The organism is Loigolactobacillus bifermentans DSM 20003 (genome assembly GCF_001434575.1).
Taxonomy (GTDB): Bacteria; Bacillota; Bacilli; order Lactobacillales; family Lactobacillaceae; genus Loigolactobacillus; species Loigolactobacillus bifermentans.
The window spans coordinates 1-56,050 of record NZ_AZDA01000133.1 but is presented as its reverse complement, the minus strand read 5'-3'; the positions used below and the strand labels follow the sequence as shown (position 1 = coordinate 56,050).

68 protein-coding genes and 1 pseudogene are annotated in these 56,050 nt (G+C 44.1%); 3 read left to right on the top strand and 66 right to left on the bottom strand.

Going from position 1 to position 56,050, the window contains the following annotated elements; translation table 11 throughout:
- Window positions 1-9: 9 nt before the first annotated feature.
- From FC07_RS13830 to FC07_RS13790, 9 genes are all read right to left on the bottom strand, one after another.
- Window positions 10-849 carry a hypothetical protein gene (locus tag FC07_RS13830; RefSeq protein WP_420814197.1) on the bottom strand — a complete coding sequence of 280 codons (840 nt, stop codon included), beginning with the start codon at window positions 847-849 and terminating at the stop codon, window positions 10-12.
- A 24-nt stretch (window positions 850-873) separates the two neighbouring features.
- Window positions 874-1,311, bottom strand: a complete 438-nt coding sequence (locus tag FC07_RS13825) for a MaoC family dehydratase (RefSeq protein ID WP_057905677.1) — start codon at window positions 1,309-1,311, stop codon at window positions 874-876.
- A 340-nt stretch (window positions 1,312-1,651) separates the two neighbouring features.
- Window positions 1,652-2,413: a carboxyl transferase domain-containing protein gene (locus FC07_RS13820; RefSeq protein WP_057905676.1), complete on the bottom strand. Its 762-nt coding sequence runs from the start codon at window positions 2,411-2,413 to the stop codon at window positions 1,652-1,654.
- Window positions 2,410-3,201: an acetyl-CoA carboxylase carboxyltransferase subunit beta gene (locus FC07_RS13815; protein WP_057905675.1), complete on the bottom strand. Its 792-nt coding sequence runs from the start codon at window positions 3,199-3,201 to the stop codon at window positions 2,410-2,412. The genes FC07_RS13820 and FC07_RS13815 overlap by 4 nt, the downstream gene beginning before the upstream one ends.
- Window positions 3,202-3,220: 19 nt before the next feature.
- Window positions 3,221-4,522: an acetyl-CoA carboxylase biotin carboxylase subunit gene (locus tag FC07_RS13810; protein WP_057905674.1), complete on the bottom strand. Its 1,302-nt coding sequence runs from the start codon at window positions 4,520-4,522 to the stop codon at window positions 3,221-3,223.
- Window positions 4,522-4,929 carry an acetyl-CoA carboxylase biotin carboxyl carrier protein gene (locus FC07_RS13805; protein WP_057905673.1) on the bottom strand — a complete coding sequence of 136 codons (408 nt, stop codon included), beginning with the start codon at window positions 4,927-4,929 and terminating at the stop codon, window positions 4,522-4,524. The genes FC07_RS13810 and FC07_RS13805 overlap by 1 nt, the downstream gene beginning before the upstream one ends.
- A gap of 15 nt (window positions 4,930-4,944) precedes the next feature.
- Entirely contained in the window at window positions 4,945-5,925 is a 981-nt protein-coding gene (locus FC07_RS13800; protein WP_057905672.1) for a beta-ketoacyl-ACP synthase III, read from the bottom strand.
- Window positions 5,926-6,343: 418 nt separating this feature from the next.
- Window positions 6,344-7,297 (bottom strand): sugar-binding transcriptional regulator, encoded by a 954-nt coding sequence (locus FC07_RS13795; RefSeq protein WP_057905671.1) that lies wholly within the window; start codon window positions 7,295-7,297, stop codon window positions 6,344-6,346.
- Window positions 7,298-8,043: 746 nt separating this feature from the next.
- A complete protein-coding gene (locus FC07_RS13790; protein ID WP_057905670.1) occupies window positions 8,044-8,832 on the bottom strand; it encodes a glycyl-radical enzyme activating protein in 789 nt (262 codons plus the stop codon).
- 325 nt (window positions 8,833-9,157) lie between these two features.
- On the opposite strand from FC07_RS13790, the gene FC07_RS13785 reads away from it, so the two are divergent.
- The gene (locus tag FC07_RS13785; protein WP_191981101.1) at window positions 9,158-11,611 is read left to right on the top strand and encodes a glycyl radical protein; all 2,454 of its coding nucleotides are present in this window, start codon (window positions 9,158-9,160) and stop codon (window positions 11,609-11,611) included.
- Window positions 11,612-11,903: 292 nt separating this feature from the next.
- Here FC07_RS13785 and FC07_RS13780 read toward each other — a convergent pair whose 3' ends face one another.
- The 7 genes from FC07_RS13780 to FC07_RS13750 form a co-directional block, all read right to left on the bottom strand.
- Window positions 11,904-13,328, bottom strand: coding sequence for an amino acid permease (locus tag FC07_RS13780; protein WP_057905669.1), 1,425 nt, complete (start codon window positions 13,326-13,328; stop codon window positions 11,904-11,906).
- A gap of 223 nt (window positions 13,329-13,551) precedes the next feature.
- Complete coding sequence (locus FC07_RS13775) at window positions 13,552-13,761, bottom strand: hypothetical protein (protein WP_057905668.1); 210 nt, start codon at window positions 13,759-13,761, stop codon at window positions 13,552-13,554.
- Between the two features lie 313 nt (window positions 13,762-14,074).
- On the bottom strand, window positions 14,075-15,823 hold the full coding sequence (cydC, locus tag FC07_RS13770; protein WP_057905667.1) for a thiol reductant ABC exporter subunit CydC: 1,749 nt from the start codon (window positions 15,821-15,823) through the stop codon (window positions 14,075-14,077).
- Complete coding sequence (cydD, locus tag FC07_RS13765; RefSeq protein WP_057905666.1) at window positions 15,823-17,565, bottom strand: thiol reductant ABC exporter subunit CydD; 1,743 nt, start codon at window positions 17,563-17,565, stop codon at window positions 15,823-15,825. Before cydD ends, cydC begins: the two co-directional genes overlap by 1 nt.
- Window positions 17,566-18,576: a cytochrome d ubiquinol oxidase subunit II gene (cydB, locus tag FC07_RS13760; protein ID WP_057905665.1), complete on the bottom strand. Its 1,011-nt coding sequence runs from the start codon at window positions 18,574-18,576 to the stop codon at window positions 17,566-17,568.
- Entirely contained in the window at window positions 18,569-19,999 is a 1,431-nt protein-coding gene (locus FC07_RS13755; protein ID WP_057905664.1) for a cytochrome ubiquinol oxidase subunit I, read from the bottom strand. Before FC07_RS13755 ends, cydB begins: the two co-directional genes overlap by 8 nt.
- A 148-nt stretch (window positions 20,000-20,147) precedes the next feature.
- On the bottom strand, window positions 20,148-21,524 hold the full coding sequence (locus tag FC07_RS13750; RefSeq protein WP_057905663.1) for a 3'-5' exonuclease family protein: 1,377 nt from the start codon (window positions 21,522-21,524) through the stop codon (window positions 20,148-20,150).
- Window positions 21,525-22,106: 582 nt separating this feature from the next.
- Between FC07_RS13750 and FC07_RS13745 the strand changes: the two genes are divergently transcribed.
- Window positions 22,107-22,580, top strand: coding sequence for a hypothetical protein (locus FC07_RS13745; RefSeq protein ID WP_057905662.1), 474 nt, complete (start codon window positions 22,107-22,109; stop codon window positions 22,578-22,580).
- Between the two features lie 204 nt (window positions 22,581-22,784).
- On the opposite strand, the gene rpsI is transcribed toward FC07_RS13745, so the two are convergent.
- Entirely contained in the window at window positions 22,785-23,180 is a 396-nt protein-coding gene (rpsI, locus tag FC07_RS13740) for a 30S ribosomal protein S9 (protein ID WP_057905661.1), read from the bottom strand.
- Between the two features lie 14 nt (window positions 23,181-23,194).
- Window positions 23,195-23,638 carry a 50S ribosomal protein L13 gene (rplM, locus tag FC07_RS13735; RefSeq protein ID WP_057905660.1) on the bottom strand — a complete coding sequence of 148 codons (444 nt, stop codon included), beginning with the start codon at window positions 23,636-23,638 and terminating at the stop codon, window positions 23,195-23,197.
- A gap of 242 nt (window positions 23,639-23,880) precedes the next feature.
- Here rplM and FC07_RS13730 point away from each other — a divergent pair, with 242 nt between their 5' ends.
- Window positions 23,881-24,606, top strand: a complete 726-nt coding sequence (locus FC07_RS13730) for a DUF3862 domain-containing protein (RefSeq protein ID WP_057905659.1) — start codon at window positions 23,881-23,883, stop codon at window positions 24,604-24,606.
- 74 nt (window positions 24,607-24,680) lie between these two features.
- On the opposite strand, the gene FC07_RS13725 is transcribed toward FC07_RS13730, so the two are convergent.
- From FC07_RS13725 to FC07_RS16025, 48 genes and pseudogenes are all read right to left on the bottom strand, one after another.
- Complete coding sequence (locus FC07_RS13725) at window positions 24,681-25,454, bottom strand: tyrosine-protein phosphatase (protein WP_057905658.1); 774 nt, start codon at window positions 25,452-25,454, stop codon at window positions 24,681-24,683.
- Window positions 25,451-26,197 carry a CpsD/CapB family tyrosine-protein kinase gene (locus FC07_RS13720; RefSeq protein WP_057905657.1) on the bottom strand — a complete coding sequence of 249 codons (747 nt, stop codon included), beginning with the start codon at window positions 26,195-26,197 and terminating at the stop codon, window positions 25,451-25,453. The genes FC07_RS13725 and FC07_RS13720 overlap by 4 nt, the downstream gene beginning before the upstream one ends.
- A 1-nt stretch (window position 26,198) precedes the next feature.
- Window positions 26,199-26,966: a YveK family protein gene (locus FC07_RS13715; protein ID WP_057905656.1), complete on the bottom strand. Its 768-nt coding sequence runs from the start codon at window positions 26,964-26,966 to the stop codon at window positions 26,199-26,201.
- A 95-nt stretch (window positions 26,967-27,061) separates the two neighbouring features.
- Complete coding sequence (truA, locus tag FC07_RS13710) at window positions 27,062-27,838, bottom strand: tRNA pseudouridine(38-40) synthase TruA (protein WP_057905655.1); 777 nt, start codon at window positions 27,836-27,838, stop codon at window positions 27,062-27,064.
- Between the two features lie 24 nt (window positions 27,839-27,862).
- Window positions 27,863-28,654, bottom strand: coding sequence for an energy-coupling factor transporter transmembrane component T family protein (locus FC07_RS13705; RefSeq protein ID WP_057905654.1), 792 nt, complete (start codon window positions 28,652-28,654; stop codon window positions 27,863-27,865).
- A complete protein-coding gene (locus FC07_RS13700; protein WP_057905679.1) occupies window positions 28,647-29,525 on the bottom strand; it encodes an energy-coupling factor ABC transporter ATP-binding protein in 879 nt (292 codons plus the stop codon). The genes FC07_RS13705 and FC07_RS13700 overlap by 8 nt, the downstream gene beginning before the upstream one ends.
- Window positions 29,501-30,349: an energy-coupling factor ABC transporter ATP-binding protein gene (locus FC07_RS13695; protein ID WP_083483338.1), complete on the bottom strand. Its 849-nt coding sequence runs from the start codon at window positions 30,347-30,349 to the stop codon at window positions 29,501-29,503. The genes FC07_RS13700 and FC07_RS13695 overlap by 25 nt, the downstream gene beginning before the upstream one ends.
- A 340-nt stretch (window positions 30,350-30,689) precedes the next feature.
- Window positions 30,690-31,073 carry a 50S ribosomal protein L17 gene (gene rplQ, locus FC07_RS13690; RefSeq protein WP_057905653.1) on the bottom strand — a complete coding sequence of 128 codons (384 nt, stop codon included), beginning with the start codon at window positions 31,071-31,073 and terminating at the stop codon, window positions 30,690-30,692.
- 51 nt (window positions 31,074-31,124) lie between these two features.
- Complete coding sequence (locus FC07_RS13685) at window positions 31,125-32,063, bottom strand: DNA-directed RNA polymerase subunit alpha (protein ID WP_057905652.1); 939 nt, start codon at window positions 32,061-32,063, stop codon at window positions 31,125-31,127.
- An 87-nt stretch (window positions 32,064-32,150) separates the two neighbouring features.
- Window positions 32,151-32,540 carry a 30S ribosomal protein S11 gene (gene rpsK / locus FC07_RS13680; protein WP_057905651.1) on the bottom strand — a complete coding sequence of 130 codons (390 nt, stop codon included), beginning with the start codon at window positions 32,538-32,540 and terminating at the stop codon, window positions 32,151-32,153.
- Window positions 32,541-32,564: 24 nt separating this feature from the next.
- Complete coding sequence (rpsM, locus tag FC07_RS13675; RefSeq protein ID WP_057905650.1) at window positions 32,565-32,930, bottom strand: 30S ribosomal protein S13; 366 nt, start codon at window positions 32,928-32,930, stop codon at window positions 32,565-32,567.
- A gap of 32 nt (window positions 32,931-32,962) precedes the next feature.
- Window positions 32,963-33,079 carry a 50S ribosomal protein L36 gene (gene rpmJ / locus FC07_RS15710; protein ID WP_083483337.1) on the bottom strand — a complete coding sequence of 39 codons (117 nt, stop codon included), beginning with the start codon at window positions 33,077-33,079 and terminating at the stop codon, window positions 32,963-32,965.
- A 110-nt stretch (window positions 33,080-33,189) separates the two neighbouring features.
- Window positions 33,190-33,408 carry a translation initiation factor IF-1 gene (gene infA / locus FC07_RS13670; protein WP_057905649.1) on the bottom strand — a complete coding sequence of 73 codons (219 nt, stop codon included), beginning with the start codon at window positions 33,406-33,408 and terminating at the stop codon, window positions 33,190-33,192.
- Between the two features lie 252 nt (window positions 33,409-33,660).
- Window positions 33,661-34,317, bottom strand: a complete 657-nt coding sequence (locus tag FC07_RS13665) for an adenylate kinase (RefSeq protein WP_057905648.1) — start codon at window positions 34,315-34,317, stop codon at window positions 33,661-33,663.
- Window positions 34,318-34,472: 155 nt separating this feature from the next.
- Window positions 34,473-35,771: a preprotein translocase subunit SecY gene (gene secY, locus FC07_RS13660; protein ID WP_057905647.1), complete on the bottom strand. Its 1,299-nt coding sequence runs from the start codon at window positions 35,769-35,771 to the stop codon at window positions 34,473-34,475.
- Window positions 35,771-36,205, bottom strand: a complete 435-nt coding sequence (rplO, locus tag FC07_RS13655) for a 50S ribosomal protein L15 (protein WP_057905646.1) — start codon at window positions 36,203-36,205, stop codon at window positions 35,771-35,773. The genes secY and rplO overlap by 1 nt, the downstream gene beginning before the upstream one ends.
- A 22-nt stretch (window positions 36,206-36,227) precedes the next feature.
- Window positions 36,228-36,410 (bottom strand): 50S ribosomal protein L30, encoded by a 183-nt coding sequence (gene rpmD, locus FC07_RS13650; RefSeq protein WP_057905645.1) that lies wholly within the window; start codon window positions 36,408-36,410, stop codon window positions 36,228-36,230.
- 13 nt (window positions 36,411-36,423) lie between these two features.
- Complete coding sequence (gene rpsE / locus FC07_RS13645) at window positions 36,424-36,930, bottom strand: 30S ribosomal protein S5 (RefSeq protein ID WP_057905644.1); 507 nt, start codon at window positions 36,928-36,930, stop codon at window positions 36,424-36,426.
- A gap of 21 nt (window positions 36,931-36,951) precedes the next feature.
- Window positions 36,952-37,320: a 50S ribosomal protein L18 gene (gene rplR, locus FC07_RS13640; protein ID WP_057905643.1), complete on the bottom strand. Its 369-nt coding sequence runs from the start codon at window positions 37,318-37,320 to the stop codon at window positions 36,952-36,954.
- Between the two features lie 33 nt (window positions 37,321-37,353).
- Window positions 37,354-37,890: a 50S ribosomal protein L6 gene (rplF, locus tag FC07_RS13635; protein ID WP_057905642.1), complete on the bottom strand. Its 537-nt coding sequence runs from the start codon at window positions 37,888-37,890 to the stop codon at window positions 37,354-37,356.
- A 29-nt stretch (window positions 37,891-37,919) separates the two neighbouring features.
- The gene (gene rpsH / locus FC07_RS13630; protein ID WP_057905641.1) at window positions 37,920-38,318 is read right to left on the bottom strand and encodes a 30S ribosomal protein S8; all 399 of its coding nucleotides are present in this window, start codon (window positions 38,316-38,318) and stop codon (window positions 37,920-37,922) included.
- A 28-nt stretch (window positions 38,319-38,346) separates the two neighbouring features.
- Complete coding sequence (locus tag FC07_RS13625; RefSeq protein ID WP_010011761.1) at window positions 38,347-38,532, bottom strand: type Z 30S ribosomal protein S14; 186 nt, start codon at window positions 38,530-38,532, stop codon at window positions 38,347-38,349.
- 16 nt (window positions 38,533-38,548) lie between these two features.
- Entirely contained in the window at window positions 38,549-39,091 is a 543-nt protein-coding gene (gene rplE, locus FC07_RS13620; RefSeq protein WP_057905640.1) for a 50S ribosomal protein L5, read from the bottom strand.
- Between the two features lie 23 nt (window positions 39,092-39,114).
- A complete protein-coding gene (gene rplX, locus FC07_RS13615; RefSeq protein WP_057905639.1) occupies window positions 39,115-39,423 on the bottom strand; it encodes a 50S ribosomal protein L24 in 309 nt (102 codons plus the stop codon).
- A 32-nt stretch (window positions 39,424-39,455) separates the two neighbouring features.
- Complete coding sequence (rplN, locus tag FC07_RS13610; RefSeq protein ID WP_057905638.1) at window positions 39,456-39,824, bottom strand: 50S ribosomal protein L14; 369 nt, start codon at window positions 39,822-39,824, stop codon at window positions 39,456-39,458.
- Between the two features lie 32 nt (window positions 39,825-39,856).
- Window positions 39,857-40,132 (bottom strand): 30S ribosomal protein S17, encoded by a 276-nt coding sequence (rpsQ, locus tag FC07_RS13605; RefSeq protein WP_057905637.1) that lies wholly within the window; start codon window positions 40,130-40,132, stop codon window positions 39,857-39,859.
- A 39-nt stretch (window positions 40,133-40,171) separates the two neighbouring features.
- Complete coding sequence (gene rpmC / locus FC07_RS13600) at window positions 40,172-40,369, bottom strand: 50S ribosomal protein L29 (protein ID WP_057905636.1); 198 nt, start codon at window positions 40,367-40,369, stop codon at window positions 40,172-40,174.
- A complete protein-coding gene (gene rplP / locus FC07_RS13595; RefSeq protein ID WP_057905635.1) occupies window positions 40,359-40,793 on the bottom strand; it encodes a 50S ribosomal protein L16 in 435 nt (144 codons plus the stop codon). Before rplP ends, rpmC begins: the two co-directional genes overlap by 11 nt.
- A gap of 2 nt (window positions 40,794-40,795) precedes the next feature.
- Window positions 40,796-41,554, bottom strand: coding sequence for a 30S ribosomal protein S3 (rpsC, locus tag FC07_RS13590; protein ID WP_057905634.1), 759 nt, complete (start codon window positions 41,552-41,554; stop codon window positions 40,796-40,798).
- A gap of 13 nt (window positions 41,555-41,567) precedes the next feature.
- Window positions 41,568-41,915 carry a 50S ribosomal protein L22 gene (gene rplV / locus FC07_RS13585; RefSeq protein ID WP_057905633.1) on the bottom strand — a complete coding sequence of 116 codons (348 nt, stop codon included), beginning with the start codon at window positions 41,913-41,915 and terminating at the stop codon, window positions 41,568-41,570.
- A gap of 18 nt (window positions 41,916-41,933) precedes the next feature.
- The gene (gene rpsS, locus FC07_RS13580) at window positions 41,934-42,209 is read right to left on the bottom strand and encodes a 30S ribosomal protein S19 (RefSeq protein WP_057905632.1); all 276 of its coding nucleotides are present in this window, start codon (window positions 42,207-42,209) and stop codon (window positions 41,934-41,936) included.
- Window positions 42,210-42,257: 48 nt separating this feature from the next.
- A complete protein-coding gene (gene rplB / locus FC07_RS13575; protein ID WP_057905631.1) occupies window positions 42,258-43,097 on the bottom strand; it encodes a 50S ribosomal protein L2 in 840 nt (279 codons plus the stop codon).
- A 36-nt stretch (window positions 43,098-43,133) separates the two neighbouring features.
- The gene (gene rplW, locus FC07_RS13570) at window positions 43,134-43,418 is read right to left on the bottom strand and encodes a 50S ribosomal protein L23 (RefSeq protein WP_057905630.1); all 285 of its coding nucleotides are present in this window, start codon (window positions 43,416-43,418) and stop codon (window positions 43,134-43,136) included.
- A complete protein-coding gene (gene rplD, locus FC07_RS13565; RefSeq protein WP_057905629.1) occupies window positions 43,418-44,041 on the bottom strand; it encodes a 50S ribosomal protein L4 in 624 nt (207 codons plus the stop codon). Before rplD ends, rplW begins: the two co-directional genes overlap by 1 nt.
- A gap of 23 nt (window positions 44,042-44,064) precedes the next feature.
- Entirely contained in the window at window positions 44,065-44,703 is a 639-nt protein-coding gene (gene rplC / locus FC07_RS13560) for a 50S ribosomal protein L3 (RefSeq protein WP_057905628.1), read from the bottom strand.
- A 30-nt stretch (window positions 44,704-44,733) separates the two neighbouring features.
- Window positions 44,734-45,042, bottom strand: coding sequence for a 30S ribosomal protein S10 (gene rpsJ / locus FC07_RS13555; RefSeq protein WP_057905627.1), 309 nt, complete (start codon window positions 45,040-45,042; stop codon window positions 44,734-44,736).
- 274 nt (window positions 45,043-45,316) lie between these two features.
- A complete protein-coding gene (proS, locus tag FC07_RS13550) occupies window positions 45,317-46,747 on the bottom strand; it encodes a proline--tRNA ligase (protein ID WP_057905626.1) in 1,431 nt (476 codons plus the stop codon).
- Between the two features lie 318 nt (window positions 46,748-47,065).
- On the bottom strand, window positions 47,066-47,389 hold the full coding sequence (locus FC07_RS13545) for a rhodanese-like domain-containing protein (RefSeq protein WP_057905625.1): 324 nt from the start codon (window positions 47,387-47,389) through the stop codon (window positions 47,066-47,068).
- Window positions 47,389-47,784 (bottom strand): hypothetical protein, encoded by a 396-nt coding sequence (locus FC07_RS13540; RefSeq protein WP_057905624.1) that lies wholly within the window; start codon window positions 47,782-47,784, stop codon window positions 47,389-47,391. Before FC07_RS13540 ends, FC07_RS13545 begins: the two co-directional genes overlap by 1 nt.
- Window positions 47,777-49,165 carry an L-seryl-tRNA(Sec) selenium transferase gene (gene selA / locus FC07_RS13535; protein ID WP_057905623.1) on the bottom strand — a complete coding sequence of 463 codons (1,389 nt, stop codon included), beginning with the start codon at window positions 49,163-49,165 and terminating at the stop codon, window positions 47,777-47,779. The genes FC07_RS13540 and selA overlap by 8 nt, the downstream gene beginning before the upstream one ends.
- A gap of 6 nt (window positions 49,166-49,171) precedes the next feature.
- Window positions 49,172-50,320 (bottom strand): aminotransferase class V-fold PLP-dependent enzyme, encoded by a 1,149-nt coding sequence (locus FC07_RS13530; RefSeq protein ID WP_057905622.1) that lies wholly within the window; start codon window positions 50,318-50,320, stop codon window positions 49,172-49,174.
- Window position 50,321: 1 nt separating this feature from the next.
- A complete protein-coding gene (gene selB / locus FC07_RS13525) occupies window positions 50,322-52,202 on the bottom strand; it encodes a selenocysteine-specific translation elongation factor (protein ID WP_057905621.1) in 1,881 nt (626 codons plus the stop codon).
- Window positions 52,203-52,208: 6 nt separating this feature from the next.
- Window positions 52,209-52,484, bottom strand: a complete 276-nt coding sequence (locus tag FC07_RS13520; RefSeq protein ID WP_057905620.1) for a putative Se/S carrier protein — start codon at window positions 52,482-52,484, stop codon at window positions 52,209-52,211.
- A 22-nt stretch (window positions 52,485-52,506) separates the two neighbouring features.
- Window positions 52,507-53,184, bottom strand: coding sequence for a sulfurtransferase-like selenium metabolism protein YedF (yedF, locus tag FC07_RS13515; protein WP_057905619.1), 678 nt, complete (start codon window positions 53,182-53,184; stop codon window positions 52,507-52,509).
- A 15-nt stretch (window positions 53,185-53,199) separates the two neighbouring features.
- Window positions 53,200-54,249: a selenide, water dikinase SelD gene (gene selD, locus FC07_RS13510; protein WP_057905618.1), complete on the bottom strand. Its 1,050-nt coding sequence runs from the start codon at window positions 54,247-54,249 to the stop codon at window positions 53,200-53,202.
- A gap of 3 nt (window positions 54,250-54,252) precedes the next feature.
- Window positions 54,253-55,101, bottom strand: a complete 849-nt coding sequence (locus FC07_RS13505; protein ID WP_057905617.1) for a nucleoside hydrolase — start codon at window positions 55,099-55,101, stop codon at window positions 54,253-54,255.
- Window positions 55,076-55,717 (bottom strand): TIGR04282 family arsenosugar biosynthesis glycosyltransferase, encoded by a 642-nt coding sequence (locus tag FC07_RS13500; RefSeq protein WP_057905616.1) that lies wholly within the window; start codon window positions 55,715-55,717, stop codon window positions 55,076-55,078. Before FC07_RS13500 ends, FC07_RS13505 begins: the two co-directional genes overlap by 26 nt.
- Window positions 55,717-56,050: pseudogene (locus tag FC07_RS16025) on the bottom strand (hypothetical protein); the annotation flags it as partial. The gene FC07_RS13500 and the pseudogene FC07_RS16025, both read right to left, overlap by 1 nt.

Below are 56,050 nucleotides of genomic sequence, written 5' to 3'. Positions count from 1 at the left end.
TTTATTTTATCAATTAGCTAAAAGTATTTGGCTAACTTGATTATAAAACGCGCGATTAATTTTATTTTGAATCGCATGGGCATGTTTTTCAGCATCTGTTTTAGCCTGACCCAACGTTCCGGAATGATAAAACGCATCTGTTACGTCTGTTCCAATGTAAGAATAAAGGGTCGTTTTAAAACCGTTAGCTAACACATCAGCTGCTTTCAGGGCATCGATCCAAAATTCCCAATCTTCACCGCCCATTACTTTAATGGTATCGGCGATTTCCTGATCGTTTGCTGGTTCAATAGTAACGTCATCTAAAGTTTCCGTTTCTAAATTAATATTCTTACCGGAAACCGATTGCCCAATAGGTTTGATCACACTTGTGTAAACTTTTTCTGGCTCATTTGGATCAATCCGCTTTGGTGAAGCCAAGCTATAAACCAATAAATCGATTTTGCCACCAAATTCTGTTTTAATGTAATCGATCACTTGTTCCTTCATCGCATTACTAAAAGCATCACCGATAAAGTTTTTAGCAATTAAGCCCTTTTTCTCGGCCTCTTGTCGGAAATAAATATTGTTATACCAACCAGCAGAGCCTAACTTTTCTTCATCCTTGGGACCACGTTCAAAAGAGACACCAATTGTATCTGCCCGCGCGCCAAAGGCTGTTGTGATCCGGGTTGCTAGGCCATAAGAGGAAGAAGCACCTAAAATTAAAACCTTTTTAGGCCCTTCATAGCGGCCTTTCGCTTCTACGTATTTAATTTGATTTAAAATTTCCTGATGACACCCCGCTGGATTTACTGAGCGAGCTACATTCCCCTTAAATACCGGTTTTACTTCAATCATTTTTGTCATAATCTGATCCTCCAAAATTTTAATTTAACGTTGTGCTGGAATAATCGTTGCAGTGCCTTCAGTAACAACTTGGCCCTTTTGATTGACCACTTTCGTATCCAAAGTCGCAATTTTAAACTTTTTCTTTTGATCGATCTGCACAACCTCTGCGGTAGCAGATAAAACATCATCAAAATGTACCGGTGCCTTAAACGTTAAGGTTTGGCCTAAATAGATAGCGCCTGGTCCGGGTATTTTCATACCCAGCACGGCCGAAATCAGGCCTGCCGAGATCATACCGTGTGCGATTCGGCCACCAAATTGGGTTGCTTTTGCAAATTCATCATCGGTATGCATCGGATTACGATCGCCGGTTACTTCAACAAACTTATCAACATCTGCTGCTGTAATTTTTTTAGATAAGGTGTCCTTCATCCCGACTTCAAGCTGATCTTCATAAATAATGTCATACTGTTTTGTCATAATATTGCCTCCCAGATTGGAATCATCATTTTGTTAAATTGTGTAATTAATCACGTGATCACAATTTGATTCTAAGCTGAGACTTAATAGATTTGAAATATCATCTTTTTATAGCCACTATTTAAATATGATATAGTTCCCGAAATACCGCATTTTTTCAATAGTTTCAGTGAAATATTCATCAAAATAAAATATTAAATTAATTCGTACTTTTCATTCAATAAGTTCATTCGCTGATTCGGCTAGCAAGATTGTGCATTTGTAAACAGATTGTTTAGGGCGTCGTATCCCAAAATAAAAAGGCCTGATTTTCAAATTGAAAATCAGGCCTTTTTTGAGGCTAAACTAATGTTTGTAATTGTTGAAATTTAGTCAACCGCTGTTGTTGTAGTTGTAGTGGTGTCTGATCAGCCAGCTGCATTAACGCAGTCTGCAACTGTGTTTTTAACGCCGCAACCATGGTATTCGCATCTGTATCTGGCAAAACAGCATCCACCAAGCCTTGCTGTTGTAATGCTTGGGCCGTAATCGGTAGCAGTTGGTCCACTTCCCCAACTGGCCGCTTTAAAATAGCCTGCATGGCTTCTGGTGAGGCCACGGAAAAGAGACTGTGTTGATACATGAACACGCGATTACTATTGGCTAAAGCTAAAGCGCCGCCACTTTCACCTTCGCCTAAAAAAACCGCAATGTTAGGCACCGTTAATTGGCCCATTAACTGAATGGCCGCCGCAATTGCTTGACTTTGGCCTTGTTTTTCAGCTGCCAAGCTGGCATCGGCTCCTGGCATGTTGATCAACGTGATCACCGGCCAGTGACGCTTCATGGCTAATTTTAACCCGCGACTAAATTTGCGATAGCCGGTTGGTGCCACGGCGCCACCGCGATAAGTCTGTCGTTCCGTTAAGGTCTGCCCACGATTGACACCGGCAACCAAACAAGTTTGGCCCTCAAATTGACCAAACCCCACCGTTAAAGCAGGATCATCGGCGACTAAGCGATCCCCTTTTAGACGAAAAAAATCAGGCCATAATTGTTGGATCACCGCGTCGCTACTTAACCAGTGTGCCCCACGAATTTTTTTTAACGCGTCCTGCATCATGCGCTTTTTCCCCCTAAACGTAAGAGTTGTGCCAACTGCGCTTTTAACTGTGCTCGCGGCACCACTGCGTCCAGCATACCTCGGGTCAACAATTGTTCTGCAGATTGAAAATCAGCCGGTAATTGCACCTGATCGGTTTGCTCGATCACCCGTCGGCCGGCGAAGCCAATGGTGGCAGCTGGCTCCGCTAACAAAATATCGGCCTGCAATGCAAAGCTAGCAGTAACGCCGCCCATGGTGGGGTCGGTGAGCACGTTAATGGAAAACCCACCTTGCGCGTCAAACGCCGACTTGGCCGCCAATGTTAAGCTCATTTGGGTTAAGGCCGCTAAGCCTTCTTGCATCCGTGCCCCACCAGAAGCAGTCACCAATACCACTGGCAATTGGCGCTGGCTGCCAACTTCAAACAGCTGACAAATCTTTTGGCCCACCACTTGATTTAAACTGCCCATCATAAAGTGACTGTCCATGATCCCAATCACACAAACTTGTTGATCAATCGCAGCTTGTCCGACAACAATCGCTTCGGCCAACCCCGTTTTAGTCTGAGCTGTGGCCAACTTGGCCGCATAATCTGGAAAACCAGTGGTCGCTGCTGTCATTGCAAGGTCTGGCAAAGGCTGAAATGTCCCCTGATCCACTAACTGTGTCAGTCGTTGTTGCGCCGTTAACCGTTGGTAATAGCCACAGCTTGGACAGATCTGCCAAGGGGCCCATTCCAAGCGGTGATGATGCTCACCGCACTGTGGACAAGCCTGCCAAGTCCCTGCCGCTGGCATATGTCCCATGCGATCACTTCCTTTCAAATTAATCCGGCCTGTGAAAATCTTTTAAAAAATGAATATCCACTTGATTGGCTTGGTAACGTGGATCCGCCAATAACTGTTGTAACAACTTCAAATTTGTTTGAACACCCCTGACGGTGACTTGCTGCAGTGCCTGCTGCAACTTGGTAATCGCCGCCTCACGTGTTGGTTGCCAAACCAGCAGTTTAGCCAATAACGCATCGTAATAAGGTAACACCGCCATCCCCGCTTGATACCCGGTTTCAATCCGAACCGTGGTTGGCAACTGAAATTGCTGCAAATCACCGGCACCATTGGCATTTAAGCGCACTTCAATGGCATGGCCTTGAAATGCCAGCTGCCGAGTGGGGATGGTGGCACCAGCGGCAACCGCAATTTGTTGGACCACAAGATCTTTCCCAGTGGTTAACTCCGTGACACCGTGCTCCACTTGCAAACGCGTATTCATTTCTAAAAAGTAAAATTGCCCTTGCGCATATAAGAATTCCAAAGTGCCTACGCCACAATAAGCCAGGCCTTGTAACACTCGTTCTGTGGCCTGATAAAGTTGCTGACGCGCTACGTCCGTCAAACAACTGGCCGGGCTTTCTTCAATAATTTTCTGATGATTGACTTGCAAACTACATTCGCGATCACCAAAAATCTGAATATGGCCTGCGTGATCGACTAAGATCTGGACCTCAATGTGCCGGGCGTGAGGCAAATACTTTTCTAAATACACGGCATCACTTAAGAAAGCCTGCCGCGCTTCCTCACGAATCAAATGGTAGTCTTGCTGTAATTCAGCAGCTGATTGGATCAACCGCATCCCTTTACCGCCCCCCCCGAGGCTAGCCTTTAGCATCAATGGAAAACCAATGGCAGCGGCTACCGCAGGCAATTGCGCCGGGGTAACATTGGCAGCGCCGGGGATCACTGCCACCCCTTTTTGCTGAACGTAAGCCTTAGCCGCAGCTTTATCCGCCATTAACCGAATCATGGCTGGCGACGGCCCGATCAACGTTAACTGACACTCTGCACACATTTCTGCAAATAGGGCATCTTCGGCTAAAAAACCGTACCCAGGATGAATGGCATCTGCGCCAGTAATAATCGCAGCCATTAAAATCGCTTCACGCTTTAAATAGGTGCTGCTGGCCGTATCCGGTCCAATACAAATCGCCTCGTCAGCGGCCTGCACAAAAGGCGCCTGAGCTTCCACTTGGGCGTAGACGGCAACCGTTTTAATTTGCAACTGCTGACAAGCACGGATAATGCGCAGTGCCACTTCACTGCGATTGGCAATTAGGACTTTCTTGAACATTAGTCAACCTCTTGTAGGACAAATAAAGGGGCATTATACGCCACACCGGCCCGATCCTGCACCAAAATTTGCTGGACTTTCCCAGCAACTGGGCTTTTGATCTCATTGAAAAGCTTCATGCTTTCCACTTGGCCTAAAATCGTGCCTTTTTCAACGGTTTGTCCCACTGTTACAAAAGGCTGCTGTTGTTCGTCAGCTAAGTGCATGATCCCCACTAACGGACTTTTCACCACTGTTTCACCCGCTTGCGGTACAGTGGCCGGTGGTGCTGCAACAGGCTCAGTCGGCATTGCTGACACAGTCCCTTGGCGAACATGTAAATGCCAATCTTGATAATCCAGCTCTACTTCTGCAAACCCACTTTGTTTTAACGTTTCTAAAATTTCGGCTAACGCTTTTGTATCCAAAGCTACCCCTCACTTTTATAAAGTCAAGATCACACTACCATATGCTAAACCGGCGCCAAAACCCGTTAACATCACTTTACGCTGCCGAGTAAACTGATGCGCAAGGGCTTGATCTAATGCCATTGGGATCCCAGCCGAAGACGTATTGCCGTAAGTCGTCACATTCGTTGCAAATTTTGACATCGGCTGGTGCAACGTGGCCGCAATTTTTTCGATAATCCGTAAATTAGCCTGATGGCAAACGTACAAATCGATGTCAGCTGCGGTTAACTGATTCGCAGCTAATAAAGCCTGCATATGTGGCGGCACCACTTCTGTTGCAAAGGTGAACACATCCCGACCTTGCATGGTAAACGGCGTTAGGCTTGGTTGATGATGGGCATCCGTCGCTGTTGCCAACGGTGCAATTTTGCCGCTTTCAATGGTTTCATGTTGCGCCCCATCTGTAGCTAATTTTGCCGCAACAAAACTTTCTTGGGTGGGATCATCAGTCGCTTCTAGCAACGCCCCACCAGCACCATCCCCAAAGAACACAGTTGTGGTGCGATCTTGCCAATCCATCATTTTAGTGTTGGTTTCCGCACTAATCACCAACGCCCGCCGATACTGACCACTGCGTAAAAACTGGGCCGCCGTGGTCAACCCAAAAATAAAGCCCGCACAAGCGGCGCTGATGTCGAATGCAAACGCATTGGTCGCACCTAATGCAGCCTGCACCAAACACGCCGTTGATGGTGTTAAGGAATCCGGCGTAATGGTTGACACAATGATCAAATCAATGTCCGTTGGCGCCACGTGCGTTTGAGCCAACAACTTTTGACCGACCTTTGCAGCCAACTGGGAGGTGTTTTCGTTGATCGCCACATGCCGGGTTTTAATACCGGTGTGACTTTGGATCCAGTCATCACTCGTTGGCATTAACTTGGCGAGATCATCATTGGTCACCACCGTTTCTGGCACCACATGCGCCGTATCACGAAGGGTTACATATGCCATTTCATACCTGCTTTCTATGACTTAACTGTTATTTATCGTTTCATTGCCTCAAAGGCACTTTTAATTCTTCCAAACTTACATTATAAGTAAGGACTGGCTTTTCGACAAGTAGTCCCCGCAAAATTTGACGATTTGTTAAACTTTTTGTCTAATCCTTGCTTCATAATAGAGTGTTCCCTCACCAGCGGCAAGTGAATTGATCTTGGCACAATCAAAAAAAGCGTTGTCTGAATACACAACACTTCATTGAAGAAGCTATTTTGTTCACGGCACCCTGTCAAAGTGTTGCTTGCCCATCTTCATTACGATTCAGATTTGCATTTAACGCCCGCTTCATTCATTTAAAAACAGCCTATTCATCATCTAAAATCTGTTGCGTATTGATGACGATCTGTAAGCATCGTTCATATTTCTCAGCTCATAGATGTGCAAGTTCACAGATTCGCTCTGCCGTTTGCTGATCAGTAATCAGCGTATTGATCAGATCCATTTGCAAGCAAGCTTTAATTGCAGGTGCCTTAGAAAGACCACGTGCGACTGCAACCGTATTCGGCGTTACTCGCAATTGCTCAGGACTGATTGCAATGGTACGTGATAGTAACTCACCACGTAATATTTTCCCATTACGATCGAAGAAAGTGCAACAGCAATCGCCAATAACCTCACGATCACTCAAGCTATCAATATCTTCTGCAGTCAATAAGTCACGCCAGCGACTTGTTCCTTTTTTTAACGCACCACCGATTCCTACAAATGCCAAATCAAGATGCTCCCAAGCACGACGAACTCGCTGAAAATACTGGGACGCCATAATGCCATCTCGTAACAGCTTAGACTCTTGCACTGCTGCTGCATCGACGAAAAGACTCTCGCCACCAAATTGTCTGGCCGCATCATAAACGATACCATTCACATGATATTTTGCATTTTCAGGACTCGGACCACCTACCAATGGTACAAATAGTGCATTTGTATGCACCGGATGATCAAGTTGACCAATCATGCCTGCAAGTGTCGTTCCCCATGCAAAGCCGACTTTAGCGTGCGGTTTGATGACACGTTTTAAGTAACGAGCCGCTGCCGCAGCAAGACGTTGATTACGTTCATCAACAGAATCGCCCTCAGTAGAGGGAATCACCACGACTTGTTCTAAATCAAAGCCATTTTTGAGCTGCTCTTCGATTTCAAACAATCCCGTACTTGAATGATTGATTTGAATGGTCACAACACCGCTACGACGCGCTTTTTTTAACAATCGACTAACAGTTGAGCGATCAACATTGATTGCCCGTGCAATCTGAGCTTGGGTCTGGTCTTTCATGTAATATAAATAAGCCACCTTAGCCATCAAGTCATCTTGTTTATCTGACATTGCAATCACCTCATGTTCAATTTAGCACAAATTTTATTGAACGTAAACAAATCATTTACATTTGAAACTTTTTTTACAAAAAATCAATCCCATACCAGCAATGTCAACCTATCACAAAAAATAAATAAAGCCCACTTGACTTAGGCATGCGCTCGGTGATCGAGCCACTAAATCGTATTTATTTAGCTCACCTTAAGTCATCTATTTTCCTTGGCATTGTCACTACAACATCAACTACTCGGCTCTAAAGAACCGAGTTGGAACTGTAGGGAATGTTTCTAAAAACATTGTAGCGCAATACATTGAAAATCAAGTTACAAGTTACAGAGGCTTCGCCAAAAATGCCAATTCATCCCAAGGCTGAAGTCCTGGGTTTTCTTGACTAGCAGCAGAAAAGTACAGCCCCTACGTTTACCGTAATTGTCACCAGGCCATTCACTTGAAATAAGCTTGCCCTGGATCGTGATCAACAGATCAAAAAAGCTAGACCCTAAGGATCTAGCTACAGCTGAAATTTAATCATCATGCGCCATCACCACCTATGATGACACAGACACTTGTTCGACATCGATTTTTAGATCAATCAGTCGAGCGACATGATTTAAACATTAAGGTCTGAATCGTATTTAAAAAACACCGTGATTTCCCACCACAGACATGCGTTGCGAGATTGCTCACGATCCTTAGAATAATCCGCAAAGCTTCCACAGCACCGCTGCGTCTTACGTTTGCCTGTTACTGCTTAACTACCAGCCATTTACAGTGGCATCGATTCCAGCTTCCTGGAGAATCTTTTGAAAGTTCTCTAAATCGCTGACTTGTAATTGCTTTACATCTTTCAACGCATACTCACGATGTAGCTCCGCGTATTTCTTCAGACCAAATTGATGGAATGGTAACAATTCGACCGCTGGCACATGAATTTTATTGAATAATTCACCAAAATGCCGCGCATCATCAGCACTGTAATTGAAGCCAGGAATGACAGGAATACGAACCTGAACTTTCAAATTTGACAGTTGCATCGCCGCTTCCAAATTCTTCAAAATCAATTCATTGCGTACTTTGGTCCCCGCTTGGTGCTTTTTAGAATCCCACTGTTTACAGTCGAAATACATAAAGTCAATATACTGAGCAAGATCCAAAAAAACTTGGGGATTGGCATAACCAGTCGTTTCACAGGTCACGTGGATCCCAGCTTCATGACACGCCTTAGCAAGATCTGTCACAAAAGCGGGTTGAAAAAAGATCTCCCCGCCGGATAATGTCACCCCACCGCCAGATTCCTCATAAAAGTCAATGTCTTGCATAATAACTTTCATGACTTCAGCGACTGTGTACCACTTACCAACTGTCACATTTTTCTGCTTAGACTCATCATACATTTCTTCTTGCTCACCGGACTGTGATTCGGGATTCGAGCACCACTTACACCGCAAAGGACAACCTTTAAAAAATACGACAGTCCTAATGCCAGGGCCGTCATTGAGACTAAATTTTTGAATATTAAATATTAAACCTAATTTGTCAGACATCGTTAGCGCCCCCTTCATCAATAATGTAGCACTTTTTATTTCTAACGTAAATAAAATATTTTCGTTAGAAATATATTAGCAAGGCATTTTTTCAACTTGTCTGTACCGATTGCGCAACATCAATGGTGATTCGGATTTTATTAAGGATTCCTATTTTATTAATGTTCATTAGCGCATCAATTAGGCTGCACATTTGTGCAAATTCATTTAAATTCGTTCGTAAAGGTTGATTTACGAACGAAAGCGTGATAAATTTCGTTTATAATCAAGTTAATTAAAACGTTTTGAATTGTTAAACGTGTCGACCTTAAGGAGATGTCTCATTATGGATGCTGTTGAAACAAAGAAAACCATGACATTTAGCCCGATTGCAGAAGGGCAATTCGGAAAATTAACCGATCGTATGAATCAGTTACGTGACAAAATTATCGATGCTAAGCCTTATGTCGATCCAGAGCGTGCTGTGCTCGCAACAGAAGCCTACAAAGCACACCAAGACGAACAACTTGATGTACTTCGTGCGAAAATGTTGGCCCATATTTTAGATAAAATGTCTATCTTCATCGAACCAGAAACTTTGATTGTCGGTAATCAAGCACAATCCAATCGCTGGGCACCCGTCTTTCCAGAATATTCGATGAACTGGGTGCTCGATGAACTCGACACCTTTGAAAAACGTTCTGGCGATGTTTTCTACATCTCTGAAAACAGCAAGGAAAAGCTTCGTGAAATTGCACCGTTTTGGAAACACAATACGCTAGAAGACCGTGGCCTAGCCGCCTTTCCACCAGAAAGTCGTGTCTTTTATGACTTAGGTATTATTGGGGCTGACGGTAATATTACGTCTGGTGATGGTCATATTGCAGTTGATTACACATCCTTGATCAATAAAGGTCTCAAGTGGTATGAACAACGCGTAAAAACAGCAATGGATGCCCTTGATCTCACCGACTATGACAATCAAAAGAAACTCTATTTTTATCAATCTAGTCTGATTGTCATCGATGCAGTTCGTCATTTTGCTGATCGTTATGTTGCCTTGGCCGAAAAGAAAGCAGCAACCGAAACTGATCCAGAAGAAAAACAAAATCTGCTGGACATCGCTGCAATTATGAAAAAAGTACCTTATGAACCTGCAACAACTTTACGTGAAGCCGTACAATCCGTCTGGTTTGTCCACTTGATTTTACAAATCGAATCTAATGGCCACTCTGTTTCTTACGGACGAGTCGATCAATATCTCGATCCATTTTACGAAGCTGACCTGCAGGCTGGACGGACAACACCAGAAAAAGCAGTTGAATTACTCACGAACTTAGCCTTAAAGACATTGACGATCAATAAAGTGCGTTCTTGGCATCATACCGAATTTTCTGCTGGCTCACCATTGTACCAAAATATTACCATTGGCGGACAAACCCCTGATGGCAAAGATGCCGTTAATCCAATGTCTTATCTGATTTTACAAGCTATCGCGCAAGCACACTTACCACAGCCTAACTTAACCGTACGTTATCATAAAGGACTGAGTAACGATTTTATGATGGCCTGTGTTCAAGTTATTAAAGAAGGACTTGGGATGCCTGCCTTCAATGATGATGAAGTCATCATCCCTTCCTTTATCGCACGTGGCGTTAAGCAGGAAGATGCCTACAATTACTCCTCTATTGGCTGTGTTGAAACAGCTGTTCCCGGTAAGTGGGGCTACCGCTGTACCGGTATGAGCTTCGTCAACTTCCCACGGACACTACTGATCGTGATGAACGGTGGGGTTGATCCAGAATCTGGCAAGCAACTGCTGCCAAACTACGGCCGCTTCCCAGAAATGACTAGCTATCAACAATTAATGGATGCTTGGGACAAATCCTTGCGTGAAATTACCCGTCAATCTGTCATTATCGAAAATACGTGTGATATGGTCCTTGAACAAGGCTATCCTGATATTCTTTGTTCCACATTAACCGACGATTGCATCGGCCGTGGCAAGACAATCAAGGAAGGCGGTCCAATCTATGACTTTATCTCCGGATTACAAGTTGGGATCGCCAACCTTGCAGATTCACTGGCGGCTGTTAAGAAACTCGTCTTTGAAGAAAAGCAGCTTACGCCTGAACAACTTTGGGATGCTTTGCAGTCTGATTTTGCCGGTGAAGCTGGTGAAAAAATCCGACAAATGTTACTTAACGATGCACCAAAATATGGTAATGATGACGATTATGTTGACCAATTAATTGCTGATGCCTACAAACCATATATTGATGAAATTGGTAAGTATAAAAACACACGTTATGGACGCGGACCAATTGGTGGTTTCCGTTACGCCGGAACTAGTTCTATTTCCGCTAACGTGGGGCAAGGTCACAGTACCTTGGCAACACCAGATGGTCGTCATGCGCGGTCACCATTGGCTGAAGGCTGCTCACCAGAACACGCAATGGACATCAACGGTCCAACAGCTGTCTTCAAGAGTGTTGCTAAACTGGATACCGAGGCCATCACAGGTGGCGTCTTATTGAACCAGAAAATGTCACCTCAAATTCTGCGTACTGATGAATCTTGCTTGAAGTTAGTTGCTTTGTTACGGACTTTCTTCAACCGTTTACACGGTTACCATGTACAATACAATATCGTTGATCGTGCCACCTTGATCGATGCGCAAAAGCATCCTAAGCAACATCGTGATTTGATTGTCCGAGTTGCCGGTTATTCTGCTTTCTTCGTCGGTTTATCGAAAGAAACCCAGGACGATATTATCGAACGGACGGAACAGCGTTTCTAAGCTTAGACTTTCCTTTCTCATCAGCTGTATTTAACCAGCTCATCAAATACGTTTAAGTTCTCAGAAATAACGAAGAATACCATTTGACCACGGCTTGATCAATCCGTAAGTATCATCTCACTGCGTATTAACGCAAAATGCCACCTGACTCAAAATTTAGAGTGAGGTGGCATTTTACGATTAAAAAGTTTTCTGATGTAACATTTAGGCTTAAATCAACCAATGTCAACAACGTCTTGTACAACATGAGATCAGCCAAGGATTCCCCAAACACATTATCATTTGTTTTAGCCTAATCTTCCGTTTGTGTTTCCCGCGCAATACTGTGGTGGTAACCGTAAGTAAAGTAAACCACTAACCCGATCACTAACCAGATCAAAAACGCGATCCAAGTAAAGCGCCGTAAGCGGGTCATCAGGTACAAACAAGCAAAAAATGACGCCAACGGCAAAACTGGATAAAATGGCACTTTAAAGGACTTTTCCACATGCCCTAATACCGGATCTTTACGCAAGAAAATGACCCCTAAGGACACCATGGCAAAGGCAAATAAGGTCCCAATATTAACTAATTCTGCAATTTTATCTAATGGAATAATGGCCGCAAAAACCGCTGCGATCACCCCGAAAATCCAAGTATTGATCACCGGCACATGTGATTTGCGATTTAGTTTGTGTAAGTTAGCTGGCAACAAGCCATCCCGACTGATTGCAAATAACAACCGCGTCCCACCGTATGACATGACCAGTAACACAGTAGTCATACCAACAACGGCCCCAACGGACACGATTCCGGCAACCCAATTTTGATGCATCAGGTTTAAGGCAAATGCCACTGGATCATCGACCCCTAATTTGGTGTAGTGGACAACCCCCGTCAACACAGTGGATAAGACGGTGTATAACACGGTGGTGATCAATAAGGACGCAATAATGCCAATCGGCATGTCCCGTTGTGGATTTTTAACTTCTTCAGATGCTGTTGAAACCGCATCGAAACCAATGTACGCATAAAAGGCTACTGCTGCACCGGAAACCACCCCGTTTACCCCAAATGGTAAAAAGGGATGCCAGTTTGCCGGTTTAATGTAAAACGCCCCGACAATGACGAATAACGCGATCACAGCAATTTTGATCAGCACCATGACGTTGTTCACGCGACTAGACTCCGTTACGCCGCCCGTTAACAGAAAGGCAATGACCAGTACAATGATAAACGCTGGTAAATTAAACAAAGCACCGTGCACACTACTGGTTCCGATCGCCGCTGACAGAAAAGTCGGCAGCTTTAGGCCAAAGCCTGCTAAAATATTTTGAAAATATGCCGACCAACTCACCGCCACCGATGAAACGGCAAAAAGATACTCCGAAATCAACGCCCAGCCTAACACCCAGGCCAGTAACTCACCAAAAATACTGTAAATATAAGTATAAGCACTACCGGCTAACGGAATGGTTGACGAAAATTCCGAATAACATAAGGCGGCCAGTGAACATACAACGGCTGCCAATAAAAAGGAAAACATGACACCTGGTCCAGTATATTGTGCGGCTAAAATCCCCGGTAAAATAAAAATACCGGAACCGACAATTGCCCCGACGCCCATCATGCTTAAACTGAAAGCAGAAAGGTTCTTCTCCAGCCCCTGCTTTGAATCATGAATCTTATCGAGATCAATTTGCTTACGAATAAACAAATTTCCACGGGTAAATTTCATCCCCTGTTCCCTCCATTTAATATTAAGTTTTCGCTGTCCTCTGATACACCATTTAATGTCAACATTAACGTTCTATAATTTGTTAGACATTTAATTCTAATTCAATTGACATTTTCTGTCAATTATCGCTGTGAATTCTCACAAGATTATAAAAAAAGAGTTCTGACGATTGTCAGAACCCTGTCAATTCAATTTAAAAGTGGAAACCCACTGTTTATTTTTCTTATTTAGCCATTGTTGGTTTGACCTTAATTGCAATCAGATCTTCCACCGACAAATTATGATGCCGACCATTTACACAAAGTTGATTAAATGCCTGAGCTTTGGCTTCTTTTTTGGTAGTGTTATGACAAATGCGTCTTTCGGAGATCACCTGACCTGCTTTCTGATACAGGCATTCTACTGCATAGTCTTGAACCTTACTAAAAATCACGACAAACCCTCCTTACAAAAAAATTTACTGCGGCTGTCGCCAGCCAGCATCAGCGTGATGACTCAACTTTTTGAGCATGCGAACAGTCTACCACGGTCTAAAATAAACCGCAAGCCCGGTTTGTCGTGAATTATCTAACAAGAACTGCTCTCATAAACTCAAAAACAGTGAAAGTATTTTTAAGTAAATTGAAATAAGCATATTTTCAGGAAAAGTAAAGGCGTTAATTTAAAGATTTTGATAAATCTACTTTAATATTTTTAATCGGACTGCTTTTTAAAATTGCACATAGCCGCGAATTCTCATCAATTTTTTAATTAATGGGTGTGTTTTCGAGGCTTAATCCTTGGTCTAATTGATAAAGCTTCCTAAAGAAGGCACTGTCCTGGTAAAGCTGCTGTGGTGCACCTTGTAAGCGAATACCACCGGCTTGTAAAAAGACCACTTGGTCCATTGCAGCAACCCCTTGTAAATGGTGGGTGACCCAAATCACTGTTTTATCCGTTAATAAATCAAAAACTAAGGTTAACAATGCTTGTTCGGTTAACGGGTCTAAGCCAACGGTGGGTTCGTCTAAAACCACAATTGGCGTATCTTGCAACAGAACCCGCGCCAACACCAAACGTTGTTGCTCCCCGCCTGAAAAACGGGCGCCTGCTTCAGTAACAGAGGTATCAAGCCCCTCTGGCAAAGCTTTGATCATCTCTGCCAATTGAACGGCGGTCAAAACGCGCCATAAGTCTGCTTCGGTTGCCTTTAAATTGCCGAGACTTAAATTATTTCGAATCGTCGTATTAAATAAGAAAGACGTTTGATCTAACACACTGACCAGTTGGGAACGCTGGTCATGTAACGCCTGAATCGGCACCTGATCTAACGTGACCGCCCCTGCTTCAGGGGTTAAATCGCCTAACAGTAACTGTAACAACGTTGTTTTGCCAATGCCGCTTTTGCCTAAAATTGCGAGCTTCTCACCTGGCTGGATCGTTAACTGAAGCTTCTGAAAAATCGGCTGTGGTGCCTTGGAATAGCGAAACGTCACCTGCTGCAACGCCAACGTATGTGGTTGCGTCACTGGGATGGTTTGCTGGGCAAACTGATTTGCCGGTGCTGCTGGCAATTGATTTAAGTGTTTCACCGCATCTAAATACAATGGTAAGGTTTCAAAGCTTTGACTTATGGCCACAAACACATCTAATAAAGGCAGCAATCCCAGCGCAAAGCCTGCCGCCCAGTTAGCCCAAACGGCCTGTTGTTGGGCTTGCCCAACCAACCACAGTAACAAAACAACGAGTACCCCGCCGCTGATCAATTGTAACCAAAAGTCGCGGGTATGGTCTAAGTTCTGAATGCGGCGACGACTGGCCTGTAATTTACCAAACGGCCGCATCGCTTGTTGGATAAACCGATTTTGTTGCGTCGTGCCGACCCAATCGGCTAAACCCAACACTGCATCGGTGAGATCCGTATACTGCTGCCGCCGCAATTGTTTTTGTTGCTCAAAATAAAAGGTTAACCGCTGTAGCGCCAGTAATGGCAGCCAAACCACCAATAAGCTGAGCACCACCAGCATAAATAACCCTAACCAGCCATTAAAATAGCCCAGCGCGATCGTTACCAACAGCGCCAACCCCCAACTCAGAACCGTTGGAAAAAGGGCCCGTAAATACAGGTTTTGTAAATGGTCAATATCATCTGCCAGCAAACTCAGCACACGTCCCGTTTCCAATTGCGTTCCCGCAAATGTGACTTGACGGGCCACATGTTGAAACAGCCGTTTGCGCAGATCTGACGTGACTTTTAGGACCCAATTATGGGACGTTAACCGCTCCAGATAATGTAACACCGGACGCCCGATTCCAAAGGCCCGGGTCAGCACCACCGGCACATAAATCACTAAAATTGAAGCCGGTTGGCGCGCCGCTAAACTGATCAAATAACCTGATGTGACCATTAAAGCACTGCCACAAATCAAGGTTAACCCGCCTAACGTTAACGTTAACACCAATAGCCGCCAGTACTTTTTCAAATAAGGCTTTAACCATGTCTCTTGTTGCCACATTAGGCTTGCACCTCCAACCCATTTTGTTGTGATTGTTGTATCAGTTCCGCATATAACCCTGGTTGTTGGGCTAACTCAGCTGGCCGACCTTGCGCCACTAATTCGCCGTGGTCAATCACCAAGACATAGTCCATTTGTTGCAGCCAGTGCAACCGATGGGTGGCAAAAAAGACCAGATGTTGGTCTAATAATGGCAACATGGTTGTTTTTAACGCTGCCTCTGTTTCCAGGTCCAAATGGGCAGTGGGTTCATCAAGTAATAAAATCCGCCGCTGGTTCGCAAGAAAAGCGCGGGCCAACGCGATCCGCTGCGCCTGCCCACCACTAATGGTTTGACCGCCAGTGCCGATAACGGTTTGGAACCCTGCCGGCAAGCGGCGGATCCAATCCATTAATCCGGCAGCCGTACAAGCTGCTTCAATCGCAGCGTCCTCAGCATCAGGTTGATAAAAAGCGACGTTTTCCGCAATGGTCGTGTGAAATAAGTACGGTTTTTGCGGTAAATAGACCACATTCTGTTGCCAAGCGGTTTGTGCCAAATGCGGCAACTGCTGCTGGTTCACCGCGATTTGCCCTGACGCCGGTTGTAAAAAGCCCCCTAGCGTTTCGATCAAGGTGGACTTCCCGCCACCAGAAGGCCCAACTAACCCAATTTTTTGATAGCCTTGCGCGGTAAAACTGATTTGCGCCAAGTCACTGGCTGTGCTACCAGGGTATTGGACCGCAACTTGTTGAAACGTTAACTGGCTATCCGCCTGCCACCCTGAAAAGTCAGTTAATAACGTCCGCTGTTTGGGCACTGGTTGTTCCAAAACAGCATATAATGCCTGCATCGCATTTTTGCCATTTAAGGTGGCGTGATAATCATTGGCAAAATCGCGAATCGGCAAGTAAAACTCTGGTGCCAAAATTAAAACCGTTAGTGCGGGTAAATAGGGCACGGTGCCATTGATCAAGTCCAACCCTAAAAAGACTGCCACCACGGCAATGGATAAAGTATTAAAGAAATCCAACGCAAAAGTCGATAGAATTGCGATTTTCAAAACACTCATGGTTTCTTTGCGGTAATCTTCACTCACATGATACACATTCTCCGCATAAGTCTCGCTTAAGCCTAGCCGCTTTAAAGTCGGTAAGCCCCGCAAAGCATCCACAAAATGGTTCGCCAACCGCTGGTAGCCGGCATACTGGTGTCCGGCCTTACGCTGCGCTGCTATCCCTAAGATCATCATAAAGAGCATGACAATTGGAAAAATTAGCAGTAACGTAACCCCAGAACGGACATTTAAAACAAAAATATAGATCAATAACAACCACGGGATCAAGCCTAAGTTTAACAACTTATTCAAAATCAACGTGAGGTAATTTTCAATTTGATCAATGCCTTCAATGGCTAAGGTCACCGTATCGCCAGTGCCCTTCCGCGCCACAAGACTCGGTCCTAATTGAAAGAGCTTGCCCAATAATTGTTCCCGTAAGTGACGACTAGTGGTTTGCGAATAGTGCACCAACAGTCGCTCCTTCCCCCATAACACCGCCTGGCGCCCAATCCAAGCAACGGCAAAGACGCCCAACCACGGAAGTAGTTGGGCGCGTGTTTGCCGCTGCCAGATCAATACCAGACTGGTAGCCAATGAACGGCTTTGTATTAAAATAAATCCTGCTTGTAACACGGTTAGCAAAAAGAGCCACAGCCCAATTCGCTTGATCCCGGCCAATTTGAATAGCCGTCCATCAATCATCTATAACACCACTTTTTCAACCGCCACACGATGGCGGAAAATATAATAACTCCAAATCACATAAACGAGCACGATTGGGACTAAGATCACCGCCACAATCGTCATCAACCCCAAGGTATGTTCCGTTGAAGATGCGTTTTTGATCAAAATGCTATGTGCTGGTTCATTGCCGATCATCACCCGTGGAAATAGGCCATTAAACAGCAACGCTACCAGAAAGAGCCAACCACAACTGCTGGCAATGATCGACAGCCATTCGCGATTTTTAAGCACGCCGAACCAAGCAATGGCACTGGCAAGCACTAAAGCCACCACCAGCAACCCACTGGAAAGCGGCCGTTTGCTGAAGAAATCTGTTTGGAAAATCAGTAAACCCGCATAAACCACTAACCCAACAAATAAGACTGCGTATAGCCATTGCGCCATTTTACGCGCGTTTTCTCGCACAGCCCCTAAGGTCTTTAAGCGAATGAAGTTCAAACCTTGTAACAAACATAGTACCACAATGGCGACACCGCCTACAATGGAGAAAATATTCACGTAATCCCCAAGGCTGGCCATCACATCGCCATGCCCATTGATGGGCATGCCGCGGACTAAGTCGGTAAACAACATGCCAAAGAAAAATGGGGTTAATAAGCTGCCGCAGATCAAGGCCGTTTCCCACAACTTTTTCCCGGCTTTGCTGATTACGTGACTCCGAAATTCAAAGGAGACCCCACGAATAATCAAACTGAATAAAATTAAAAACAGTAAAATGTAAAAGCCTGAAAACAAGCTGGCATACCAGTAAGGAAATGAGGCAAACATTGCCCCACCTGCTGTGATCAGCCAAACTTCATTGCCATCCCAGTGTGGTCCAATGGTACGGATCAGTTGATCGCGCTCAGCATCAGAATGCGCCAACAACCCGACAGACATGCCCACACCATAATCAAAGCCCTCTAAAATGAAGAAAATCGAGAACAACAGTCCAATTAAGCAAAACCATAACAGCTGTAAACTAGTCATGTGCGAATGCCTCCTTTGCAAATGGATCCACCGGTGCTTTAGTTTGCGCATCAGCATCCGGTCCAGCCACCAAAGTGCGATGGGCAAAGAAAATCATCGTAGCGCCTAACAACGTGAAAATCAAGAAATAAGTGATGTTTGAGAATAACAATTCGCCTGCCGTCACACTCTTTGAAACTGCATCGGCGATGGTAAACAGCCCGTACACGATCCAAGGATAGCGCCCTAATTCCGTGATCAACCAACCAGCGGTATTCGCCGCAAATGGCAACCAGAGACAAATGCCCAGCACGTATAACAACCAACGCCATTTCATGATCCGGTGACCATCACCGCGTAAAGCAATCAAACCTAAAATGGACACTAAGGCGAACAACATGCCACTGCCGGCCATCACCCGGAAACTCCAGAACAACGTTTTCGGTGGCACATAGTAGTTCATATCCTTGCCGTATTGGCCGTCATACTTGGCATGTAATTCTTGGTTAATAGTGTCCATGCCTTTCACAGCCCCAGTGGTTTTGTGATAAGACAAAACACTCAGCATATCGGGAATTTCAACTTTCCAAGTGGCCTTGTGCCCTTTGGCGTCAATCCCTTCCACAATCGACCAAGGTGCCCGCTTGCCGGTGTCCTTGTAGATACCTTCAGTGGCCGCAAATTTCATCGGTTGATCTTTAATAATGAACTGAGATTGCGCATCCCCAACAGCAATCGTGCCTAATGAACAAATCAACGCTAACCACAAACTGACTTTCAAGGAACGCTTGTAAAAGTCCTCATGATCCTTTTTCAGTAAACGCCAAGCCGACATCCCGGCCACCGCCATCGCCGCAGTGGTAAAGGCCCCAAAAATCACATGGGGAAATTCCACCCACAATTGCGGATTCCGCAGTAAGCCTGCAAAGCTTGCCATTTCAGCGCGACCGTCAGCTAACCGATAGGCCACGGGATGTTGCATAAAACTATTGGCCGTTAAGATCCACAGTGCAGAAATACTGCTGCCTAACATCACTAGCCAAATCATTGCTGCATGCAGTGCCGGCTTAAACCGATCCCAAGTAAACAGCCAAAGTCCAATAAACACGGACTCCATGAAAAATGCCAGCAACGCTTCAATCGCTAACGGCGCGCCAAAAATATCCCCCATAAAACGTGAATAATCAGACCAATTCATTCCAAATTGGAATTCTTGAATAATACCAGTGACCACCCCAACTGCAAAACTCAGTAAGAAGATCTTCCCCCAAAACTGTGCCATTTTCCGGTAGAGCTTGTCTTTTTTTAAGACGTATAATGTTTCCATAATTGCGGTTACCAAGGCCATTCCAATTGAAAACGGTACGAAGAAAAAGTGAAAGACCGTTGTCATTGCAAATTGAAAGCGGGCTAGCGATAACATGCTCATTCCCAAAGTAAACATCCTAACCATCCTTTCTCAATAAAGTTGTGCATGATATGATTGTGCTAGTTTCATTATATGATAGCGCTTAGATTTTTGCCAGTTTCAACATTTCAACTTTTATATGGATTCTTTTCCTGAATTGACCTACGCAAGTGGTGGTACGGGTTTACGCGTGTGCCTTTAACTTGTGAACAATATGTCGAATTGAGCCAGCATTACCATCGATCATTGACGCAATCTCAGCTGCAGTTGAGCCTTCCTGATATAAACGCCAAATTTGCGCATAATCATAGCGCCGTTTCCGTTTTGATGTGGCTGGATTCACGACAAGCGGTTGTGGTCGCGTAACAGAACAAACGGCGCGTTTTGAAAAGACGCTAAACTTCACCAACGTTTGTTGAATCGTGGCAACATCCCATAACGCATTGTGGCGATGGTGATTGTAAATACCGAACAGAATCGAAACAGTGTGCAAAGAAGGTGCTTGCACATTCGACAAACCTTGTGCTTTTTCCCACGCTACAATTTGGGCTTCTAAATCAAACACATCAAAATGCCGATTGAGAACCTCAATTTCATAAGCTGTTAATTGCAAGTGATGTGTTTTCAACGCTGCTCTCAGATGCTTCAGATCATTGCTGCAATCGTAAAAAACAAGGCACTGACTTTTGGCCAATACCTCATGAATGAACTTTTTGATCACCACCAAACTGGCCCCTTGTACCTGAAAATCAGTATACGTTTGATTGGTTGCCTTTAAGCCAGCCAGCAACGTCGCATCCGTGTAACGGCTATCAAAAATATATTGATTAAAAAAGAGTGTACCCTGTTCATGATTACAGTAACTCATAGCCGCAAGCTGTTTGATTCCTGTCGTTAGCCCCGCTTGGTCATTTGCTTGACGTTGGGCAAACTCACAATCTAGCACCACATAATTTTGTGGCACCGCGTCAATGTAATTGATGTTCGCCAACAACCCAGCACCCAACTGATGAAATAATTTAATCTTATCATCATCAAGCTGCGGATAACGGGCCTTCACTTCGGCACTTAAATAACGTTGTTTAATTTTTTTAGCAGCAATCTGCAGACTTTGATGACCATCATGCCGAATCGTTAACATGTTCATCTGCATTTCGATCTCATCAATTTGACCTACCTGTTCAAAAAATTCCGACTTAAATAACTGCCCACCTATCACTTGCATCGGCGGATAGCCTGCAATTAATAGTTGACGCACATTTGCCATTTGTACCTCAAACGCAACGTCTTGAAATTGGGCCTGTGGCTGAAATTGATCGAGTTTTGCTTCATGATCATAAGCCTGAACGACAAGTGCTTGTGTGAATGGTTGTGCTGAACCATCACTAAAATTCACCATATAACCGACATGTGTTTTGGCAATCGCTGTCACATGATTGTCATAACCAGTTGCAAAGTCAATAATGGCTGCCTTGGCATTCACTTGTAGCACCCGCCAGCCGACCCTAAATAATTGTCGCTCATTTGCCAACACCACTTCGATTGCTTGAATCAGTCCCATTGAAACGCGATACCTCCTCGTCTAAAATCTCTAACGACTATTTCACTACCACATTCTCGATAAATCACCAAAGACTCCCCAATCTGATTGCGTGTATCAACTGCCTCCATTAACCATTCATAGTGATGACCATCTAATTGAAAATACTTCATTGTCATTACCTCAATAATTGTTTAATTAACCTTACTATCGCAAATTGTTTTTGAAAGCGCAACCATTCTTACCTAATTAAAAATGATCGTTTGGCCAAACAAAAAAAGCACGCTGCTTTTATAAAATGAGGTCAGGCACCGAATCACTTGCAAATATACGTTATACTATAGTGAGTGATTTCTACTCATAACTTTTGGAAAAAGCGATGTTCCTTTACAAAAATAACGGCCATTTGCCCAACCGATATTGACGAAAAATGCCTGTCAACCAAAAGTTGCTAACAAGTAGCACAGGTGATTGTTGATCTGTCAATAGAAGGATTAAATCAGCAAGCTGCTTCGATATCACAAAAGGCCGTTCACGCTATAACTCATTTAGGCATTGTCATTAATCAGATTAAAAAGTTGGTATTATCTTGGAGGAATCTTTATGAAAAAATTAGTTGGCCTATTCAGTATTGGCTTATTGGCCTTTTCTTTAGCAGCATGTGGCACTAACCATGCTGCGGCACAAAATAATTCATCTATTAAAGCTAAAGTGGCAAGTAGCGCTGAAGCCAGTGCGAAGGCTAAGTCAATTGCAGCGCACAAAACTGAAAGCAGTTCAGCTAAGGCTGCCAGTGAAAGTGCTGAGCAGTCCTCTTTTGACGCAACATTAGCATCGGAAACTGCAGCTGCTAAATCGGCATCAACGGCTAGCTCGGCGGCTGCTACTGAAGCATCAAGTGCACCATCAGAAACACAAGCATCTCGCCCTAGAAGTGTCATCCATGGTCGTGATGAAGCAGTTGCCGCAGCAGAAGCAAATATGGCAATAACGGCGGTGATTGGGTCTGGGGCTGCCTTTCCTCCGACGATGGTAGCTATTTCGTCAAAGCCATTTCAAAAAGCTCAACGACGATGACCAAAACAGCCATGAGTGTCATCGTTTACGATGATGGTAGTATCGTGCAACAGTGATTTAAATTAATCGTTATATAAAATAAGAGCAGTCCCATCTTCTAACAAAGCGGAAGATGGGACTGCTCTTAACTGCTGCTTTCTGATTAACAAAAAAGCACCTGCCACATGGCAAGTGCTTTTTGAAAACATTGATATAACGGGTATATTAACGTTTTGAGAATTGTGAAGCTTTGCGGGCTTTTTTCAAACCTGGCTTCTTCCGTTCCTTCATACGTGGGTCACGTGTAAGTAAACCAGCACGTTTTAATGGGCCGCGGAAATCTGGATCAACGTTTAATAAGGCACGAGAGATCCCGTGACGAATTGCGCCGGCTTGACCTGAGAAGCCACCACCATTAACGTTAACGAAAACGTCATAGTTACCAGCTGTTTCAGTAATACCGAAAGGTTGAACCATATCTTGACGAATGTTAGCAAATGGAATGTACTCTGTTTGATCTTTACCGTTGATGGTAATTTTACCAGTACCTGGTACTAAGCGAACTCGAGCAACTGAGTCTTTACGACGACCAGTGCCAATGTATTGAACTGTTTCTGCCACGAATTGTCCCCTCCTTAGATTAAGTTAGTAATGTCTAACGTTTTTGGCTGTTGTGCAGCGTTTTTATGTTCAGCGCCTTCATACACGTGTAACTTCAATAATTGTTGATGCCCCAAAGTGTTCTTTGGTAACATCCCTTTAACTGAAGTTTCGATTAAGCGAACAGGGTTCTTTTCGCGTAATTCACCAGCAGTGATTTGCTTTAAACCACCTGGGTGTAATGTATGATGGTAATAGATCTTACGATCTGCTTTACGGCCAGTTAAAGCCACTTTACCAGCATTGATGACGATGACATTGTCACCTGTATCAACGTTTGGTGTGAAAGTTGGTTTATTCTTACCGCGTAAAATTGTTGCAACAGCTGTTGAAAGACGACCTAACGGAACATCCGTAGCATCGACGACAAACCATTCTTTGGCGATTTCGCCTGGTTTTGCTAAATAAGTTGAACGCACGAGCATTTCCTCCATTTTTCTGTATTGTTTCCTGAATTACAATAAAGTTTCCGGGGCTTAATTGTGGGAGGTAAACAAATACCAGTTTCAATCATACTGGTTCCCTATTTAAAAGTCAATTTAAATCGTCGATATTCTTGAAAAGATAGTACGAGGTTCAACAAAACCATAAAAGTCCTTTTCCTAAATCAAATTCTCCGTTAAAATAGAAATCAGAAGTTCAATAAAGGAGCCAAGCTGTTATGTCAACTCATCGTTCTAAAAAGTCAGTCCAGCAACTTAAACGTCAACATCACGTTCGACAATTCTTCAAATCATTTGGCTTACTCGTGTTGTTGGTAGTGATTGTAGGCGCCGTTTTCGCGGGAATCATGTGGAAAAAGCAGGCCACGCAAGCCCAGCTACAACAAAGCCGATTACAATATGAGCACAAAAAGGCAACACCTGGCAACGACACCACCGCTACCAACACGAATTGGAGCCGCACGGCAATGGATCAACTGAAACTAGGCGATTTAACGAAAAAAGGCCAAGGTGGCGCGCGTTTGACCCAATTAGTCACAAAATATGGCGAACCAGCTAAGACGAAAAAAGGTTCCGAAAAAGGGCACGCCATTAAAACTGTGACTTGGACCAACATTGACAGTCAGCAATCAAACGCAAAATTCACGGTTAGCGTGGTCAATGGTCGCATTTATCGCAAGCAACTGGAACATTATCAGTTGACCAAACGTGCCACCCAGATCTCAGTGACAAATTATGATAACTTTACGTTACAAACCACGACTTATCAGAAAATGACAGCTGACTTCGGGAAACCTGATACGTTTGAAGAATCTTTGATCGACGGAACTGATTTAATCGTCGGCCACTACACCACCAATATTGAAGGCAGTGATACAGCTAGCATTCGCTTAGCCTTCTCAAATGATGTACTGATTGGCAAATCACAAGTTGGCGTGGAATAACCGGCCATAACGTCTGAAGCAACTGCTTCAGGCGTTTTTTGTCGGCAAAATAAAAAAGCTGCCACTTGGCAACTTTAGAAGAAGAAAAAGCGTTTCTTTTTCTTCGTTTGGATCATTTGAAAATCATTGGGGGCAACGGGCTCGCCGTTGATAATTTGTTTGGCATGTTGCGCCATTAAATCAGCAGCAGCTTGGCCATTATGCTGAGTTAATTTCGCAAAGGCGCGATCCATCCGGAAGTTACGCCCTTTTAAATTATGCGCATCTGAGGCAAAGATATAGCCCATGCCAGCATCAATAATTTGTTGGGTAAAGGTTTCAACATGTTCCCCAAACACCCCTAGATAGCTGCTGGCCGTTAATTGCGTTAAACAGCCGGCTGACACAAAATCATACAACAATTGCGGGTCCTGTTGAATGGCAACGTTGCGCTCTGGGTGCACGATCACCGGAACAATGCCCTGTGACTGCAGGTCAAAAATCATTTGTTGGGCATATGCTGGCACAGCTTGATGCGGGAATTCCAACATTAAGTAACGATTTCCCGTATCTGCAAATAAGACATCGCCACTGGCAATGGCCTGCAGCAAGTTGCCATTTAAATGAACTTCTTGGCCTGGAAAAACGGTTAGCGGAATGTTGGCTGTTGCCAACGCCGTTTGAAATGCCGCCGTTTGCGTCAATACATCCTGTTTGTGGTTCACATACTCACCATCTAAATGGTGCGGGGTGACCAAAATATGCGTAATGCCTTCACGAACTGCTTCCCGCGCCATGTCTAAGGCAAACGGTGTATTCTTAGCGCCATCATCAACACCTGGTAAAATATGACAATGTAAATCGATCATTTCTTATCATCGGTTCCGTAATAACCGCCATAGTAGCCACCATAATAGCCACCGGTTCCTTCAGCATGAACCCGATTCATGATAACCCCTAAGATATTGGCATGGACCGCCTCTAAAAGCTCTTTAGACTTCATGACAGCGCCTTTTTCAGCAAGGCCTTGTGGTGTGACTAAAATAACGCCATCGACCTTATTCGCCATAATTTGCGCATCTGTTACAGAAATAACAGGAGGTACATCAAACAACACAAGATCAAAACTATTTTTAAGGATCTGCATCAATTTATCCATTCGCTCTGACCCTAACAATTCAGCTGGATTAGGCGGAATGGGACCACTTGGCAAGGCATACAAATGATTCACAGCTGTTTGCATGATCACCTGATCTAATTTCACTTCTGGATTAGTCAATAACGTGGTGAGCCCTTGATTGTTACTTAAACCAAATGTCCGATGCACCGTTGGCCGACGTAAATCAGCATCAACGATCAAAACGTTGGTATTTTGTGCCGTCCAAGTGGCGGCTAAGTTAGCACTGACCGTTGACTTTCCTTCAGAAGGACCTGCCGAAGTGACTAATAAGGTTTTTAATTTTGAAGCCACTGCAGAAAACTGAATATTGGTGCGAATTGTCCGAAATTGTTCTGAAACAACTGATGTCGGATCATTAACAGTGATCAATGAAACCCCATGCTGCATACTCGTGGTTTCGAGCTTCTTTTTCTTACGCCGAAATAATGCCATCCTACACCCTTCTTTCTGCATGTGTCTTCGCCACATGACTGTTAGTTGCTGCAGCATGTCCAATAATTTCTGAATGCTTTGAAACTTCATTCGAGGTCATTTCATGAATAATCCCTAAGCTAGTCAGGCCTAATGTTTCCGTTAAGAATTCTTCAGATTTAACTGTCTTATCCGTAAATTCGCGTAGGAACGCAATCCCGACACCAATCAATAACCCTAGCACGGCGCCAATTAATAAATTCAATTTCAAGCGCGGTGAAACAGCCGTAGTATCAGGCTGTGCCTTGGAAATAATCGATACGTTATTGATCTGCATCATTTTACCGACTTTACTTTTAAAGACCGTTGCTGTGGTATTAGCAATACTAGCAGCATCATAAGGGTCTTGGTCCTTGACAGTAATTGAAAAAACCTGTGAATTCTGTTGGCTAGTAATACTGATTTCACTCTTTAAATCGTCAGTAGTCCCTTTAAAGTTGGTTTCTTTATGTAGTTGTCGATTAACGTTCTTCAAAATACTTGGACTGACAATAATGTCCTTATAAGTATTGATCATTTGGACATCCGTTTGAACCTGCTGCGCTTGCAATGCTTCAGAAGTTTGCTTACGATTTACCAAAATTTCTGTCGAAGCACTGTACTTTGGCGTCATTAGGAAAAAAGACACCAAAAAAGTGGCAAAGAGGAAAATGACGATTGCGCCTAAAATCAATTTCACGTGTTTCCTCAGGATGCCAAAGATATTTTCTAAGTCTACCGTTTCATTCATGAATTACCTCCATAATACAATCAAAAAAAGCTCTCATAAACAGATTTTACACGAAAATTCAAGATTTACAAATGAAGATTTATATAAAACCGCTTTTATTTTAAATCTGCTGGGCCATCACCATAGTAAACTTGCATCAAATAAAGACCACTGGCCGCTGCTGTTAAGCGAGCTTGCCGCCGATCTTTAACTTGATATAAACGCTGAATATCGTGTAGCGGCCGGCGATTACCACCAATTTCCAGCAGCACCCCTACCATAATGCGGACCATATTATAAAGAAAGCCATTGCCATAAAAATCGAAGATCAATTCATTTTGGGTTTGGTCAACCGTCACTTTGGCATCATAAATCGTGCGCACTTTATTTTCAATGCTACCGCCGGCTGCCGCAAAACTGGTGAAATCATGGGTACCGACGAAATCACCAATTGCCGCTTCAATTAATTCAGGCTGCATCGGCCACTTCCAATGCCCGGTATAAAGCCGGCGAAATGGATTCGTATAATAATCCAAGTTCACCCGATAACGATAGCGTTTGCCGGTTGCATCAAACCGTGCATGAAAATCGGATGGGACCACTTCACAGGCTAAAACTTGCGTATCCAACGGTAATAAACTGTTTAATGCTTTGCGCATCCCTTCGGCGGCAATAAAAAACGGAAAGTCAAAACTGATGACTTGTCCGTAAGCATGCACGCCAGCATCGGTTCGACCTGAACCGTTGATGGGAATTCGTTGTTCAACTTTTGCCATTTTAGCAAGGGCTTGCTCAACGACACCTTGAACCGTCCGTTGATGCGGTTGCACTTGATACCCCGCAAAATGAGTTCCATCATACATTAATGTGACTTTATAATGTGTTACTGGCATTCTTAAACGTCCTTCTTTTTAAAATTAGCGTAACCAGATCAGTAATCCGGTAATGACGGCAAAGGCCGCAACAGCAAGCGTGTCTTGACCTTTCCAAGTCAGCACACGGTACTTGGTTCGTCCTTCACCACCTTGATAACCGCGTGCTTCCATGGCCGTTGCCAAATCTTCAGCCCGGTTAAAGGAATTCACAAATAACGGAATCAATAGCGGAATAATCGCACGCATTTTTTGGCTTAAACTACCACTGCCAAAATCCACCCCACGGGCGCGTTGCGCATTCATAATTTTTTCAGTTTCATCCATTAAGGTTGGCACAAAGCGTAACGCAATGGAAATCATTAACGCAATTTCATAAACTGGCAAATGAAAGACTTTAAAGGGTTTTAAAATCGATTCGATGGCATCCGACAACTGTAATGGCGGTGTCGTTAACGTTAACAAAGTTGACATGAAAATGATCAACACAAAACGCATGAAAATATAACCACCATTGACTAAACCATATTGGGAGACCACCAACGGTCCCCAGTGCCAATATAAATGCCCACCGCGGGTAAAAAAGATCTGTAAGATCACGGTAAACAGGATCAGCCAGATCAGTGGCCGTACCCCGCGAATAAAGAAACCTAAATTAACGCGCGACATTAACACGGCAAACATGGTGAACAAGAAAAGGAGCAAATAGCTTTGCCAATTGTGCGCCAAGAAAATAATCCCAATAAAGTAAAAACTCAACAGTAATTTGCCCCGTGGATCAAGTCGATGAATAAAAGAATCCCCAGGAATATAACGCCCAAATATCAATTTATTCATCCGTTGCACCTCGTTTAGTTAACGGTAGCTGTGGCGCAAGGGCTGCTGCTAAGGCGGCTTCCGTTAATGGTAATTGCTCAAACTGAAAACCACGTTGTTTCAATTTTTCGGCAAACAACGCTGTTTCAGGTACGCCGAGCTGATGACTTTGTAACCAGGCCACATCTTGAAAAACAGCTTGTGGTGTGCCTGTTTTGGCCACTTGACCGCGATCCATGACCACGACTTGATCGGCATAAGCGGCGACATCTTCCATTAAATGGGTGATCAACACCACAGTTAAATGCTGCTCACGATGGAGCCGCTCGACCATCCCGAGGATCTCACGCCGACCAACTGGATCAAGCCCTGCTGTAGGCTCATCGAGGATCAATACTTCTGGCTTCATTGCCAAAACCCCTGCAATGGCCACCCGGCGCATTTGCCCACCGGATAGATCAAATGGTGACCGTTCCAAATACTGGGTATCCAAGCCAACCAGCTGAACCATTTCAGTGGCACGTTGCAACGCATCTGCCTCACTGACCCCAAAGTTCATGGGGCCAAAAGCAATGTCCTTCGCGACGGTTTCTTCAAACAACTGATTTTCCGGAAATTGAAAAACCATTCCGACCTTTTGCCGAATCGGCTTTAGATTTTTATTGTCTGTTTCCGGGGTAATCACCCGTTCACCAATCGTCACAGTCCCTGCAGACGGTTTTAACAACGCATTAAGGTGTTGCACCAGTGTGGACTTGCCACTGCCTGTGTGCCCAATAATCGCTGTAAAAGCCTGATCATGAATGGTTAAATTAATATCCGTTAAGGCGTCACTGGCAAACGGACTGCCAGCCTGATAGGTGAAAGCTACATCTTTGAATGTGATGTCCATAACCAATCCGCCATTCCTTCCTCTGTAAGATATTGCTTGGGCACGTCAGCGCCGACTTGCCGCAAAGCTGTTTTTAAGCGCTCTGCATAAGGCACATCTAGCCCCATTTCAATAAGCCGTTCCCCGTAAGCAAAAATTTCAGCTGGCGTACCAGTTTCCTTTACCTGACCGTCATCTAACACCACGATCCGATTAGCTTGGGCCGCTTCATCAATATCGTGCGTAATGGAGATCACCGTTAAATGATCTTCTTGATTGAGTTGGCGCACGGTTGCCAGCACTTCTGCCCGACCTTTAGGATCGAGCATACTTGTCGATTCATCTAAAATAATAATATCCGGACGTTGCGCAATAATGCCTGCAATCGCCACCCGTTGCTTTTGACCACCAGATAACCGGGCTGGTTCCCGATCAGCAAATTCGGTCATCCGCACCCGCTTCAGCGCCGCATGCACGCGTTCCTGCATTTCAGGCCGCGGCACCCCACGATTTTCCAGCCCAAAAGCCACATCATCTTCCACCGTGGCCCCTACAAACTGGTTGTCTGGATTTTGGAAGACCATGCCAATTTTGGCACGAATCTGCCAAACGGTCTCATCGGTTAACGTCAGGCCAGCAACCTTGATCTCGCCTTTATTTTGTGGGTCAGGCGTCAACAAACCATCCAAAGACTTCGCCAGCGTCGACTTGCCACTTCCGTTATGTCCAATAATTGCCAGCCACTCGCCGGCTTGCACTGTAAAATTCACGTGTTGAAGCGCTGGGCGCTGTTCCATTTGTGGATAATGGTAGCTAAGATCCGTGACTTCAATAATATTTGCCAATCGCCTGACACCTTTTTTCGCTTTAAAATTTAAAATAATTACACATCAATAATGATAACATGAACGCTTACTTCCGAAAAGGTAGCAGTTTCATTCTAACGCGATTATTTCAAAAACGGCTTAGTCAGCACCTATCCCCATCCTGAAACGAAATCGAAAGCACAAAAAAATCACTTCCCGAATTACGACACAATAGGGCAAAAGTCCACTATTGTGACAACCGTCGAGCTAGACTTGGAAAAACAACTAACCAACATCATAACACTCTGGTCTATAGTAATTTGGAAGTGATCCTTATATGTTCATGTCGTTAGAAACTAACGATTCGTGAAGTTCATGATTAGTCTACAAATTGTAAAACAACCATTGGTGCGCCGTCACCACGACGAGGCATTGTCTTGTAAATGCGTGTATAACCACCGTTACGATCAGTGTAGCGAGGTGCTACGTCGTCAAATAATTTTTGTAAAACAGTTTGAACGACTACTTGATCGCCGTCTTCATGAACATCAGCAATTTCGTCGCGTAAGAAAGCGGCTGCTTGACGACGTGCAGATAAATCACCTTTTTTACCTAAAGTGATCATTTTTTCAGTCGTTGAGCGAACTTCTTTGGCACGTGCTTCTGTTGTCGTGATTTTTTCGTTCATGATTAAGTCAGATGTTAAATCGCGTAACAAAGCTTTCCGTTGAGAACTTGTGCGACCTAATTTACGGTAACTCATTAATGGATTCCCTCCTTTGATAGTTGATCGGCAAAGCGATCGAAAGTTGGCTTAGTCTTCTTTACGTAAAGAAAGGCCAAGATCAGCTAATTTAGCTTTGACTTCTTCTAATGACTTCCGGCCTAAGTTGCGGACCTTCATCATATCAGCTTCAGTCTTGTTGGTTAATTCTTGAACCGTGTTGATACCAGCACGTTTGAGACAGTTATAAGAACGAACCGAAAGGTCAAGTTCTTCAATTGTCATTTCAAGCATCTTTTCTTTATGTGTTTCTTCTTTTTCGACCATGATTTCAGCGTTTTTCGCTTCATCAGTTAAGTTGACAAAGATATCAAGATGTTCCGTGAGGATCTTAGCGGCAAGACTGATGGCTTCTCGTGGATTAATGGAACCATTTGTCCAGACATCCAGTGTTAATTTATCAAAATCGTTGCGTTGCCCAACACGGGTACTTTCAACTTGATAATTGACACGACTGATCGGGGTATAAATCGAATCAATTGGTAAAACACCAATCGGCATATCGTCTACTTTATTTCCTTCAGCAGCAACATAACCGCGACCCTTACGAACAGTCATACGAGCATGGAAATGCCCACCCTCAGCAACTGTGCAGATGTAAAGATCCGGATTCAAAACCTCAACATCACTGTCGGCTTCGATATCACCAGCAGTTACGGTCGCTGGCCCTTGGACGTCGATCTCAACGGTTTTATCATCGTCAGATTCCAACTTCAAAGCTAGCTTTTTGATGTTCAAAATGATTTGGGTAACATCTTCCGTTACACCATCGATGGTTGAGAATTCGTGTAAGACGCCATCAATTTGAACACTAGTAGCGGCAGCACCTGGTAAAGATGCCAACAAAATCCGCCGTAATGAATTACCTAATGTTGTCCCGTAGCCACGTTCTAGTGGTTCAACCACAAATTTACCGTAATTTGTGCTTTCGTCAACCTTGGTAATGTTTGGCTTCTCAAATTCGATCATTTAGTCTCTTACCCCTTTCAAAACGAGAAGTGTTGTTTAAAACATGACGTACGTTTCAGTTCAAACTCAAAATGAACCGTACTCACATTAAACACGACGGCGCTTTGGAGGACGAGAACCATTATGAGGAACTGGTGTTACATCACGAATAGCGGTAATTTCCAAACCAGTTGCTTGGAGTGAACGAATCGCTGCTTCACGACCTGAACCTGGACCTTTAACTGTTACTTCAACAGACTTCATACCAAATTCCATTGAAGCTTTTGCTGCGGCTTCTGCGGCCATTTGTGCAGCAAATGGTGTAGATTTACGACTACCTTTAAAACCTAAGGCACCTGCTGAAGACCATGCAATTGCATTCCCTTGAGGGTCTGTGATCATGATCAAGGTGTTGTTAAAAGTAGAGTGGATATGTGCGACGCCTGATTCGATGTTCTTTTTGACCCGACGACGACGTGTTGTTTTTCGAGTTGCCATTAATTGCTAACCTCCCTTATTGAGTTATTTCTTCTTACCGGCAATTGAAACTTTTTTGCCCTTACGAGTACGCGCATTGTTCTTTGTGTGTTGACCACGAACTGGTAACCCACGACGATGACGCATGCCACGGTAAGAACCGATTTCTTGAAGACGTTTGATGTTTAAGTTGACTTCACGGCGAAGATCACCTTCAACTTTAACCTTATCAACTTCAACACGGATCTTATCTTCTTGTTCAGGTGTTAAATCAGAAACGCGAACGTTTTCTGGTACACCAGCAGCTGCTAATACTTTATGAGCAGTTGTATTCCCGATCCCGAAGATATAAGTTAAACCGATAACGATTTGTTTGTTACGTGGTAAATCAATTCCTGCGATACGAGCCATTAAATTGCACCTCCATTTAAATGAATTTTAGATTACCCTTGACGTTGTTTGTGTTTCGGGTTAGCAGAGCAGATGATCATAACACGGCCCTTGCGTTTGATGACACGGCAGTGTTCGCACATCTTCTTTACTGATGGTCGTACTTTCATAGTAAATACCTCCTCAGTACGTTGTCCGTTGATCAATTCTCATTGATCGCAGACTTTTGCGGAAGCAAAAGTCATCTACCTTTGAAACAGATATCCGCTCGTTCCGATCACTACTTGAAACGATAAGTGATCCGGCCGCGTGTTAAATCGTATGGCGATAATTCGACAGTCACACGATCACCTGGCAAAATACGAATGTAATGCATTCTGATCTTACCGGAAACGGTGGCGAGAATCGTTGCGTTATTCTCAAGTTCTACCTTGAACATTGCGTTAGGCAATGTATCAACAACTTTACCTTCCACTTCGATTACATTATCTTTGGCCAAACAGAAATCCCTCCTTCCCACAAATGTGGTTACAGCTATAAACTGCGCCATAGCAAAAGCCATCGCGCAGTGTTATGCCCGGGACTCTTGCACCGCATCAATTCAACACATAAAAATGGTGAGGGCGAATGCACTCACCTTTTTTGCCTTCACTGTCATATCAATCCAAAATGACAGGATTGAACAGATAACCTTTAATATTATAGCAGAAGGTTATAATCGACGCAAGTCCCAATTAAACTTATTTCAAACTTATTTGGTAAATGAATCTAAAACTTTTTTGATGTCTTCAAAAACAACGTCAATGTCGCGGTTGCCATCAATGTTGAATAAAATGCCCTTGTCACCATAGAACTTCAATAATGGTGTGTTCATTTTTTCGTTAACGGCTAACCGATTTTTAACGGTTTCAGGCTTGTCATCATCACGTTGGAAGAATTCGTGGCCGCCGCAACGATCACAAGTACCTTCAACTTTAGTTGGTTTGTAAAGTTTATGGTAAGTTGCCCCACAGTTTTTGCAAATGAAACGGCCAGTTAAACGTTCCATTAATGAAGCAGGATCAACGTCGATGTTGATCACACCGTCTAATGGCTTGTTTAAATCAGCGTTAATGGTTTCAAGTGCTTCAGCCTGGCTTAATGTCCGTGGGAAACCATCCAACAAGTAACCAACTGCTGTGTCATCTTCACCTAAGCGATCCTTAACGATCCCACAAGTCACTTCATCAGGTACCAATTCACCTTTGTCCATGTAAGACTTAGCTTGTTGGCCTAACTCTGTTTTAGCAGCCATTGCAGCCCGGAACATGTCCCCGGTTGAAATGTGTGGAATGTGATAAGCATCAATAATTTTTTCGGCTTGAGTCCCTTTACCAGCACCTGGTAGACCCATTAAGATTAAGTTCATAATTTACCCCTTTCAAATTAGAAACAAGTTATATCCTTATTATATTAAAAAAAGAGACAAAAGGCCATCCGTCGTCAACAAAACAATGGGATTTTTCAAAAAAATTCCATGTCGTCGAACCAGATTCCCTTTTATCTCTTCTTAAGCCATCAAAGCTAACGAATAAAGCCGACGTAATGCCGTTTCATCATTAAACCTTCGATTTGACGGGCTGCTTCAAGCGCAACCCCAACGACAATCAGTAAACTGGTGCCGCCTAATCCAATTGATTCCGGTAGATTCCAAATATTAGCCGCTAAAATCGGCAATAAAGCAACAACACCTAAGAAGATGGATCCCACAGTACTCAACCGCATCAGCGTACCTGAGATATAATGTTGCGTTTCTTTACCGGGCCAAACACTCGGAATATAACTACCTTGTTTTTGCAAATTCTCCGCAACTTTCTCCGGATTAACTTGTACAAACGCATAAAAGAACGTGAAAACGATAATCAAGAACGTATATAGAATCGCACCTGGAATAGTGGTCATACTAAAAATCTGATTCATGACTTGGAACCACGTGTCCTCAGAATGTGCATTTTGAAAAGCTTGTAAAATCGTTTGGGGCGTTGCGATAAACGAACTTGCAAAAATAACTGGAATTACGCCAGCTACGTTAACTTTTAAAGGTAAGTAACTTTGGTCGCCAGCATCGGAAGCCCGCCGCGTATAACGAATTGGGATTTTCCGATTAGCTTGTTGAACCCAAGTGACGATTGTAACAACGATCAAAATTGCGATCAATAAAACAACAGCATAAAGTATGTATAGCCAGAACTGAGTTGTGTCTGGATTTGTACCGAACCACTGTTGGTAAATTTGCTGGATCCCGTTTGGAATCCGGGCTACGATCCCTGCAAAAATAATCATCGAGACCCCGTTGCCAAGACCTTTATCAGTAATCTGATCACCCATCCACGTTACTAACATCGTACCACCGGTTAAGATAACCCCAATCATCACAAAGGTTTGAATGTTTGGATTTTTAACCAGACCAAGACCACTGAGGGCGTTAAACCCAGCAGTGATCCCGATTGATTGCACAAAGGCTAACACGATTGTTAAGTAACGTGTGACCTGATTTAATTTGCGTCTTCCGACTTCCCCTTGTTTACTCCACTCCACAAATTTTGGCACAATGTCCATCTGTAACAGTTGGACCACGATCTGTGCCGTAATGTAAGGCGAAACACCCATTGAGAAGATCGAATAGTTCGTTAGACCACCACCGCCAAACATGTTCAACATGCTGACTAATCCTGACGAAGCAATCGAAGTCAGTGCTTTTGCATTAACGCCTGGTACCGTAATTTGGGTTCCGAGACGAAAAATGAATAAAACACCCAACGTAAAAAGAATCCGATTCCGAATATCTTTTACTTGCCAAGCATTTTTGATGGTCGACAGCATTAAATCACCTCGATTTTACCGCCAGCAGCTTCAACAGCAGCTTTCGCAGCAGCTGATGCTTTACTTACCTTTACAGTTAATTTCTTGGTGAGTTTACCGTTAGCCAAAAGCTTGATACCAGCTTTTTCTTTTTTAACTAAACCTGATTCAACTAGCAAAGCTGAAGTTACTTCAGTTCCGTCATCGAAACGATTTAAGTCTTCAAGACTAACTAATGCATATTCTTTACGGTTAATGTTAGAGAAACCGCGTTTTGGCATACGACGGAATAAAGGCATTTGGCCACCTTCAAAACCTAGACGCACTTTGCCACGAGCCTTTTGACCTTTTTGGCCACGACCAGCAGTTTTACCATTACCGGATGAAGTCCCGCGGCCTACACGATTGCGTACGTGGCGAGAGCCTTCACTTGACTGTAAGTTATGCAAATCCATTAAATCGGCACCTCCTTGCTAGTTATTTTGCTTCTTCAACGTCTACTAGGTAAGCAATTTTAGTAACTGCTCCCCGAATTGCAGCGTTATCTGGCAATACGACAGAGCTGTTTACACGGCCAAGTCCTAAAGCTTTCACGATCTTGCGGTGTGCAGGCTTACGATGTGCCACACTACGCTTCAACGTAATTTTTAATTGTGCCATGAAGTTCGCCCTCCTAGTTATTTAATTGTTCAACTGGAATGCCGCGAAGTTCAGCAACTGTTTCGGCACGCCGTAATTGTTTTAACCCATCAATAGTTGCACGTACGACGTTAATTGGCGTATGTGAACCTAAGAACTTACTTGTAACATCAGCAACCCCAGCAAGTTCCATAATAGAACGTACTGCGCCACCAGCAGCAACCCCAGAACCGGCGATTGCAGGCTTGATCATGACGCGGCCACCGCCAAAACGGCCAATGACTTCATGAGGAACTGTTGTGCCAACGATTGGAACTTCGATCAAGTTCTTCTTAGCATCTTCAACGGCCTTACGAATGGCTTCTGGGACTTCTTGTGCTTTACCAGTACCAAAGCCAACGTGACCGTTGTGATCGCCAACAATAACGATGGCAGCGAAACGAAGACGACGTCCACCTTTTACAACCTTAGTAACCCGGTTGATCGATACGACATTATCTTCTAATTCCAACTTACTTGGATCAATAAACGTTGTTGTCATAAATGGTTATTCCTCCTTTTCCTAAAAGTCTAAGCCGTTTTCACGTGCAGCTTCTGCTAAAGCTTGAACACGACCGTGATACAGGTAACCGCCACGATCAAAGACCACGTTTTCGTGACCTGCTGCAACCGCGCGTTTAGCAACTAAAGCACCGACAGCTTGCGCTTGTTCAGTCTTAGTTCCTTCTGCATTCACTTCTTTGTCCAATGTCGAGGCACTTGCTAGCGTCACACCCGCTACGTCATCAATTAATTGCGCGTAGATGTTTTTATTAGAACGATAAATGTTCAAGCGTGGGCGCTCAGCAGTACCAGAAATCTTACCACGAACACGCAAATGGCGCTTTTGGCGTGTTTTATTCTTGTCTGGTTTCGAAATCACAATGTTCACCTCTTAAATTTTATTGTTTCAGCCTAAGCTGCATTATTTACCAGTTTTACCTTCTTTACGACGAACATATTCATCGACGTAACGAATCCCTTTACCTTTATAAGGTTCAGGTGAGCGGATGCTGCGGATTTCAGCAGCAAACTGGCCAACTTCTTGTTTAGAAATACCAGAAACGTTAATTTCTGTGTTTGAAGGAACTTCTAAAGCTAAACCTTCAGGTGTTTCTAATTCAACGGGGTTAGAGTAACCAACGTTCAAGATCAATTTCTTGCCTTGCAATTGGGCACGATAACCGACACCGACAAGCTGTAACTTTTTAACAAAGCCAGTTGTGACGCCTTCGATCATGTTTGCTAAGTTAGCGCGCGTAGTACCGTGTAATTCACGGCTCTTTTTGCCACTATCCTTACGTTCGAAACTGATTTCACCGTCTTTTTGGGTCATTTCAATCAATGGACTGAAAGTACGAGTTAATTCACCCTTTGGCCCTTTAACAGTTACATCATTACCGTTTGTAGTAACAGTTACCTTTTCAGGTACTTTTACAACTTTATAACCAATACGACTCACGTGTTACACCTCCTTATTTAATCAGATTATTACCAAATGTAAGCGAGTACTTCGCCGCCGACACTCTTTGCACGAGCTTCTTTATCAGTGATAACACCTTCAGAAGTTGACAAGATTGCGATACCTAAACCATTTAAGACCTTAGGTACAGCGTCTGCTTTGACATAAGCACGCAAACCAGGTTTGGAAATACGCTTTAAACCGGAGATAACACGTTCGTTATCCTTACCGTATTTCAGGAATACACGGATAATTCCTTGTTTGTCATCGTCAACGTATTCAACGTCGCGAATGAAACCTTCACGCTTTAAGATTTCTGAAATGCTTTTAAGCATGTTTGATGCAGGTACTTCCAGAGATTCGTGACGCACCATGTTGGCGTTACGAATGCGGGTTAAGTAATCTGCAATCGGATCAGTCATGACCATTAATGTAACCTCCCTTGAGTTAGACTTTTTACCAGCTAGCTTTCTTCAAGCCAGGAATTTGACCAGCATGTGCTAATTCACGAAGGCAGATCCGGCATAAATGGAATTTACGATAAACAGAATGTGGACGACCACAGCGTTCGCACCGCGTATAAGCTTGCGATGAGAATTTAGCAGGACGTTGTTGCTTTGCGACCATTGATTTTTTAGCCAAGATTAATTACCTCCTTTTATTTTGCAAACGGCATGCCGATTTGTTTCAGCAATTCGCGTGCTTCTTCATCTGTGTTGGCGGTTGTTACGATAACAATATCCAAACCACGGACTTTATCTACTTGATCGTAATCAATTTCTGGGAAAATTAATTGTTCACGGATACCTAAAGTGTAGTTCCCGCGACCGTCAAAAGAACGGGTAGAAACACCATGGAAGTCACGAACACGTGGTAATGAAACGTTGATCAACTTGTCTAAGAAGTCATACATGCGTTCCCCACGTAATGTAACTTTGGCACCAATTGGCATGCCCTCACGTAACCGGAAGCCGGCAATTGATTTCTTCGCCTTAGTGATCATAGGTTGTTGGCCGGCGATCAATGCTAATTCGGCAACGGCGTTGTCCAAGTTCTTAGCATTTGATACAGCGTCACCAACACCCATGTTCAACACGATTTTGTCAACTTTTGGTGCTTGCATAACTGAAGCGTAACTAAACTTTTCAACTAATGCAGGTGTAATTTCTTTTTGGTATCTTTCTTTCAAGCGGTTAGCCATTAATTTTTCCTCCTTTCAGTTTATTATTTATCGATAACATTGCCAGATTTTTTAGCATAACGAACGCGCTTGCCATCTTCGACCTTTACGCCGACTTTGGTAGGTTCGTTTGTTTCTGGGTCAAGCAATGCAACGTTTGATACGTGGATTGGAGCAGCCTTTTCAACAATGCCGCCTTGTTGGCCAGCACTTGGCTTTTGGTGTTTTTTAATGATATGAACACCTTCGACAACCACTTGATCAGTTTTAGGTAAAGCTTTGGTTACTGTACCTTCTTTACCCTTATCCTTGCCACTAATGACGCGGACTTTGTCGCCAGTCTTTACGAACATGAAATTGCCTCCTTCTTTAAAAAGATTGTTGCTTAGAGTACTTCTGGCGCTAAGGAAACAATCTTCATAAAGTTGCTGTCACGTAATTCACGGGCAACTGGTCCAAAGATACGTGTTCCTCGCGGGCTCTTATCAGCATTAATAATAACTGCTGCGTTTTCATCAAATTTGATGTAGGAACCATCGGCACGATGTGCGCCTGTCTTGGTCCGAACGATAACCGCCTTTACAACGTCGCCTTTTTTGACAACGCCACCTGGTGTTGCTTGTTTAACCGTTGCAACGATAATATCACCGATATTCGCTGTTTTTACGCGTGAACCGCCTAAAATCTTGATGGTTAAAATTTCACGAGCACCAGAATTATCAGCGACTTTTAAACGACTTTCTTGTTGAATCACGGAAAAGTCCCTCCTTCGTTAATAATTCAGATTTATAAAATAACAGCCTTTTCGACGATTTCCACTAAGCGGAACCGCTTTGATGCAGACAATGGACGAGTTTCCATGATCTTAACGACATCACCGGTTTTTGCTTCGTTGTTTTCGTCATGTGCATAGTACTTCTTGGTATAGCGAATCCGCTTGCCATAAGTGCTATGTTGCTTTGTAGTTTGTACCGCAACTGTGATTGTCTTATCCGCTTTATCGGATACAACCCGGCCTTGAACGACTTTTCGTGCGTTACGCGTTTCGTTCTTTTCGCTCAAAATGTTTGACCTCCTATTCAATCTAAGGTGTGTTTACGACTAGTCTTTGTTTAATTCTTGTTGACGCAATACTGTCTTGATCCGGGCAATATTTTTACGCACTTGTTTTAAACGTGCCGTATTTTCCAATTGTCCTGTGGCTAATTGGAAGCGAAGATTAAATAATTCTTCTTTATATTCTTTTTCGCGGTCAAGCATTTCAGCAGTGGTTAAGTCTTTAATTTCTTTAGCCTTCATTTGATTCGCCACCTACTTCCTCACGTGTTACGATCTTGCAACGAACTGGCAACTTCGTAGATGCAAGACGTAATGCTTCACGTGCTACTTCTTCAGAAACGCCACCTACTTCGAACATTACCTTCATACGTTTAACAGGTGCTACCCAACCTTCTGGAGCACCTTTCCCAGAACCCATCCGGGTACCGATTGCTTTAGATGTATATGACTTATGAGGGAAAATACGAATCCAAACTTTCCCACCACGCTTCATATAACGTGTCATAGCAACACGGGCTGCTTCAATTTGGCGGTTAGTGATCCATGAGGAATCTAATGCCTGTAAACCATATTCGCCAAAGTCAACTTTCTTACCGCCTTTCGCTTCACCACGCATGTGGCCACGAAATTCACGACGGTGCTTTACACGTTTAGGTACTAGCATGTCTAGTTTCCTCCTCTCGTGCCTTGATTACGGTTGTTACGACCGTTATTGCGGTTGCCGCCACGGTTGTTGCGACGGTTGTTCCGATTATTTTGTGATGGTGCATTATCTTTGATAGAGTCACCATGAGTTTGGCCAGCTAAGATATCGCCGCGGTAGATCCACGTCTTAACCCCTAATTGACCATAAGTTGTTGTTGCTTCGTCCCATGAATAATCAATATCAGCGCGTAATGTATGCAATGGAACAGTCCCATCTGAATACATTTCTTTACGGGCAATATCAGCACCATTCAAACGACCAGAAACCATTGTCTTGATACCGTGAGCGCCAGCACGCATTGTCCGTTGGATTGCTTGCTTCATGGCACGACGGAAGGCAACACGAGCTTCCAATTGTTGTGCGATACTTTCACCGACTAAGTGAGCGTCCAAATCAGGTTGTTTGATTTCAACAATGTTGATGTGGACCCGCTTGCCAGTTAAAGTGTTTAATTGTTTACGTAAGTTTTCAACTTCAGCGCCACCCTTACCAATAACCATACCAGGTTTAGCAGTGTGAATTGAAACATTGACACGGTTTGCTGCACGTTCGATCTCAACACGGGAGACAGAGGCGTCAGCTAAGCGTTTTGCGATAAAGCTACGAACTTTCAAATCTTCATTTAAGAGTTTGCCGTAGTCTTTTTCGGCATACCATTTTGCATCCCAGTCACGAGAAATACCAACTCGTAAACCAAGTGGATTAATTTTTTGACCCACGCGTTATCCCTCCTTATTTTTCAGCTACAACCACGGTAACGTGGCATGTGCGTTTGTTGATTGGTGAAGCAGAACCTTTGGCACGAGGACGGAACCGTTTTAAAGTTGGTCCTTCGTTAACATAGGCTTCTGTTACAACCAAGTTTTCAGCGTCTAAGTCGAAGTTGTTTTCGGCATTTGCGATTGCTGAGTTTAACACCTTTTCAATAACAGGTGAAGCACCACGTGGGGTGAACTTAAGAATCGCACTTGCTTCGGCAACACTCTTACCACGGATTAAGTCGATCACTAAGCGAGCTTTGCGGGCGGCAATCCGAACAGTTTTAGCAGTTGCACGAGCTTCAGTAACTTGTTCTGACATGAATTATCCTCCTCTCGCCTATTTAGTGCGACGATCGTCTCCAGCATGACCATGGAAAGTCCGTGTTGGAACGAATTCGCCTAATTTATGTCCGACCATATCTTCTTGAACGAAAACTGGTACGTGTTTACGACCGTCGTAAACGGCAATCGTGTAACCGATAAAACTTGGGAAAATCGTAGAACGACGTGACCAAGTTTTAATAACAGTCTTCTTATCTTGATCTGCTTGCGCAGCAATTTTTTTCAGTAAATGATCATCGGCAAATGGTCCTTTTTTTAAGCTCCGACTCATTATGAAACCTCCTTTGTACTGGATGTTTTAACGAATGTAATTAGCAAATTAATGTTTGCCCCGTTTGCGGCCACGAACGATGAACTTAGATGACTGCTTACGAGAATTACGGGTCTTCTTACCAAGGGTCTTCTTACCCCATGGTGACATTGGTGATGGATGACCGATTGGGGCTTTACCTTCACCACCACCATGAGGGTGATCGTTAGGGTTCATAACAGAACCACGGACTGTTGGACGAATACCCAACCAGCGCTTACGGCCTGCTTTACCAATGTTGATCAATTCATGTTGTTCGTTACCAACTGCACCAATTGTAGCGCGGCAAGTTACCAAGATCATCCGAACTTCACCTGAGCCTAAGCGAACCAAGGCGTATTTGCCTTCTTTACCTAAGATCTGTGCAGAAGCACCGGCTGAACGAACTAATTGTGCACCATGACCTGGCTTTAATTCGATGTTATGAATGATTGTACCAACTGGAATGTTAGCTAATGGCAATGCGTTACCAACTTTGATATCGGCATCGACACCAGATTGAACTTTCATACCAACTTCCAAGCCTTTAGGTGCAATGATGTAGGCTTTAACCCCATCAGTGTATTGCAATAATGCAATGTTTGCTGACCGGTTTGGATCGTATTCGATTGCTTTTACAATAGCTGGTACATTGTCTTTAAGACGTTTGAAATCAATCAAACGGTATTGACGTTTATGACCACCGGCACGATGACGAACTGTAATGTGACCATATGAATTACGGCCAGCAGTTTTTGTCGTGTATTCGGTTAATGACTTTTCAGGCTTTGTCTTCGTAATTTCAGAGAAGTCAGAGCTGGTCATATTCCGGCGACCATTTGTGGTTGGTTTGTATACTCTAATACCCACGTTGTTTCCCTCCTATGAATGAGATTTTAGTCTGAATTAGTCTTCAAAAATCTTAATTTCTTTTGAATCTTCAGTTAAAGCGACGATTGCTTTGCGGCGTTTTTTGGTCATACCAACATAACGGCCTTGACGCTTTTGTTTACCGCGAACGTTTAAGATGTTAACTTTTTTAACTTTAACATCGAAAATTTCTTCAACGGCATATTTAACTTGCGTCTTGTTCGCGCGAACGTCAACTTCAAAGGTATATTTCTTGTCGTCCATAATGGCCATTGACTGTTCAGTCACCATCGGACGTAAAATTACATCACGTGATTCCATTATGCAAGAGCCTCCTCTACTTGAGCGAGAGCAGCTTGAGTCAGGATTAATTTATCGTTAGCTACAACATCTAACACGTTAACGCCATCTGCTGATAAAACAGTAACATTTGGCAAGTTACGTGCAGCCAAAGCAGCTTGATCATTACCATCTTCAAGAACTACTAATGCTTTCGTTTGAACGTCCAGGTTCTTCAAGCTTTCAGCGAAGAGTTTTGTTTTTGGTTGGTCGAATTGTAAAGCGTCAACAACGACTAACTTTTCATCGATCACTTTTTGTGACAAAACAGACTTCAATGCTAAGCGACGAACCTTCTTAGGTAATTTGTAGCTGTATGAGCGAGGTGTAGGGCCAAAGACCGTACCACCACCACGCCATTGTGGGGCGCGAATTGAACCAGCACGAGCACGGCCAGTACCTTTCTGACGCCATGGTTTCTTACCACCGCCACGAACAGCGCTCCGGTTTTTAACAGCATGTGTACCTTGACGTAAAGATGCACGTTGCATGATGACAGCATCAAAAACAACGTTATCGTTAGGGGCAATACCGAAAATTGTGTCGTTTAATGTAACGTCACCATTTTGGCTGCCATCCTGTTTATATAATGTAACTGTAGGCATTTAAATTTTCCTCCCTTCCCAAATTATTTATTAGCTGTATTTTTAACAGCGTCTTTAATTGTAATTAATGACTTCTTTGAACCAGGAACGTTACCTTTGATCAAAATAACGTTACGGTCTGTATCAACACGAACGACTTCCAAGTTTTGGATCGTAACAGTATTGTTACCCATCCGACCAGGTAATTGCTTACCAGGGAAAACGCGGTTGATGATCGCACCCAATGAACCAGGACGACGATGATAACGAGAACCGTGTGCCATAGGTCCACGACGTTGGTTGTTCTTCTTGATAACGCCTTGGTAACCGTGACCCTTCGTTGTACCCGTTACGTCGACGATTTCACCAGCTTCAAAAGTATCAGCTTTGATCTCGTCTCCTACTTTGATATCTCCTAAAGCGATGTCGCGAAATTCGCGAATGAAGCGCTTAGGAGCCGTTTTTGCTTTTGCAACATGACCCTTAGCAGGTTTGTTAGACAAAACGTCGCGCATATCGTCGATACCAACTTGTAATGCTTCGTAACCGTCAGATTCAACTGTCTTCACTTGTAAGACAACGTTTGGTTCTGCCTTGATGACTGTAACTGGGATCAATTCACCGTTGTCAGTGAAGATCTGTGTCATCCCTACTTTTGTTCCTAAGATTCCTTTTCTGGCCATGAGTACACCTCCAATTTAATTGTATTTGAACTATAATTTAATTTCGATATCCACACCACTTGGTAAGTCTAACTTCATCAAGGCGTCAACCGTTTTAGGTGTTGGGTTGATGATGTCGATCAAACGCTTGTGTGTGCGCATTTCAAATTGTTCACGTGAGTCCTTGAACTTATGTGTCGCAGCAATAACTGTGTACAATGTACGTTCAGTTGGTAATGGAATTGGGCCTGAAATTGCAGCCCCTGTCCGTTTAGCTGTTTCGACGATCTTTTCTGCAGATTGGTCTAAGACGCGATGTTCGTATGCCTTAAGACGGATCCGAATCTTTTGTTTTGCCATGTTTTTCCCTCCTTCGTTCGTTTTTAAAATGAACTAGCTCCGTGAAAATTCCCGACACACTCCGCCATGGCAAAGCGGCCGGGTGTGTCGCAACCTTTCACATCTGTGCTCCCTTAATTGTAACAATTAGGGGGTGCATCATTCTTTGAAATCAGCACCTTATCTATCTTACAAGATAGGCCTCAGAATAACAACCCCTTTTTCAAAGTTTTTTGAACAAAATAAAAAAGAATCCGCAATTGGATTCTTTTCTACCTATTATATAGGTCACAGCCTAGTAAGCTTGTGCCCAAACCACCATCTTATCAGCTGGTTTGCCACAATAGATACAATGGTCGCTTAAATGTTCTTGTTCAAATGGGATACAACGTGAACCTGCTTTGGTTTCTTTCTTAACTGCCTTTTCGCAAGCTTCATCCCCACACCACATTGCTTTGACAAAACCATTGTGGTTGCCTAGTTTTTCTTTGAATTCATCAAAGGTTGTTGCGGTATAAGTGTGGCTGGCTAAATGTTCAGCAGCCTGCTGGTAAAGGTTCTTTTGGATGGCATCTAACAAGGCAGGTACTTCAGTCGCTAAATCAGCAATGGCAACGCTGGTCTTTTCGCCTGTGTCCCGACGTGCCAAAACAACTTGGGCGTTGGCAAGGTCACGTGGGCCGATTTCCAAACGAACTGGCACACCGCGCATTTCGTATTCGCTAAACTTCCAACCTGGCTTCTTATCACTATGATCCATATCAACCCGGATACCAGCAGCCTTTAATGCTGCTTGAATCTCGTCAGCTTTGGCAAGCACGTCATCATTTGGTGCAATTGGAATAATTTCAACTTGAGTTGGTGCAACCTTAGGTGGTAATTTCAAACCACGATCGTCACCGTGAACCATGATCAAGCCGCCAATGATCCGTGTCGACAAGCCCCATGACGTTTGGTTACCATATTGTTGTTCACCATTTTTATCCAAGTATTTAATGTCAAATGCCTTAGCAAATTTATCCCCAAAGTCATGTGAAGTGGCCGACTGTAAGGCACGACCATCTGCCATCATTGATTCTAACGTGAAGGTTTCTTTTGCACCGGCGAATTTTTCACTTTCAGTCTTTTGCCCTTTTACCACTGGAATGGCTAAGTACTCGCTGACCACTTTTTCATAGTCATCTAAGATCTGTAAGGTTTCTGCATGCGATTCAGCTGCAGTTGCATGCACCGTATGGCCTTCTTGCCAGAAGAATTCTGAGGTCCGCAAAAATGGCCGTGTGGTCTTTTCCCAACGCATGACACTTACCCATTGGTTGTACTTCAATGGCAAGTCGCGGTATGAATGAACCACTTTCGCATAATAATCACTGAATAACACTTCTGAGGTTGGTCGAACGGCTAAGCGTTCTTGTAACTGTTCAGTCCCACCTTGGGTCACCCAAGCGACTTCAGGGGCAAAACCGTTGATCAACTCTTGTTCTTTTTGCAACAATGATTCTGGGATCAGCATCGGCATGACCATGTCTTCATGGCCGGTTGCCTTGATCAATTTGTCAAAACTATGCTTAATGCTTTCCCAAATTTCATAGCCGTAAGGCAAGATGATCATGGCACCACGAACTGGTGAATAATCTGCCATTTTTGCCTTTAATACAGTGTCGGTATACCATTTTGCGAAGTCATCATCACGTGCGGTAATTTCTTTTACAAAGTCTTTTGCCATTCTGTTCACCTCATATTTTTTGTGGAAAATAAAAAGCATTGCTTATTTGAGGGACCCATTAGGCGGTACCACCCTCATTCAAAGCAATGCTTTACATCTCAAAATTAATTAGCGCTTAATTAAACGTGCAGGTTTATCCCTGCATTTCAACATGGTAGGTTCAAGAGATCGATTTTTGAGCTTCTCAGCAACTGCTCTTTCCTGGCAAATCGAGTGCCTCTTTACTAGTCCAATCAAATAACTTATTTAATTGTCTCTCACTATAACGAACTAAACCGGTTTCGTCAAGTGGTTATTCTCACAATCTGCTTGCTCGCCTTATTGACCAGTGACAACTGGGCCTGTCCAAGCGTCCATACCAGCAAGCACATTAATCACTTGGTAGCCTTGCTGTTGCAGCTTTTTAGCTGCCCAAACACTTCGGACACCGCCAGTACAGATCAGATAAACGGGCTGTGTCTTAGAAATTTGGGCAGGTAAATAACGGATCACTTCGTAGGGCACATTGAGGGCTTGGTCAATGTGCCCCGCAAAATATTCATCTGGTCGGCGCACATCCAGCAACTGAATGGGCTGTTGTAACCGTCGGGCCAGTTCTGTCACCGTGATATTCATTTTGATTTTCTCCCAACGCCAAAACATTAGACAACAACCTTTTTAAAATGTAATTTCACAACAATCAATTGACTGAACACTGCACCGCTTAACACCAATAGATCATAAATAAATTCAGGTGCGTGCCAGAAATAAGCACCGATACCCACTAATAAGACTGCTAATAGCGCCAGCCAGCACCATTCGAGCCAATCATACTTGCTTCGAATGCGATGGTGGGCCCAGCCTAGTAAACCGATGGTCACAAATAAAACCACGCCAGCGACGATCCAAATCAGCCAAATCGGATAATTTTCGTTGAGAAATAAAATTTCCCGCATAAACCCTAAATGGGTGTTGAACAGATCGCGAAATAAAAAGGGTAAGCCAACCAGAAGCAACTGTAAAATCAAAATGACACAGCGTCCAATTCGTCTAAGCATCGCGGCTAACCAACTCCTTTAAACGTTGAATGATCAGTTCATCATCAGTGGCCGTTAAGGTTCGCACATCAAATTGCAACTGGTCATTTTCAACTCGTGCGACAATTGCCGGTTTGCCTAAGCGTAGCGCTGCTTCCAGCTTTGTAGCAGAATACAACGGTGTGGTCACCGTGACCAAATAAGTCGGCAACGTATACCCTGGGAAAGAACCACCGCCTACTTGGGATTCCCCTTTAATGTGGCTGACCTGTAACGTTGGCAATTCCAATAAGCGTTGCATGAAATCAACCGCATGGTTGGCCAAAGTGGCTTCTGATTGGGTGATCATGCGTAATGTTGGCACATTTTCTAGTAATTTATCTGGATTTTGATAAAGGTGTAAGGTTGCCTCTAAAGCTGTTAGGGTCAGCTTATCCACCCGTAACGCCCGCGTTAACTGATTGTGCTTCATCTGATCCACGTATTCCTTTTTACCGGCAATAATACCAGCTTGCGGTCCCCCTAGTAGCTTATCGCCTGAGAATGTCACGACATCGGCATACTTTAATTCCTCTTTGATCAAAGGTTCAGCTGGCAAGCCATAAGGCTGTAGATCGACTAACAACCCACTCCCAAGATCATTGATCAGTGGTAAATGGTGCGCGTGTGCTAATTGCGATAAGTCTGCTGTGGCCACTGACTCCGCAAACCCGACCATGCGGTAATTACTGGTGTGCACTTTTAACAAAGCCCCTGTGGTTTCCGTGATCGCCCGTTCATAGTCGTACAAGTGGGTTTTATTGGTCGCCCCGACTTCTTTCAAAAGACCACCGCCACGGGTGATAATATCCGGAATTCGGAAAGAATCCCCGATTTCCACAAGTTCACCACGGGAAACGATCACTTCTTGTTGTTGGACCATGGTATCCAACACTAACATCACGGCTGCTGCATTGTTATTCACAACTAAAACAGATTCAGCACCCGTAATTTCCTGCAGTAAGCGCTCGGTATGATGGTACCGCTGTCCGCGTTGTTTCTCAGCGAGATTGTATTCCAAATTTGAATAGCCAAATGCGACTTGTTCAAACGTATCCCGAATCGCTGGACTTAATACGGCCCGGCCTAAATTAGTGTGTAGTACCACGCCAGTCGCATTGACCACATGCCGTAGGGACATATCCCCTTTTTCATGAACCGCCGTTTGAATCTGTTGCACCAATAACGCCAAAGTTGGCTCCGTTTCATCGCCTGCTTTGATCTGGCTGCGCCAGTGCGTCAAAACATGTTGCACTGTATGTTTGACCAACGTATAACCATATTGATCACACAATGTTTTGACTGCTGGTGACTGCATCAATGTATTCATTGCCGGCAACGCCGCAAAAAGATTCTGCTTCATCAAAAATTACCCCTTCGCCAAGGCCACAATGCCTTGCATGGTTTGAATGGCCGCCTGCGTTTCCGCCTGCGTATTAAAACTTGAAAATGAAAACCGCACAATACCTTGTTCAACCGTGTGTAAGGTCTCATGAATCACAGGTGCACAGTGTGCCCCTGGACGCGTGGCAATGTCGTGCTCTGTTAATAAATCCGAAATTTCAGCTGCATTCACATACCCGACGTTTAAGGCAACGGTGCCCACATGGTCCACTTCAGGATGCGAATACAAGGTGACCAGCGGTAATTCAGCCATTGCCGCCGCAAATTCATCTGCTAGTTTGACCGCTTGCTGACCAAGCTGAGTGACGCCTTGATCAAGGCAGTATTGAACACCTGCCGCCAAGCCTGCAATGCCTGGAACATTTAACGTGCCTGCCTCGAGTGCCTCCGGCAAGAAAGCTGGCTGATGGTGATTAAAAGAGTCGACCCCACTGCCACCTGAAATCAAGGGTTCAATCGGTAAAGCTTTCCGGAAACAAATCCCACCTGTACCTTGCGGACCGTAAAGTGACTTATGCCCGGTAAAACATAAGACATCAATCCCTTGCGCCTGCATATCGATTGGCGTATTACCAGCCGTTTGCGAAGTGTCTAACACAAACAGCAGCTGATGCCGCTGACAAAACGCACTGATCTGATCAATTGGTAACCGATAACCGGTGACATTTGAGGCATGGGTACACACCACCATCTTGGTATTAGGTTGGAGCGCCTGTTCCAGCTGGTCAACCGCTAAGGCCCCTGTTTGAGCATCAAGACCGATCAACGTATGCGTCACGCCTTGATCGGCCATTTGATAGAGCGGTCGCAAAACCGAATTGTGCTCAAACACGGTGCTGATCACATGGTCGCCTGGTTTTAATAACCCTTTAATGGCAAAGTTCAAGGCTTCAGTGGCATTATTGGTGAAGGCAATCAACGCTTCATCAGGCGCATGAAATAACGTTTTTAATAACTGACGACAACGATAAACCACCTCATGTGCCTTGATTGCGGCTGGGTAAGCCCCACGTGACGGATTGGCATACGCATTGCTAGCAAGCACTTGATACACCGCATCTGCTACAGTTTTCGGTTTTTTTAAAGTTGTTGCACCATTGTCTAAATAAATCATGTTATCCCTTCAATTCCCGTTTATTCGCCACACGTTGGGTAATGCCATCCTTATCCATTCGTTCCAAGATCATCATGGCATAGCGCCGGCTAGAACCGGTAATATCCCGAAAATCGGCCAAACTCAACTCACCTTCACGCTGAATAAATTGTGTCACCCGTTCAATGGTGTGTTGGTAACTGGTTGTTGCCATGACATAATCCGAGTTTAACAATACCACATCCGTATTGATCAGGCCATTTAAAACCTGTCGCTTTTGGCGATCCGTTCCCACTAAATCAGTGATGGCAGACGGAATCAAATTGGCCTGGGTTAACTGCACTAATAGGGCCTGTTTAATGGCTTGTTGTGCCGGCGTAAACTGTGGCTCAAAATCAGCTAGAGCTACTAAGCCAGCCTGTTCCTTAATGACCTGCTGTTGCACAAAATAATCAAAAATCGGTGTTACGGTTTGCGTTTGGGTCCAATCGGCCAATCGAGACATTAATTCTGCCCGCGATAAACCAGCTACCAGCGGATTATGCTGATGGAAATCGCCTAACAAGGTGATCAATTGTTGTTTTAAAGCAACCAATTTGGCTTGGACCGCATAGCTTTTACCAAATTGGACCAATGTTCCTTGTGTGACTTGTGCAGTGAGTAAAGTCGTCGCCACTGTTTCACTTACATTTAACAAATCCATCACTTGCGTTACCGTTACAAAATAAGCAGGCTGCTTATGAATGAAATCCGTTAAAATAGCCGCTGCCTCACCTGCTTGCCGAATATGCAGGGTTTCTAAAATCGGCTGTTCATAGCGGTGGTGCCGTTTCGGATTGGCTGCCAACACTTGTCCCCCGCCAATCGTGTGCATTGGCGAATAGGTCCGCATAATAAACCGATCACCATTTTTAACGCCAACTTGTTCTTCTAACCGAATTTGAACCAAGGCCTGCTCATTCGGTTTTAACTCATCTGTCCCTAACGGGTAGACTCGCCCTAACACTTCTCGGGCGCCAATATACAAACGGACACGCTCTTGCATGGTCAGTGCCGCTTCTGGTAGATCCAAGGTTTGTAACGCCAAATCCAGCATCCAGCTTGGTTGGACATTCTCCGGTAAAGTCAAAACATCCCCGCGAGCAATTTGATCTGCTTTAATATTTAAATTTAACGCGGTACGCTGGCCCGGTAAGGCAACTGTTTCGTCTTGATCGTGCACCTGAATGTTACGCACGTGGGCTAAAACACCGTTGGGGTAAACTTCTAGGTCATCATTAGTATGAATCGCCCCATCTAACAACGTACCCGTCACAACTGTCCCGAACCCTTTTAGTGAAAAGACCCGATCCACATTCAGTCGTGGGCGCCCTGTATTGTGGCGTTGCGGTAACTTAGCCACTGTTTGGTCCATTAATTGTACTAATTCAGGCAATCCAGTGCCACTGACTGCATCTGTTTTCACAATTGGTGCATCCGCAATCACGGTCCCTTGAAAGGTTTCTTGAATATCCTCAATGGCTAAGTCACACATTTCTGGGTCAACAGTATCCACCTTGGTTAATACCACAATAAAGTTGGTGATGCCTAGCAAGCGTAAAATAGCGGCGTGTTCACGGGTTTGTGGCATCACACCTTCACCTGCATCGACGACCAGTAACACGAGATCAATACCGGACAAGCCAGCAATCATGTTTTTCAGAAACTTTTCATGCCCTGGAACATCAACAATGCCCACACGTTGATGACTGGGCAGATCAAAATAAGCAAACCCTAAATTAATGGTAAGCCCACGCCGCTTTTCTTCCTTGGTTGTGTCGGTTTCAATGCCGGTTAAGGCACGAATCAAAGTTGTTTTGCCGTGATCAACGTGTCCGGCAGTCGCAATGACAATGTGTTCCACTTCAGATTACCCCTCATATTTAAACAATAATTGATAGTCACTTTTGAGACCATGGCGTTCACCATGATAAACGGCTTGATAATGGATCTGTTCTGCCTGTAAAAAGGCCTTGATTTTCGGCAGATCCGCCAGCGCAAAGCGTAGGCTTAAGCCACAACCAGCTGTGATCTGGCCAGGTGTGGTTAACGCCCGCGCCTTGATCTGCTGCGCTTTGACTAGGGTCTCACTTTTAATCGCCTCATGGGTTTCATCAAATACCACTAAGCCAAATTCTTGATCCATTTGATAACCTTCTTTATGAAAATTATGGCCGCACTAACCGTTGCGACTTGCGCATGATTTCTACGATTCGGAACATATTGGTGATCTCACCAACTGCCATTTTTTCTTTTAAATCGAAATAGTTGATACAAACCCCACAAGATAAGATCTTAACCCCTTGTGCTGCTAAAGCCTGTAAATCTTCAACTGAATCAGAGCCTTCAGCAACTAACTGAACGCCACCGTTATAAAACAAAATGTATTCTGGCAAAACATCCTGTTCTGTCAATGAATAGACAAAACTCTTTAATAACGTTTGCCCTAACTTTTCGTCACCTTGACCCATGGTATTGGTATTGATCACCACCGTATAGCCTTGTGACAACCGAATTTGGCCGGCTTCTGAGCTTTCAATATGTGGTTGATCAGCATCGCCATCAGTCGGCGTACTAGCAGTGACCGTTGCCGCTGGTGTCGTCGGGGCAGTTGCTGTTGTGGTACCAGCCTTGGCAATATTGACTTGAAATTGATCAGGTGCCAATTGCTTCATGGCATACTGATAGTTTAACTGTTTGGCCATTTTTTCAAGATTTTGAGTTGAAACATCTGTATCCACTAAGATCTCGACTTCGTTGTGGTCGCGCAATGCCTTTTTAGTCCGAATAATTGGAATCGGGCAAGCCTGACCTAAAGCATCTATTTTCGCTAAGTTTTCTGACATGTTGAAACGTCCTTTCTATTTGACAATTATTTCAATTGGGTCATCAGCCGCTTTTTCCGTCACACGGCCGATACAATTTGCTGTCACACCAGCTTGCTTCAGATCAGCGACAACAGTGGCCACCTGATCTGCTGGCACGCTAGCCAATAAACCACCTGAGGTTTGTGGATCGTAAACAATTTCCTCCAGTGCATAATCATCTAGTTCAAACTTGATCTTGTCTTGTAGGAAATTACGATTGCGTTGCCCACCTGCCGTGACTAAAAATTCTTCTGCACAAGTATATGCATCTGGGATCATCGGCAAGTCAACTGCTTCAATGGTGGCTTGTAACTGGCCGTGTAACATTTCGCTTAAATGTCCTGCCAAGCCAAAGCCGGTGACGTCTGTACAGCTGGTCACCTGATGTTGCTTCAGCACATCCGCTGCATATTTGTTCAATGTTTGCATTGAGTCGACTGCTTGCTGAAAAGCAGCTTCACTGGCCGCTCCGGCATTGTAACTGGTGGTGACAATACCCACCCCTAATGGCTTGGTCAAAATCAAGGCATCCCCTGGCCGTACTGTATCATTGCGTAAAATTTGATTCGGTGCCACTTTACCCGTTACGGCTAACCCATACTTAGGTAATCGATCATGGATCGAATGGCCGCCAGCTAAAATTCCCCCGGCTTCCTTGACCTTTTCTTGACCACCTTGCAAAATTTTCTCCAAGATATGCCGATTCATGTCTTCTGGGAAGCAAACAATGTTTAACGCAGTCAACACATCGCCACCCATTGCAAATACGTCGCTTAACGCATTTGTAGCCGCAATTTTACCGAATAAATAAGGGTCATTCACCATTGATGGAAAGAAGTCCAACGTTTGGATCAATGCGGTCTCCGCATCGATTTGATAAACTGCTGCATCATCGGTGGTGTCATAGCCGACTAATAAGGCATCATCACGTTTATTAGCTGGTAATTTGGCTAAAATATCCGCTAAATTACCAGGCCCCATTTTGGCATTACAACCGCCACAAACAATTAATTGCTCTGCTGCAAATTTTGCCGTTTCCGTCATCTTTTATCCCTCCGCTTGCGCTGTTAAAAAGTGCATATCTGCTAGTAAACTGGCGGTTAATGCTGCCGGATTTTGAATACCAGTGACTAACTTCAACTGACAAGTTCCCGTTGCTTTTGGAATCAGCAACCCTTTTTCTAAAGCCGTCGCATTTAATTCAACGGTTTCATCCCGCCAAGTGAATAAGTCAGGCTGGGTCAAACTAGTGGCGGTCATGCCGTCCCAATTAATAAACCCTGCCAATTGCCACTGCTTTTCGTTATAAACTTGCCAATTTTGAATTTGTTCAGCCAGCCAATTTGTCGGCTGATCAGGCCAGAACGTCACAAAGTCATGGATATACGAACCACTCACGATAATTGGTCGTTCTGCTGCACTTAACACTGTTTTCACAGCTGTATCATTGACTGAAAAGTTTAATTCATCTACCACTTGTTGTCCCATGGTCATCGGCCCAAACGCACCGCCCATTATATATAATTGTTTGACTTGTTTTAAAAAGCCAGGCCATAATTGCTGCGCTGCTGCTAGATTGGTTAACGAACCTGTCGCAACAATGGTGATTTCTTGTGGGTGTTGGCGCACTATTTTCACTAAATAACGCACCGCGGCAGATGTTACATCCACTTCACTACTGGCCCCAACATAAAACGGTAGCTCTAAATCAGCCGCTTCCCATAACAGCTTGGTCTGTTGCGTCACCTGTGCTAACGTCCCATTCCCATAAGTTAAGGTCACCCCTAGCACATCTACGGTTGGCATTCGTAATAAATGGGCTAACGCAAGGCCATCATCAATATCATGCCCTGCTAAACCAAAAGTATTATCACAATCTAAAATGACTTGTGGCAAATAAATCGCCGCCCTCTCTTTTTAAATCGGCCGCTGTGTCAATATCGCCTAAAGTTGGCAACATGGCATAGGTCACGGCACGCTGTTCTAATCTATTTTGAGTTACTTTCAATACACTATCCGTGCTCCAAGCTGTCTCTGCTTCTAAAATAGGCGTTAAATCCAATTGCCGGCTCCCAATCAAATAATAACCACCATCTGGACTAGGTCCGAGCACCACCGAATGCGCTGTCAATTGATCAAATGCTTGTTGCAAAATGGCGGTGGTTAAGCCTGGAATATCACTGCCGGTTAACACCACCTGCTGATACCCTTGCTGACGCACCTGTTGCAAGGCCACTGCCATTGCTGTTCCCAGTGACGCCTTAACTTGCGGAAAAGCTGTTACAGCTGCCGGTAATTGTGCCAAAAATGCCGTACTAGCAGTAGCATTAGCCGCACGATAAGCCAGAAAGACTTGCGTTGCTGGTAACCGCAAAGCCGCCGTCAGCAATCGCTGTAATAAAACCGCCTGGATCTCAGCCGCTACTTGCGGTGAATAGGCCGGGCTTAAACGTGTTTTGGAGAAACCAGCCGTTGGGACCTTTGAAAAAATAAGATATGCTTGCTTCACCATTAATCAATTCCGTTCTTTTTAAACAATTGCGTCAGAAATTCCGGCTGCAAATACTGTTGACATTTGGCGTAAATCTCAGGATTTTGAATTGGTTTGTGCTCATAATCCACCAATAAGCGGGCGCACCAGGCTAAGGCACGTAATAACAAAAACGGCATATAGCGCTGCACATTTGCCACGACTTGTGCTTCCGATACCTGTGCCACACGCGCATACTGTGCCATGAAGGCTTGCTTTTGCGCTGACGTTAAAATCGTCGTGGTCCGCCACAATGTGGTACCCGAATTATTCATACGAGGTTTAATATCGGCATACCGCACAATTTTGGACCAA

Bases quoted from the DNA above. Each gene is read 5' to 3' on its own strand.
- FC07_RS13830 (WP_420814197.1), bottom strand. From the start codon at position 849: ATGACAAAAATGATTGAAGTAAAACCGGTATTTAAGGGGAATGTAGCT.
- FC07_RS13825 (WP_057905677.1), bottom strand. From the start codon at position 1,311: ATGACAAAACAGTATGACATTATTTATGAAGATCAGCTTGAAGTCGGG.
- FC07_RS13820 (WP_057905676.1), bottom strand. From the start codon at position 2,413: ATGATGCAGGACGCGTTAAAAAAAATTCGTGGGGCACACTGGTTAAGT.
- FC07_RS13815 (WP_057905675.1), bottom strand. From the start codon at position 3,201: ATGGGACATATGCCAGCGGCAGGGACTTGGCAGGCTTGTCCACAGTGC.
- FC07_RS13810 (WP_057905674.1), bottom strand. From the start codon at position 4,522: ATGTTCAAGAAAGTCCTAATTGCCAATCGCAGTGAAGTGGCACTGCGC.
- FC07_RS13800 (WP_057905672.1), bottom strand. From the start codon at position 5,925: ATGGCATATGTAACCCTTCGTGATACGGCGCATGTGGTGCCAGAAACG.
- FC07_RS13795 (WP_057905671.1), bottom strand. From the start codon at position 7,297: ATGTCAGATAAACAAGATGACTTGATGGCTAAGGTGGCTTATTTATAT.
- FC07_RS13790 (WP_057905670.1), bottom strand. From the start codon at position 8,832: ATGTCTGACAAATTAGGTTTAATATTTAATATTCAAAAATTTAGTCTC.
- FC07_RS13785 (WP_191981101.1), top strand. From the start codon at position 9,158: ATGGATGCTGTTGAAACAAAGAAAACCATGACATTTAGCCCGATTGCA.
- FC07_RS13780 (WP_057905669.1), bottom strand. From the start codon at position 13,328: ATGAAATTTACCCGTGGAAATTTGTTTATTCGTAAGCAAATTGATCTC.
- cydC (WP_057905667.1), bottom strand. From the start codon at position 15,823: ATGTGGCAACAAGAGACATGGTTAAAGCCTTATTTGAAAAAGTACTGG.
- cydD (WP_057905666.1), bottom strand. From the start codon at position 17,565: ATGATTGATGGACGGCTATTCAAATTGGCCGGGATCAAGCGAATTGGG.
- cydB (WP_057905665.1), bottom strand. From the start codon at position 18,576: ATGACTAGTTTACAGCTGTTATGGTTTTGCTTAATTGGACTGTTGTTC.
- FC07_RS13755 (WP_057905664.1), bottom strand. From the start codon at position 19,999: ATGTTTACTTTGGGAATGAGCATGTTATCGCTAGCCCGCTTTCAATTT.
- FC07_RS13750 (WP_057905663.1), bottom strand. From the start codon at position 21,524: ATGGGACTGATTCAAGCAATCGAAGTGGTGTTGGCAAATGAGCGACAA.
- FC07_RS13745 (WP_057905662.1), top strand. From the start codon at position 22,107: ATGAAAAAATTAGTTGGCCTATTCAGTATTGGCTTATTGGCCTTTTCT.
- FC07_RS13730 (WP_057905659.1), top strand. From the start codon at position 23,881: ATGTCAACTCATCGTTCTAAAAAGTCAGTCCAGCAACTTAAACGTCAA.
- FC07_RS13725 (WP_057905658.1), bottom strand. From the start codon at position 25,454: ATGATCGATTTACATTGTCATATTTTACCAGGTGTTGATGATGGCGCT.
- FC07_RS13720 (WP_057905657.1), bottom strand. From the start codon at position 26,197: ATGGCATTATTTCGGCGTAAGAAAAAGAAGCTCGAAACCACGAGTATG.
- FC07_RS13715 (WP_057905656.1), bottom strand. From the start codon at position 26,966: ATGAATGAAACGGTAGACTTAGAAAATATCTTTGGCATCCTGAGGAAA.
- truA (WP_057905655.1), bottom strand. From the start codon at position 27,838: ATGCCAGTAACACATTATAAAGTCACATTAATGTATGATGGAACTCAT.
- FC07_RS13705 (WP_057905654.1), bottom strand. From the start codon at position 28,654: ATGAATAAATTGATATTTGGGCGTTATATTCCTGGGGATTCTTTTATT.
- FC07_RS13700 (WP_057905679.1), bottom strand. From the start codon at position 29,525: ATGGACATCACATTCAAAGATGTAGCTTTCACCTATCAGGCTGGCAGT.
- rplQ (WP_057905653.1), bottom strand. From the start codon at position 31,073: ATGAGTTACCGTAAATTAGGTCGCACAAGTTCTCAACGGAAAGCTTTG.
- FC07_RS13685 (WP_057905652.1), bottom strand. From the start codon at position 32,063: ATGATCGAATTTGAGAAGCCAAACATTACCAAGGTTGACGAAAGCACA.
- rpsK (WP_057905651.1), bottom strand. From the start codon at position 32,540: ATGGCAACTCGAAAAACAACACGTCGTCGTCGGGTCAAAAAGAACATC.
- rpsM (WP_057905650.1), bottom strand. From the start codon at position 32,930: ATGGCTCGTATCGCAGGAATTGATTTACCACGTAACAAACAAATCGTT.
- rpmJ (WP_083483337.1), bottom strand. From the start codon at position 33,079: ATGAAAGTACGACCATCAGTAAAGAAGATGTGCGAACACTGCCGTGTC.
- FC07_RS13665 (WP_057905648.1), bottom strand. From the start codon at position 34,317: ATGAACTTAATCTTAATGGGTCTACCAGGTGCTGGTAAAGGGACTCAA.
- secY (WP_057905647.1), bottom strand. From the start codon at position 35,771: ATGCTGTCGACCATCAAAAATGCTTGGCAAGTAAAAGATATTCGGAAT.
- rplO (WP_057905646.1), bottom strand. From the start codon at position 36,205: ATGGATTTGCATAACTTACAGTCAAGTGAAGGCTCTCGCCACGTACGC.
- rpmD (WP_057905645.1), bottom strand. From the start codon at position 36,410: ATGGCACAATTAAAAATTACGTTGAAGCGTAGTGTGGCACATCGTAAG.
- rpsE (WP_057905644.1), bottom strand. From the start codon at position 36,930: ATGACAACAACGTTTATTGATCCAAGTAAGTTGGAATTAGAAGATAAT.
- rpsH (WP_057905641.1), bottom strand. From the start codon at position 38,318: ATGGTCATGACTGATCCGATTGCAGATTACTTAACCCGCATTCGTAAC.
- rplE (WP_057905640.1), bottom strand. From the start codon at position 39,091: ATGGCTAACCGCTTGAAAGAAAGATACCAAAAAGAAATTACACCTGCA.
- rplX (WP_057905639.1), bottom strand. From the start codon at position 39,423: ATGTTCGTAAAGACTGGCGACAAAGTCCGCGTCATTAGTGGCAAGGAT.
- rpmC (WP_057905636.1), bottom strand. From the start codon at position 40,369: ATGAAGGCTAAAGAAATTAAAGACTTAACCACTGCTGAAATGCTTGAC.
- rplP (WP_057905635.1), bottom strand. From the start codon at position 40,793: ATGCTAGTACCTAAACGTGTAAAGCACCGTCGTGAATTTCGTGGCCAC.
- rplV (WP_057905633.1), bottom strand. From the start codon at position 41,915: ATGTCAGAACAAGTTACTGAAGCTCGTGCAACTGCTAAAACTGTTCGG.
- rpsS (WP_057905632.1), bottom strand. From the start codon at position 42,209: ATGAGTCGGAGCTTAAAAAAAGGACCATTTGCCGATGATCATTTACTG.
- rplW (WP_057905630.1), bottom strand. From the start codon at position 43,418: ATGGAATCACGTGATGTAATTTTACGTCCGATGGTGACTGAACAGTCA.
- rplD (WP_057905629.1), bottom strand. From the start codon at position 44,041: ATGCCTACAGTTACATTATATAAACAGGATGGCAGCCAAAATGGTGAC.
- rplC (WP_057905628.1), bottom strand. From the start codon at position 44,703: ATGGCCAGAAAAGGAATCTTAGGAACAAAAGTAGGGATGACACAGATC.
- rpsJ (WP_057905627.1), bottom strand. From the start codon at position 45,042: ATGGCAAAACAAAAGATTCGGATCCGTCTTAAGGCATACGAACATCGC.
- proS (WP_057905626.1), bottom strand. From the start codon at position 46,747: ATGGCAAAAGACTTTGTAAAAGAAATTACCGCACGTGATGATGACTTC.
- FC07_RS13545 (WP_057905625.1), bottom strand. From the start codon at position 47,389: ATGTTTTGGCGTTGGGAGAAAATCAAAATGAATATCACGGTGACAGAA.
- FC07_RS13540 (WP_057905624.1), bottom strand. From the start codon at position 47,784: ATGCTTAGACGAATTGGACGCTGTGTCATTTTGATTTTACAGTTGCTT.
- selA (WP_057905623.1), bottom strand. From the start codon at position 49,165: ATGAAGCAGAATCTTTTTGCGGCGTTGCCGGCAATGAATACATTGATG.
- FC07_RS13530 (WP_057905622.1), bottom strand. From the start codon at position 50,320: ATGATTTATTTAGACAATGGTGCAACAACTTTAAAAAAACCGAAAACT.
- FC07_RS13520 (WP_057905620.1), bottom strand. From the start codon at position 52,484: ATGGATCAAGAATTTGGCTTAGTGGTATTTGATGAAACCCATGAGGCG.
- yedF (WP_057905619.1), bottom strand. From the start codon at position 53,184: ATGTCAGAAAACTTAGCGAAAATAGATGCTTTAGGTCAGGCTTGCCCG.
- selD (WP_057905618.1), bottom strand. From the start codon at position 54,249: ATGACGGAAACGGCAAAATTTGCAGCAGAGCAATTAATTGTTTGTGGC.
- FC07_RS13500 (WP_057905616.1), bottom strand. From the start codon at position 55,717: ATGGTGAAGCAAGCATATCTTATTTTTTCAAAGGTCCCAACGGCTGGT.